Genomic DNA, 55,280 nt, shown 5'->3' with positions numbered 1-55,280 from the left:
ACTTCGCCAGCGCTTCGAGCGCGTCGACGTCGATGGGCTTGCGGCGTGGCAACGGCGGCGCCTCGGGGGTCACGCGGGCGAAGGGCTGGCCGTTGCGCGTAATTTGCACGGCTTCGCCCGCTTCGAGCCGGTCGATGAGCGTGCCCAGTTCGTCTTTCAGATCCGCGATGTTGATCGAGTCCATGATCCGGTTCCTGCCTGTCGCGCCGCTATACCACGGCGCGACAGGCAGACCGAATCACACGCGCATCGGCATCAGCACGTACAGCGCGGGCGACTTGTCGTTCTCGCGGATCAGCGTCGGGGCGGCGGCGTCGGCGAGGTGCACCTCGACCATGTCGCCGTCGATCTGCGCGAGGATGTCCATCAGGTAGCGGCTGTTGAAGCCGATCTCGAACGGGAGCGCGACATAATCGCCGGGGACTTCTTCCGCCGCGGTGCCGTTTTCGGGCGATGTGACCGACAGCGTGATCTTGTCGCGGTCGAGCGCCATCTTGACCGCGCGCGTTTTCTCCGTCGCGATCGTGGAGACGCGGTCGACGCCTTCCATGAAGCTTTTCGGGTCGATCTTGAGGATCTTGTCGTTGCCGGTCGGGATCACGCGGCTGTAATCGGGGAAGGTACCGTCGATCAACTTCGAGGTCAGGATCGCCTGGCCGAGGTCGAAGCGGATCTTGGTCGGCGACAGCGAGACGCCGACCGAGCCGTCGACCTCGTCGAGCAGTTTCCGAAGCTCGCCGATGCATTTGCGCGGCACGATCACGTCGGGCATCGATTCGGCGCCCTCGGGACGCGGCAGCGTGACGCGCGCGAGGCGGTGGCCGTCGGTCGCGGCGGCCTTCAGCACCGGGTTCGAGCTGTCGCCGTCCGCCACGTGCAGGAAGATGCCGTTGAGATAATAGCGCGTCTCTTCGGTCGAGATCGCGAAGCGCGTCTTGTCGATGATCTGCTTGAGCGTCTCGGCGGGCAGTTCGAACTGGGTCGGCAGTTCGCCCTCGGCGATCACCGGAAAATCGTCGCGCGGCAGCGTCCCGAGCGAGAAGCGCGCGCGGCCTGCGACGATACTCATCCGGCCTTCCGACGCGGCGAGCTGGACCTGCGAGCCTTCCGGCAGCTTGCGCGCGATGTCGAACAGCGTGTGCGCGGACACGGTGGTCGCGCCGGGCTGGTCGACCGCCGCCGCGATCGATTCGTTGATCTGGAGATCAAGATCGGTCGCCATCAGCTTGAGCGTGCCCTCGGCGGTCGCCTCGATCAGCACGTTCGACAGGATGGGGATGGTGTTGCGCCGCTCCACCACGGACTGGACATGGCTCAGCCCCTTGAGGAGCGTTGCGCGTTCGATCGTCGCCTTCATGAAAATCCCCCATGCCGCCGCGGTCTGACTCGATACCGGGGGCAACTCCAAACCTACCTACCCAACAACAAAGGGCCGGGGCAAGCACCCCGACCCTTCGATCATGCAGGTAAATTCAGGGTTAACCGACTCAGAAGCGGAAACCGTAGCTGGCGACGACCTGGTGGCGATCGGTGTCGACGTCGAACCGCCCGCTGGTGCCGCCATTCGCATAATCGATGTTGCCACGCTCATAGTTCGAATAGCGGTATTCGAGCTTGGCGTAGCTGTTCGGGCCGACCGCATGCTCGGCGCCCGCACCGACGCGCCAGCCATTGAGCTTGAAGTTGGTGTCGGTGGACTGGCTGGTGTCGCCGGCGAGGACGTTCAGCTGAGAGTTGGTGTAGCCGCCCTTGACGTAGAGCATCGTCGTCGGCGTGACGACATACCCTGCGCGCGCGCCGACATAGATGTCGCGGCCCTGCTTGACGCGGCCGTAGCCGAAGTCGCTGGTATAGTCATTGCGGTCGCTCTTCGCGGTCGAGCCGGTCAGTTCGGCTTCTGCGCCGAGCACGACATTGCTCGAGGTGGCGATGTCGTAGCCGATGCCGCCGCCGTACAGCAGGCCGTCGATCTTCTGGTCGTCGCGCCCGTTGTTGTTGGACACGCTGCTGCCGGCGCCGGTGTGGTCGTAGCCGAGCGTGGCCTCGACGCGGGGGCCGGTGAAGGTCGGGTTGGTCTGCGCGAGGGCGGGTGCGGCCACTGCGGTGGTGGCGAGCAGCGAGACGGCGATGAGCGTACGCATTGGGTTACTCCTTACTGATCTGGCGCCCCAAAACGCGGGGCGGACCGCTCCAATGGACCAACTGCGCGGGCGTTGCATGAACCCCAGATAAACAGGGAAATCCGTTGCTTTTGCGCCACAGGGGGTTGAAACGCGGGCTATGATTCCAAGCCAACGGCAGGGTGAAGGCGACGCCCGATCAAGCGCAAAGCCGCCCGTGCGCAAGGGTCGCGATTTCGTCGCGCGGCACGGCGAAACCGTGTTCAATGCGGCGCATCGGTTGCAGGGGGATGCGGCGCATACGCCGCTTACGCGCGCTGGGTTCGCGCAGGCGGACGAGCTTGGGCGGGCGTTGCGTGGCGTGCTGGGGGTCAAGCCGGCGCTGACGCTTTGGGCGTCGCCGACCGGGCGGGCCTTGCAGACGCTGGCGGTGATCTGCGAGCATTTGGAGCTGGATTGGCATGATGCGCGGACCGATGCCCGGTTGGTCGAGATCGACATGGGATCGTGGGGCGGGCGCTATTATGCGGACGTCGTCGACGAGGTCGGGTCGGTGATGCTGCCGGGTGGGACGCTGAAGCCTGCGCCGGATGGCGAGACGTATGCAGAGATTGCTGCGCGGGTTGGTGGTTGGCTGGCGGATACCGCGGAAGATCCGGGTGATCGACTGGTGATCATGCACGGGATTTCGAGTCGGGTCATGCTGGGGGTGATGACCGGGGCGGTGGTCGATCCTGTGCTCGGCGCGCCGGTTGCGAAGGGGTTGCCGCAAGGGTCGGTCACGCTGGTGGAGAACGGACGGGCGACGGTGCCGCATCGGGGTACGGGATTCGCTCCGGCGTGAAATTCGCGTGGGTCGAAGGTCTCTCATCGGGCTCAAGCACTTCTGCCCCCCTCCCTGGAAGGGAGGGGTTGGGGGTGGGTCGGCTTCCCCATGTTCGAACCGATGGGGCTCGAGCGGGCCTACCCACCCCCTGCCCCTCCCTTCCAGGGAGGGGAGCCGTGTTGCGCCTGGCGTTGGCGGTGGGGTTGCTTGCGGGTGCAGCTCCCGCGGTGGCGCGTGACATCATCGGCATCTACAAGAGCTGGGGCGCCTTCCGCGACGCCTCGCCCGACCGCTGTTTCGCGATCGCGCGGCCGGTGATGGCGGGGGGGCGTTCGTCGGGATTTGCGAGCGTTGCGACGTGGCCCAAGCGCGGCCTGCACGCATCCTTGTATGTGCGGCTGAGCCGCGAGCGCGATCGGTCGGCCGGGGTGACGCTGACGGTGGGCGAGCGGCGATTCGCGTTGGTGGCGAACGGGCTGGATGCGTGGGCTGGTGATGCGCCTGGCGATCGCGCGATCGTGGCGGCGATGCGGTCGGGGCGGAGTATGAGTGTCGAGGCGGTTGGTGTCGGGGGGCGGCCGTTCGTCGATGTGTATGCGCTGTCGGGGGCGGCGACGGCGATCGATGCGGCTGTGTTGGCGTGTAGCGGGGGGTGAAACTTCGGGCGAGCCTCCCACCCACTGGTACCACCCCGGCGAAGGCCGGGGCCCAGTTGGAAAGGTGGTCGCGACTACGGGCTGAGTTGCACCATCTTCGTCCCCCAACTGGGCCCCGGCCTTCGCCGGGGTGGTGTTCTTGCTGGCGAAGGATGGAATCCAACGGACGGCCTACAGACTCATCCCGCAGCCAGTAGAAAAATCACGAAAATTCCGCTACGGGCTCGCGCATGCAGACCGCCGCGAACCTCATGCCCATCCCCGGGCACATCGATCCCGTGCCCGTTCCCCGCAGCTTCGTGCCGCGTAGCGACGGGCGGATCGACCTGCTCGGGCTGTCGCTCGCCGATCTGCGGATGGCGCTGGAGACGTCGCAGCTCGAGGAGAAGCAGGCCAAGCTGCGTGCGAAACAGCTGTGGCACTGGATCTATAATCGCGGCGCGACTGAGTTCTCGGCGATGACCGATATCTCGAAGACGATGCACCCGTGGCTCGAGCAGCGCTTCGTGATCAGCCGGCCCAATGTGGTCGAGGCGCAGGTGTCGACCGACGGCACGCGAAAGTGGCTGCTGCGGTCGGACGACGCGCAGGATTACGAGATGGTGTTCATCCCCGACGCGGATCGCGGCACGCTGTGCGTGTCGAGCCAGGTCGGCTGCACGCTCAACTGCACCTTCTGCCACACCGGCACGATGCGGCTGGTGCGCAATCTGACGCCCGCCGAGATCGTCGGCCAGGTGATGCTCGCACGCGATTCGCTGGGCGAATGGCCGAGCCAACCCGAGGGCCGCATGCTCACCAACATCGTGATGATGGGGATGGGCGAGCCGCTGTATAATTTCGAGAATGTCCGCGATGCGCTGAAGCTGGTGATGGACGGCGCGGGGCTCGCGCTCAGCCGCCGCCGGATCACGTTGTCGACGTCGGGCGTGGTGCCGATGATGGCGCGCGCGGGGGCGGAGATCGGCGTGAACCTGGCCGTATCGCTGCACGCGGTGACCAAGGAAGTGCGTGACGAGATCGTGCCGCTCAACCGGAAGTACGGCATCGAGGAATTGTTGCAGGCGTGCGCGGATTATCCGGGCACGAACAACGCGCGGCGGATCACGTTCGAATATGTGATGCTCAAGGACAAGAACGACTCCGACGACGATGCGCGCGAACTCGTCCGGTTGCTGCGGAAGTACGAGCTGCCGGCGAAGGTGAACCTCATTCCGTTCAATCCTTGGCCGGGTGCGACCTACGAGTGCTCGACGCCCGAGCGGATCAAGTCGTTCTCGAGCATCGTGTTCGGTGCTGGCATCTCGGCGCCGGTGCGGACGCCGCGCGGGCGCGACATCGATGCGGCGTGCGGGCAGCTGAAGACCGCGTCGGAGAAGAAGAGCCGCGCGCAGATCGATCGCGAGGCCGCTGCCGAGGCTGATGCCGCCTTTGTCTGATCTGGGTTCGCTGGGATTGGCGGCGGGGGCGGGAATGCTGGGCGGCGCGATGAACGCGCTGGCGGGCGGCGGCAGCTTCGCGACGATGCCGTCGCTGATCGCGCTCGGCCTGCCCTCGCCGATCGCCAATGCGACCAGCAACGTCGCGGTGCAGCCCGCGGCGATGGCGAGCGCATGGGCGTATCGCAGCGATCTGGGGCCGGTCGGCGGCGTCGGTATCCGGACGCTGGCGGGGATCACGTTCGTCGGCGGGCTCGTCGGCAGCCTGCTGCTGTTCTTCACCCCGGCGACCGCGTTCGACGTGATCGTACCGTGGCTATTGCTGATGGCGACGCTGGCGATCGCGTTCGGCAAGCCCGCCTCGACCTGGCTCCACGCCCGCGTTGCGATCGGGTCGCGCTCGCTGATCGCCGCGCAGACGTTGCTGGGGATCTATGGCGGCTATTTCGGTGGCGGCGTCGGGATGATGCTGACCGCGACGTGGGGATTATTGTCCGGTGCGTCGCCTGCCAAGCTCGCCGCGCCGCGCACGCTGATGCTGGCGACCGCGAATGCCGCGGCGACGATCGTGTTCGCGGCGACGGGCATGGTCGCGTGGACGTTGTGCCTGCCGATGATGGGGGGCGGCGTGGTCGGCGGGTATTTCGGCGCGCGGTTCGGACGGAAGCTGCCCGACGGCGTGATCCGCGCCTGGACGCTGTTCGTGACCGCGACGACGACGATCGTGTTCTTCTACCGGGCGTACCACTGACCTCCGTCACCCCGGACCTGTTCCGGGGTCCACGGTTCAGCGCACTCACGTCCCTCGATCGCGCGGTGCCGTGGATGCCGGAACAAGCCCGGCATGACGGAAGAAGGTATCAGCCGGGCCGGCGCATCTTGAAGAGCGCGTCCTCGGTGATCTCGAAGTAATCCGCAGGACCGCCGCCGCGCAGGATCGGTTGCGCGCGGGCGGTCTGGTATACACCGTCCGCCAGCATGCCGGCGTCGATGTGGATCGCGACCGCCTCGCCTAGCACCAGCCATTGGTCGAGTTCGCGGCCCTCCTTGGTTTCCAGGCGGATCAGCTGGGTGAGCTTGCACTCGAACTGCGCGCGCGACGCGGCGACACGCGCCGGTTTTACCTTGGTCGAGGCGGCCATCTCCAGTCCGGCCAGCGCGAACTCGTCGACGTCGGCCGCGACGTTCGCGGCGGTCGTGTTCATCGCCTCGCTCAGGTCGCGCGATACCAGGTTCCAGACGAACTCGCCGGTCGCCTCGATATTGGCGACGCTGTCCTTCCACCCCATCGACGAGAAGCCGATCAGCGGCGGGCTATAGTTGAACAGGTTGAAGAAACTGTACGGCGCGAGGTTCGCCACACCGTCGGCGGACAACGTGCTCACCCAGCCGATCGGCCGCGGCGCGACGATCGCGTTGAGGGGATCGTGCGGCAGGCGATGGCCGTTCGTGGGCTCGTAAGAATGCCATTCGGTCATACGCTTATCCCTGCTATGCAACGTTTCGACTGCCTAGAGCGAAGGTCGAGCATGAACGATCCCCTACCCATCCCGATTATCAAGCGCCACAAACTGGCGACACGCGTCTGGCACTGGGTGACGGTGGTGACGATGTTCATCATGATCGGCAGCGGGATCGGCATCCTCAAGGCGCATCCGCGGCTGTATTGGGGCCGGTACGGCGCGAATTTCGATACCGCGTGGACGACGCTCGACCAGTGGCCGAGCTGGCTGGTGTCGCTGCTCAACCTGCTGACGATCCCGACGAGCTACAACCTCGCGCTGTCGCGGCGCTGGCACCTGTTCTTCGCGCTGGTGCTGGCGTTCGCGCTGCTCGGGTTCATGATCGTCAGCCTGATCAACAAGCATTTCCAGCGCGACCTTCGCGTCCGCGCTGCCGAGCTTTCGCCGCGCGAGATCGCCCACGACGTGAAGGAGCATCTGGCGTTCCGCTTCCACGATCCGAAGCGACCGGGCGCGTACAATATCCTCCAGAAGCTGTCGTACGTGGCGACGATCTTCGTGCTGATCCCGGTGATGATCCTGACCGGGCTGACGATGTCGCCTGGGATGGATGCGGCGTGGCCGTGGCTGCTCGAGGTGTTCGGCGGGCGGCAGTCGGCGCGCTCGATCCACTTCATCGCCGCCTCCGGGCTGGTGCTGTTCATCGTCGCGCATCTCGCGCTGGTGATCCTCGCGGGGACGTGGAACGAGGTGCGGTCGATGATTACCGGGCGCTGGACCGTACCCACTCATGCCGAGGAGGACGTCGCATGAGCACGATCATCACCCGCCGTGCGCTTGTCACGGGTGCCGCGGTCGGCGCGGGCGTTCTGCTGACCGGGTGCGACAAGATCGCCGCGAACCCCGAGGCGCGGAAGATCCTGTTCATGGGCGAGGATATGAACCGCGGGCTGCAGCGCGCGCTGACCAACCGCAACGCGCTGGCGCCCGAGTTCAGCCCTGCGCAGATGTCGCCGATCTTCCGCTCGAACGGAACGAGCAATCCGGGGACGGCGGACTATACCGCGATGGTCGTCAACAACTTCGCGGATTACCGGCTGAAGGTCGGTGGGCTGGTCGATAACCCGCTGTCGGTCTCGCTCCCGCAACTCCGCCAGATGCCGTCGCGAGCACAGATCACGCGGCATGATTGCGTCGAGGGCTGGAGCGCGATCGGCAAATGGCAGGGGCCGAAGCTCGGCGCGCTGCTGACCGCCGCGAAGATCCGCGACACGGCGCGCTATATCGTCTTCACCTGCGCCGACCTCTACCGCGGCGCGAACTATTACGAGTCGGTCGATCTGGTCGACGCGTTCCATCCGCAGACGATTCTCGCCTGGGCGCTGAACGATCAGGTGCTCGACGTCGCGCACGGCGCGCCCGTCCGGCTCAGGGTCGAACGGCAGCTCGGCTACAAGCACGCCAAATACGTCATGGCGATCGACGCGGTCGCCAGCCTCGCCGGGATCGGGAAGGGCAAAGGGGGCTATTGGGAAGATAACGTGGATTATGACTGGTACGCGGGGATCTGAAGCGCGCCGAGGGGTGGCGCAATTCCGTACCAGTCATTAGCTAACGCGGCATGGCTCTTTTCGATCGTTTCCTGGCGCGGCAGGTTAAAACCGGCGAACTCACGCTTATCCACGCGGACGGCACAACCAAGCATTTCGGCAAGCCCGACCCCGCGTACAATCCCGTCACGATCCGACTGACCGAGCCCGGTGTTGCGGGGGCGATCATCCGCCACCCGGCGCTCGGCGCGGCGGAGGCGTTCATGGACGGGCGCCTGGTGATCGAACGCGGCGACATTCGCGACCTGGTCAATCTGCTCAAGGGCAACAGCCCGTGGGAGCGTGGCGGTGGTCTCAATCCGTCGCTGCCGATCAAGCTGCTCGACAAGGTGGTGCACCGCGTCGATCGCGTGAACATGGCGCGCCGGTCGAAGAAGAACGTCGCGCATCATTACGACCTGTCGGATCGGCTGTACGACCTGTTCCTCGACGCGGACCGGCAATATTCGTGCGCTTACTTCACCGATCCGGGCAATAGCCTGGAGCAGGCGCAGTCCGACAAGAAGGCGCACATCGCCGCCAAGCTGGCGATTCAGCCGGGCATGCGCGTGCTCGACATCGGCTGCGGCTGGGGCGGGATGGCGCTGTACCTGCATGCCAAGACCGGGGCCGAGGTGCTCGGCGTGACGCTGTCAGAAGAGCAGTTGAAGGTCGCGCGGCGGCGCGCGCAGGAAGCCGGGGTTGCCGACAAGGTGACGTTCGAGCTGATCGATTACCGCGCGCTGACCGGCAGTTTCGACCGGATCGTCTCGGTCGGGATGTTCGAGCATGTCGGCCCGGCGCACTACAAGGCGTTCTTCCGCAAATGCCGCGACCTGCTGACCGACGACGGCGTGATGCTGCTCCACACGATCGGCCGGATGGGCGGGCCTGGCGTCACCGACACCTTCACGACCAAGTACATCTTCCCGGGCGGCTATAATCCAGCGCTGTCGGAGATTGTGAAGGGGTATGAGGGGTTGCGGATGTTCCCGACCGATATCGAGGTGCTGCGCGTCCATTACGCGCTGACGATCAACCAATGGTATGATCGGACGGTGGCGGCGAAGGACGCGATCGTCGCGCTGTACGACGAGCGGTTCTATCGGATGTGGACGTTCTATCTGGCGGGCGCTGCGGCGGCGTTCCGGACTGGGGGGATGGTCAACTACCAAATCCAGCTGTCGAAGAGCCGGATGACGTTGCCGTTGACTCGCGACTACATGATCGAAGGCGAGCGGGCGTTGCGCGAGAGCTGACCTGCTCCCCTCCCTGGAAGGGAGGGGCTGGGGGTGGGTCGGCCGCTTGGGATGGGCGGCGCCTGCAAAACCGGCCGACCCACCCCTAACCCCTCCCTTCCAGGGAGGGGGATCGGTTGCGCTTTAACGCGGACCCTGGATCTGCGCCTTGGCCGCGGCGCGCTCGTCGCCGCCGATCTTGCCGTCGTGGTTCGCGTCGTATTTCGCGAACGTCGCCGCGAGCAGCGCCTGTGCTTCGGCCTGCGTGACCTTGCCGTCCTTGTTCTTGTCCGCGCTCGTGAACCACAGGTCGGCGAGGCGCTTGGCATGGACGGGATCGGGACGCCCTGCCCCGACCTTCATGTTGTCGATCCGTGCCAGCACTTCGGCGCGCGTAAGGACGCCGTCCTTGTTGGTATCCGATGCGGCGAATTCGGTCTTGAACTTGGCGGCGGCCGAGGCGCGCGTTTCCTGCGCGAGCGCCGGGGTTGCGAGACCGACAAGAACGAGAAGGGTGAGGCTTTGGCGTAGCACGGTCGGGACACTCCATTGGATGTGCGGCGCGAATAGCGGGATTCGGTTGTACGCGCCATTAACGCGTGTCAGGCGTCCAGCGGTTGCGCGAACGCGCCTCAGCGCATAGGGGCGCGGGCATTGGATATTGCCCGAAGGATCCTGCCCGTGACCGATCAGAGCAACCCCGCCGGCGGCGCCGGAATCAACCGCGTCGTACTCGCCTATTCCGGTGGCCTGGACACGAGCGTGATCCTGAAATGGCTCCAGCAGACGTACAACTGCGAAGTCGTGACCTTCACCGCCGATCTCGGTCAGGGCGAGGAGCTCGAGCCGGCGCGCGCCAAGGCCGAGATGATGGGCGTCAAGCCCGAGCACATCTTCGTCGACGACCTGCGCGAGGAGTTCGTGCGCGACTACGTGTTCCCGATGATGCGGTCGAACGCGTTGTACGAGGGGCTGTACCTGCTCGGCACCTCGATCGCGCGGCCGCTGATCGCCAAGCGGCAGATCGAGATCGCAAAGATGGTCGGCGCCGACGCGGTCAGCCACGGCGCGACCGGCAAGGGCAACGACCAGGTCCGCTTCGAGCTCGGCTATTACGCGCTGTCGCCCGACATCAAGGTCATTGCGCCGTGGCGCGAATGGGATCTCACCAGCCGCACTAAGCTGATCGAGTTCGCCGAACAGCACCAGATCCCGGTCAGCAAGGACAAGCGCGGCGAGTCGCCCTTCTCGACCGACGCGAACATGCTGCACACGTCGTCCGAGGGTAAGGTGCTCGAGAACCCGTGGGACGAGGTGCCGGATTACGTCTATTCGCGCACCGTGAACCCCGAAGACGCACCCGATGTCCCCGAGTACATCACGGTCGATTTCGAGCGCGGCGACGGCGTCGCGATCAACGGCGAAGGGATGAGCCCGGCTACCCTGCTGTCGACGCTCAACGAATACGGACGTCGCCACGGCATCGGCCGCCTCGACCTCGTCGAGAACCGCTTCGTCGGCATGAAGAGCCGCGGCATGTACGAGACTCCCGGTGGCACGATCTATCAGCTCGCGCACCGCGGCATCGAGCAGCTGACGCTCGACCGCGGTGCCGCGCATCTGAAGGACGAGCTGGCGCCGCGCTATGCCGAGCTGTTGTATAACGGGTTCTGGTTCAGCCCCGAGCGCGAGATGCTGCAGGCGGCGATCGACCACAGCCAGACGAAGGTGTCGGGCACCGTCCGCCTGAAGCTCTACAAGGGCGGCGTGTACGTGGTGGGCCGCAAGTCGCCGAACTCGCTGTATTCGGAGAAGGTCGTGACGTTCGAGGACGACCAGGGCGCCTACGACCAGCGCGACGCGGAAGGCTTCATCAAGCTGAACGCGCTGCGGTTGCGATTGCTCGGGCGGCGCGACCGGTAACGGTCGGTCGCCAACCTCGTTCGGCATTGCGCGTTAATCAAATGTCATCGACTTGAGGGCAGGCTCGCATTTCTGATTGGGGAGATGCGACGTGCTGGCTGCAGTTCATGATAAACTGGTGTTCGGGCGCCGGGTGCGACGCCTGGCGGCCGTGATCGCGGAACGGCTGCCAGACGGCGCACGGGTGCTCGACGTCGGATGCGGGAGCGGCGATCTGGCCGTGCTGATCATGCAAAAGCGCCCCGATGTCGTGATCGAGGGCATCGACGTGCTGGTGCGCCCCGATACTGCGATACCCGTGCACGCCTTCGACGGCGCGCATATCCCGTTCGGCGACAACGCGTTCGACGCCGCGATCGTGGTCGACGTGCTGCATCATACCGACGATCCCGAAGCCGTCCTCGCCGAGATCGCGCGTATCGCGCCGATGGTCATCATCAAGGACCACTTGCGCGACGGAATCGCGGCAAACACCACGTTGCGATTCATGGATTGGGTCGGCAACGCAGCCCACGGCGTCCGGTTGCCGTATAATTATCTGTCGCGCAAAGAATGGACGAACATCTGGCGGACGCTGGACCTCGGCAGCAGCCGGTTCGCCACGCGCTTGTCGCTGTATCCCCGTCCGTTCTCGTGGCTGTTCGATCGCGGGCTGCATTTCGTCACGGTGCTCTCGCGCTGAACCGAAGCGCACCGCCTGGCATCGAAAAACCATCGGACATGAAAAAGGGGAGGGTACGGTGATCGTATCCTCCCCTTTTTCATGTCCGTCGCACCGTCAGCGATCGGATCGGGTATCGATCAATCCGATCAGGAAGCTGGTGAACATCGTCTGCAACCCGATGACGCTAGCCACCATCGTGGGGATCGCCAGACGCATGAGATGGACCGGCTCCATCGGCCCGAATCCCGCCCGCCCCCATTGTGCGAGCAGACCTGCACTCCCCGCCATACCGAGCAACAGGAGCAGTCCGCCGAAGATGCAGCCGCGCTCGACGCTGAAGTGGCGGCGGAATTGCTCGACCCGCATGCTGGTCGGCCACAAGGCGCTGGCGACGCCGTACAGCCGTGCGAGGATGCCGAAGCCGATCAGCTGACTGCCCAGCAGCATCGCCATCGCCGCGAACAGCATCGTCGTCGCGCTGAGTTCGATACCGCCGAGTTCGACACCGCCGGTCGCGAGCACCGCGACGCCCGCCGTGCCGCCTGCCGCCGCAAGCAAGCCGGGATAAACGAACAGGAACCGGGGAGCGTAGGTCAACAGGAAGCGCAGATGCCGCCAGCCGTCCCGCCACGTCCGCAAATGCGGCGGGCGACTACGTCCGTCCTGCGACAGCGTCGTCGACACCTGGCGGACGTCGAGCCGGTGCATGACCGCCTTGACTACCATCTCGCTGGCGAACTCCATCCCCGACGATCGCAATCCGAGACCCAGGACCGAGTCGCGGCGAAAACCGCGCAGGCCGCAATGGAAGTCGCCGATCCGCGCGTTGAACAGGCGTCGCCCGAGAAAGCTGAGGACCGGATTGCCCAGATACCGATGCAGCGGCGGCATCGCACCGGGTGCGATCCCGCCCTGGAACCGGTTGCCCATCACCAGTTCGCCGCCGTTGCGCAGCGCGGTGACGAACGGCATCAGCGCAAGAAAATCGTAGCTGTCGTCGGCATCGCCCATGATCACGTAACGGCCGCGAGCGGCGGCGATCCCGCCCAGCAGCGCAGCCCCGTAGCCCTTCGCCTCAACCCCGACGAGGCGGGCGCCCATCGCATTGGCAATCTGGCGCGAGCCGTCGGTCGATCCGTTGTCGGCGATCACCACCTCGCCGGCGATCCCGCTGGTCCGCAGGAATTCCTGCGCCTTGCGGATGCAGAGCGCCAGCGTCTCCGCTTCGTTGAGGCAGGGCATGACGATCGACAGTTCGAGCGCATCCTCCGCTTCGGTGCCCGACGTATCGCGTTCGACGATCGGCGATTGATAGGCCAGCACTGTCGGCATGGATGATCCTCCCTTGCCCGAAGGCATACGGAGGCAACGCTAAAAAGAGGGTTAACTATTCGCCGCTAAGCCGACGAGGTTCGCCTCAGGATGACCGCATGCCAAACCCGCCGCCATTCGACGACGTACCCGCCCCCGATGCCCGCCGCGCACATACGCTTCGCTTCGACATTATCGTCGCGGTGGTTCTGGCGACATTGCTGTCGACCTGCTGGGCGATCACCGACTGGCACCGCGTCGGGCAGTTGATCCTGCCCGATGCCGACGACATGATGCGGCTGGCGCAGGTGCGCGACTGGCTTAACGGCCAGGCCTTCGACGACTGGACGCAATATCGCATGGCGCCCCCGCTCGGCGCACCGATGCACTGGTCGCGGCTGAACGATTTCGGGATCGCGGGGATCATCCTCGCGGCGACGCCGCTGATCGGGCGTCACGGCGCCGAACTGACCGCGGTGCTGCTGTATCCGGCGCTGCTGTTCGCCTGCAACATCGTCCTGTCGGTGCGGATCGCCCGCCGGTTATGGGGAGACGACGCGGCCATCGTCGCGGCCATTCTGGCGGGCATCGCCTATCCCGGGATCACGCTGTTCCTCCCGGGACGGATCGACCACCACGCGCTGCAGATCGTCATCATCGAAATCGCCATCCTCATGATGATGCGCCGACCGACGATCGCCAGCGGCGTCATCACTGGGATCGCCGTTGCGGCCAGCCTGGTCATCGGGCTGGAAACTGCGCCGCAAGTCGCCGCCCTCGTCGCCACGCTGGCGATGTTCTGGGTCGTCTCCGGTGACTGCGAACGGTTGCGGTTAGCCGCGTTCGCGGCAGCCCTGGCCGCGACGACCGGCGTCTTCCTGGTGGCGATGCGGCCCAGTTATTGGTCAGCCGCGCTGTGCGACGCCTTCACGCCCGCGTCCGCCACCGGCACGCTCGCTGTCGCCGCAGCGCTTGGAGCCTTGGCCGTGGCGACACCGTGGCTGCGCACATGGCGATCGCGGATCGTCGCGGGCGGCGTGCTCGGTGCGCTTGCGCTGGGTGGCACGCTGGCCGCCTATCCGGGATGCCTGACCGGGCCGTATGGGATGGTCGATCCCTTCCTGCGCGCGGCCTTCCTCCCGCACATCGACGAAGCGAACAGCATCTTCGCGCAACCGTTTGCGCGCACGCTGTCGATCGGTGGCCTGCTGCTCGCCGGGTGCATCGCGTCGGTCTGGATGGTCGCGCGTGCACCGAAGCGCTGGGCGGTGACGATGCCGCTGGTCGGCGTGATCGGGATCTCGGCGCTCGTCTCGCTGTCGCAGGCGCGGGGAACCTATATCGGTGCGCCGACGGTCGTCCCGGTACTGGCCGGCCTGATTCTGGCGGCACGGCGACGAATTACCTGGGCTGCGCCCGCGCTGATCGGTGCCTGGCTGGTATCGTCGGGCATCGCCTATTCCGAAGCCCCCACCCTGGCGCTCCGTATCCTTGCTCCCGGCGTACGGATCCCGCCGCCGATGACGCCGCAGATCCTCTGCAATACCGGCGATGCCTGGGCGCAGGTCGATCGCTATCCGCCGGGTATCGTGATGGCGCCGACGAACATGGCGTCCTATCTGATCGGCGCGACGCATCTGTCGACGGTCGGCGCCGGGTATCATCGCAACAACCGCGGCAACATGGCGATGTATCGCTATTTCCTCAGCCGTCCCGACCGCAGCGCGGCGATCGCCCGTGAGTGGAACGTTACCTATGTCGCCTTTTGCCCCGGCGATTTCTCCGAGATCGACGTGACCCACAGCTATCCGAACAGCCTCGCAACGATGCTGCAATCCGGCCATGCCCCGGCGGGCTTCGAACGTCTTCCCTTGCGCGGGGCGAGGCTCCGCCTCTATCGCATTCGGTAACGACGTTGCGGTAGCGGGGAACGAGTGGACGACGGCATGACGGGGCGGCTGAAGTGGTGGCAGACGCGTGGCTTCGTCGTCGCGGTTGCGCTGGCGTCGATCATACCGTTGCTGTGGCCGGAGATCCCGCCACTGGTCGACCTGCCCGGGCATATGGGGCGCTACCGCGTCCAGCTGGCGATCGGCGATAATCCCTGGCTTTCGCAATGGTATAACTTCCGCTGGCAGATGATCGGCAACCTCGGTATCGACCTGCTGATCGAGCCGCTCGCGCCGATCTTCGGGTTACAGCTGGCGGTGAAGCTGATCGTCATGGCGATCCCCGCGCTGACCGTGACGGGCCTGCTGTGGATCGCGCGCGAGGTGCATGGCCGAATCCCCGCGACCGCGTTGTTCGCTCTCCCGCTCGCCTACAGCTACCCCTTCCAGTTCGGATTCGTGAATTTCGCGCTGGCGATGGCGCTGGCGCTGAACCTGTTCGCGCTGTGGCTGCGGATGGGGCGGCTCAAGCGCACCCGGCTGCGCACCGCCATATTCATCCCGATCTCGTGCCTGTTGTGGCTGTGCCATACGTTCGGCTGGGGCGTGCTGGGCGTACTTGCCTTCTCTGCCGAGCTGATCCGCCAGCACGACATCCGCCGCGACAGCGATCCCAAGAGCTGGGCGCATGGCTGGTTCAAGGCGTGCATCCAGGCCGGGCTGAACTGCCTGCCGCTCGCGCTGCCGATGGTGATGATGGTGGTGTGGCGGTCGGGCGATCATGTCGGCGGCAAGACGCAGGACTGGTTCAACTGGCGCTGGAAGATGAACTGGATCACGATGGTCCTGCGCGATCGGTGGATGACGTTCGACATCGCGTCGGTGACGGTCCTGTTCGTGATCCTGTTCCGCGGCGTGCGCGACCAGACGATCGAGTATTCGCGCAACCTGAGCCTCTCGGCGCTGTTCCTCGCGATCGTGTATATCCTGTTGCCGCGGATCGTGTTCGGGTCGGCCTATGCCGACATGCGACTCGCGCCGTTCATGCTCGGGATCGCAGTGATCGCACTGCGGCCGCGGCATGGGCTGTCGTTGCGCGGTGCCGCCGTGCTCGCGGTGCTGGGGTTTGCGTTCTTCGGCGTGCGGCTGGCAGGGACGACGGTCAGTTACCTGATGTACGATCGCAGCTACGACCAGGCGGTCGCGGCGATCGATACGGTGCCCGAGCGGTCGCGCGTCGTGTCGTTCGTCGGGCGGCGCTGTCGCGACGACTGGGCGTATTCGCGGCTCGAGCATGTGCCCGCACTGCTGCTGGAGCGGCGATTGGCGTTCACCAACGATCAGTGGTCGATGGCGGGCGCGCAGTTGATGACGACGCAATATCCGGCGGCGAAGGGCTTTGCGCACGATCCGTCTGAGATCGTCAGCGACATCAAGTGCCGTGGCCAGTTCTGGCGGCCGATCTCGATGGCGCTGGAGAAATTCCCGCGCGATGCATTCGATTACGTGTGGCTGATCCACCCGCCGAAGTTCGATCCTGCGCTGGTCCGCGACCTGACGCTGATCCGGCGTGACGGCACCAGCCTGTTGTACCGCGTCAACCGGGCTGCTGCTGCTCGCCCCGCCGGAACGGAGTAAGCTCGCCGAGATACTCCTGCTGCTCGGCGACGGCTTCGCGTTCGCGGACGAGATAGTCGGCGATCGCGCGGCGGAAGCTCGGGTCGGGGATGTAGTGCGCGGAATAGGTCGCGACCGGCGCATACCCCCGCGCGAGCTTGTGTTCGCCCTGCGCGCCGGCCTCGACGGTCTTCAGGCCACGCGCGATGGCGGCGTCGATCGCCTGGTAATAGCAGAGCTCGAAATGGAGGAACGGCACCTCCTCGGTGGCGCCCCAGTATCGGCCGTAGAGCGTGTCATCGCCGATCAGGTTGAGCGCACCGGCGATCGGTACGCCGTCACGCTCGGCGAGGATGAGCAGGACGCGGTCGCCCATCGTCTTGCCGATCTGGTCGAAGAACGCGCGCGTCAGGTAGGGCTGGCCCCATTTGCGGCTGCCGGTGTCCTGGTAGAAGACCCAGAACGCATCCCAATGATCGGGCGTGATTTCGGCGCCGATCAGGTGGCGGATCGTCAGGCCTTCGACGGCGGCGGCGCGTTCCTTGCGGATCGCCTTGCGCTTGCGACTGGCGAGCACGGCGAGGAAGTCGTCGAAGCTGGCGTACCCGTCGTTCTTCCAATGGAACTGCGTGCCCTGGCGGATCAGCCAACCCGCCCCCTCGAACAACGGTACCTCGTCTGGGTCGATGAAGGTGGCGTGCGCGGAGGATAGCCTGCTCTGGTCGGTCACAGCCTCCAGCGCGGCAATCAGCGCGGGGGCTTGCTCGCGGTCACGGAGAAGCAGGCGCGGGCCGGGTACCGGGCTGAACGGCGCGGCGATCTGGAGCTTGGGGTAATATTGCCCCCCTGCCCGCTCCCACGCGTCGGCCCAGCCTTGATCGAAGACGTATTCGCCCTGGCTGTGGCTCTTGGCATAGGCGGGGGCGATCGCGGCGGGCTTGCCGTCGGGACCGTCGACCACCACCGGCAACGCCTGCCAGCCCGAGCGGCCGCCGACGCTTTTCGACGCTTCGAGCGCGGAGAGGAAGGCATGGCCGACGAACGGATTGGCGGTGCCGGAGCACGCCTCCCAATCGTCGGCCGCGATCGAGGTGACGCCTTGGGCGATGCGGGCTGTGACGGCGTTCATTGCCGCCTAGGTAGAGACGCGGAGACGCGCCTCCAAGGGCCAGACATGGAGACGCGTGCGCGCCTCCGGGGAGGTCAGGCGGAAACCTGGACGATCGCGTCGATCTCGACCGCCGCGCCGAGCGGGAGGACGGCGACGCCGACTGCCGAGCGCGCGTGCTTGCCGCTATCGCCGAACAGCGCAACCATGAGTTCGGACGCACCGTTGGCGACCTTGGCCTGGTCGGTGAAGTCGCCGGTCGAGTTGACGAACACGCCGAGCTTCACGATCCGCTCGACGCGGCCGAGCGTGCCGAGGGCCGCCTTCATCTGCGCGACGAGCATCAGGCCGCAGAGCTTGGCCGCCTCCTGCGCGTCTTCGAGCGAGACGTCGTCTCCGACGCGACCCTTGACCAGAGCGCCGTCCTTGAACGGTAGCTGGCCCGAGATGTGGAGCATGCCGTTCGCCAGCACGGTCGGGACATAGGCGGCGACGGGCGCGGCAGCCTGTGGGAGGGTGAGGCCCAGCTCTTCGAGCTTGCGGTCGATACGATCGGTCATGGATGAGGTATCACCACAGCGGTGGGCGATGGGTCAAGTGGGGGGACGCCGCAACGTTTCCGTCCACAACTTGCCAGTCCCCAACTGTCATTCCCGCGAAGGCGGGAACCCATACTGGCTAGCGGACATAATCGCGACGATTGCCCATATGGGTCCCCGCCTCCGCGGGGATGACGGATGAGGCGTGAAAGTTTGCTTCACTGCCGCAACTGTTCTCCCATGAAGGCGGCAACCCAGGGTTACGGACGACGACGTTCTTGGCTCCTGGGCCCCCGCGTTCGCGAGGGAACAGACGACTCACGCGTCCGCCGGCAAACCCGCCTCGAACCGCGCGGAAATCCAGTCCGCCGCTTCGCGCCAGTCGTCGATCCGCGCATGAGCCTCGGGCGCCTTCGGCACGTTCACCGCCAGCGTCGGCTCGGAGACCATGTGCAGCCGGTGCACCCCCGGCGCGTGCCTGGCGACCGACTCGTGATGCACGGCGAGGTCATCCACGAACACCGTCACCGGCGACCCGTATTCCTCGACCAGCCGCGACACCGGCGTGCCCTTGCCGCCCTGGTTGCACTCGACCCGGTGTTCGATCCCGAACTTGGCGAGCTGTTCGATCCGCGGCTGGCGGCATTCGTCCTGGAGATTGGTGAGGATGACGATGTCCGCCACCTGCGCTAGCCGCTCGAGCGCGTCGATCGCGTGCGGCACCAGCGTCTGCCGGTGCATCTCGGCGGGGAAGAACTCGCCAAGCATCGCCCACATGTCTGCGACGGACGGCGGGGGGCCGCCATCGCGGCGCGTCATCGCGGTCGAGAAATCGCCGTGCTGGATCGCGAAATCGATGTCGTGGCGCTCGTCGAGCCAGACGCCGAAATGCTTGACCATGTGCAGCAGCACTTCGTCGCAGTCGCTGATCAGCAGCGGCCTCATGCTTCAAACTCCCCCTGGTCCAGTTTGGCATGGGCCCGGACCAGCGCCTCGGGCTTCACGCCGAGCGATTCGGCGCAGGCGATCAGGTCCGGCTCATGGTTTTCGAGAAAGCCGAGCGCCGCGGACAGCACGGTCGGATCGCTCGCCCTTGCGCGGAGGTCGTGCGGCTCAAGGCCGGTCACCGACAACAGCCGCATCGCGCGGTCGGGCTCGACCAGCGTCCATACCAGCGCGCGCAGGGCGAGCGCTTCGGCGTCTTCGTTTGAATCGCGGTCGCGCATTGCCTATCGTGCCTTCTTTCCGGATAAGGTGGATCGGTGGCAAAGAAGGTGCTCGTTGTCGAGGACAACGAACTGAACCTCAAACTATTCTGTGACCTGTTGCGTGCGCATCAGTTCGCCGTCGAACCTGTGCGCGACGGCCGCGAAGCGGTCGCACGCGCTCGGGAATTCGTGCCCGACCTGATCATCATGGACATCCAGATGCCGCACGTCACCGGCTACGAGATCATCCTCGAACTGAAGGCTGACGAGACGTTGAAGGCGATCCCGGTGATGGCGGTGACGGCCTATGCGGGGCGCGAGGACGAGGAGCGGATCCGGGCTGCGGGCGCGGATGCGTACGTGTCCAAGCCGATCAGCCTGGCGCGGTTCATGGATGCGGTGAGGACGCTGGTATAATCCTCCCCGGTACGGGGAGGGGGACCATGCACGCATGGTGGAGGGGGCTCACCACGAACGAACCCTTCGCGACGAGTCGGGTAGTTCAAACCATACGGTAAGGTAGAATAGCGGGGAGCGGGTCGTCCGCGGAGATCCCCCTCCACCCCGCTTCGCGCGGTCCCCCTCCCCGTTCCGGGGAGGAATACCAAAAAGCCGCGGATATCGCTATCCGCGGCTTTTCGAATCGTCGCAATCAGACGACGGCATACGCCGCCGACCCGATTACTTGATCTTGGCTTCCTTGAACTCGACATGCTTGCGCACGACGGGATCGTACTTCGAGAAGGAGAGCTTCTCCGTCTTGGTACGGGGGTTCTTCTTGGTGACGTAGAAGAAGCCGGTGTCAGCGGTGCTGAGAAGCTTGATCTTGACGGTGGTCGGCTTGGCCATGAGCCCAAATTCCTATGGCTTGAAAATGCGAAAGCGGCGAACTCATGCCGCCGCTCGATCAGGCTGGGCGCATGGCGGACGCACGACGCGAAGTCAAGCTTTGCCGCACAGAACGACGCCCGACGACGCACTTAACTGCGCCTTTACCCGCCTGGGCGCAACGTCCATGCAGAGAAAAGGAGCGGGATCATGGGGCAGGCAGTACGAAACGCAGCGGGACACGCGGTCGGGCGAATCGATGATATGATCGCCGTAAAGGCCGATCTCGCCGCGCGGATCGCGGCGATCGACGTCCGCGCGCCTTACGCCCGGCCCTGCGACATCGCCGCCGAAGTCGACGCGATTCGCGTGATCGCGCATAGCAACGGTCTCAACCCCGCGGTCACCGTCGCGCATTTCGTCGACTCGGCGTTGTCCCGCGGCGAGCATGGCGCGCTGGTGCACGGCTGGCTTGGCATCCTGCGCGATGCGGTCGGTTGCGAACGGCAGGACGTTCAGGCCTGTCACGCCTTTGCCGCGGCATGCTCGGTCCGACTGGCCGGATAGCGCATGGATGCATTGATGGCGGCATTGGTTGCCGCAGGCCTGGCGCAGATCGGCGATCGGACCGCGTGGCTTGCCGCGATCCTGTCGGACCGCCTGCGTCGACCGGGGCTCGTCATCGCGATGGCAGGATTGGCGATCCTCGCGGCGAGCAGCGTGGCTGCGGCCCTGGGCACAGTGATCGGGCCGAAGCTCGCCTCCAATGCGCAACAACTCATGCTCGCGCTCGCCTTGATGTTGCAGGGCGGCGGCGCGTTTTTTCCGGCCAAGGTTCCCGAACGGCTCGACCGGTGGAAGATCGGCGCGGTCGCCACCGCGTTCCTGGGGCTGTTCATCCTCGCGTTCGGGGACGGCATCCAGTTCATCGCGCTTGCGCTCGCGGCACGCTCTCCGGTTCCGGCGCTTGCGGCGATCGGCGTCACTCTCGGCTCGCTCGTGGTGATCGTTCCCGCCGCGATGATGGGGGAGACGGCATGGCGCAAACTGCCGCTGAAGACGCTGCGCATCGCGGTCGGCGTGCTGTTCCTGATTACCGGCATCGTCCTCGCACTCGGCGCTCTGCGCCTGGTCTAGACCGGCGCCTCGACAGGGCTCGTTACGATACTGGAACCAACCACCGCCCGACCGGTTGACCGAGTCCAACTCACTTTGCGGAGGCCGACATGCTGAAACTCGCGGTTACTTTTCTCGTCATTGGCCTCGTGCTGGCGTTACTCGGCTTCGGCGGCGTTGGCGGTGCGTTTATCGGGATTGCCAAGATCCTGTTCTTCATCGCCATCGCGTTGTTCGTGATCTTCCTCGTGCTCGGGCTGCTCGCCGGCAAGGGGATTAAGAACGCGATCGACTGACGCGAAGGCCGTCAACGCGAAACGACCGTCGTCGGGCACATCCGGCGGCGGTCGTTTCGTATCTGCATCCCTTCGGGCGGCAGGCGCGTTGAACGGGGATGCACGCTTTCGCCGCCCTGCTCGATTCGCTCACCTATACCCGGTCGCGTAATGCCAAGCTGAAGCTGATCGCGGACTATTTGCGCGCGACGCCCGACCCGGATCGGGGCTGGGCGATGGCGGCATTGACCGGCGATCTCGATCTCAAGGGCGTGAAGTCGGCGGTGATCCGTGGGTTGATCGAGGAGCGAGTCGACCCGGTGCTATTCCGGATGAGCCGCGATTATGTCGGTGACACCGCGGAGACGGTCGCGCTGCTGTGGCCCGAGCCGACGGTGCCGGTCGATGCGACGCCGTTGTCGATCACCGATGTCGTCGAGCGGCTAGCGGCGTTGTCGCGTGCCGATGCGCCTGGTGCGCTGGCGGCCATGCTCGACCGATCCGATGCCGAGGAGCGGTTCGCGTTGCTTAAAATGGCGACCGGCGCATTGCGGATCGGCGTGTCGGCACGGCTGGCGAAGACCGCGCTGGCGGATGCGTTCGGGCTCGATGTCGATGCGGTCGAGGAGGTCTGGCACGGGCTCGATGCGCCGTATCCGAGCCTGTTCGGCTGGGCTGAGGGGACCGGAGACCAGCCGACCCCCGCGGACGTCCCCGTATTCCGGCCGTTCATGCTTGCGCACGGACTCGAAGACCTGCGCGTCGATCTCGCCGATTATGCCGCCGAGTGGAAATGGGACGGCATCCGCGTCCAGATCGTCCACGTTGCGGGCGAGACGCGACTCTACAGCCGAACCGGCGACGACGTGACGGCCAGCTTTCCTGAGATCGCCGCCGCGTTCCGAACGCCGGGGACGGTCGACGGCGAATTGCTGGTGAAGGGTGAGCATCAGGGCGGTACGCTCGAGGATGGCGGCGGCGCGGCGAGCTTCAACGCGCTCCAGCAGAGGCTCGGGCGCAAGACCGTGTCGGCGAAGATGCTGGCGGACTATCCGGCGTTCGTTCGGCTCTACGACCTGTTGATCGACGGCGAGGAGGATTTGCGGACGCTGCCGTGGACGGCACGACGCGCGCGGCTGGAGGCGTTCGTGCCGCAGCTCGACCCCGAGCGGTTCGACCTGAGCGCGGTGATCGAGGCGGGGGATTTTACCGCGCTGGAGGCGATCCGTGCGACCTCGCGCGACGCGGCGATCGAAGGGGTGATGCTCAAGCGTCGCGACTCGCCCTATGTCGGCGGGCGGCGCGCGGGGCTCTGGTACAAGTGGAAGCGCGATCCGCTGACCGCCGATTGCGTGATGATGTACGCGCAACGTGGGTCGGGGCGGCGATCGTCTTACTATTCGGATTACACGTTTGGGTGCTGGACCGAGGAGGGCGAGCTGCTCCCGGTAGGGAAGGCGTATTCAGGGATTACCGACGAAGAGCTCAAAATGCTCGACAGCTTCGTGCGCAACCACACGCAGAATCGATTCGGGCCGGTGCGCGAGGTCGAGAAGACGCTGGTGCTGGAGATCGCGTTCGATTCGCTGCATGATTCGAAGCGGCATAAATCGGGCGTGGCGATGCGCTTTCCGCGGATCGCGCGGATCCGGACCGACAAGCCCGCGGCGGAGGCGGATCGGATCGAGACGCTCAAGCGGATGATCACGTGATCGGCTGATCCCGCAACGGCATCACGTGGTTGCTGGATCGAATTTCGGCGCTATCGCCGCGGTCTGGGCTCGCCATGAGCATTTGGGAGATCCGCATGGACGTTACGCGCAGGAAAACCAGACGACGGGTCCGTCGCGGCGCGTGGGTCTCCGGGATCATCTCCGCGATCGTCGTGCTGTTCGTGTACCTCGCCGGCTATTTCGATCGCGATCCGGTGCATGTGTATCCGGCTATCGGCGTGCACGCATCGGGACCGCCGCCGATCGCGGTGGTGAACTTCTCGGGTGATATGGGGCTTCGGTTCCTGCTCGGCGCTTCGACCTCGCGGGGGCTGACCGAGCACGGGATCCCGGTGGTCGGGATCACGACCCCGGCGTTGTTCGCGCATCATCGGACGCGGCGGGAGCTCGATGCGATCATCGCGGACGGCGTGCGGACGGCGCTGGCGCGGACGGGGGCGAAGCGAGTCGTGGTGATGGGGCAGTCTTACGGCGCCGACATCGTTCAGACCGGGCTGGCCAACCTGCCTACCGAACTACGTATGCGCGTTGCCGCGATCGTCTTGATCCTGCCGGGGGACACGGTGTTCTATCGCGCTGATCCGTCCAGCCTGCTTTACGATCACGGTACGCCCGACAGCATGGGGGCGACGACCGGCAATCGGCTGACCTGGGCGCCGGTGACGTGCATCTACGGGCTGGAGGAGACGGACAGCCTGTGTCCGCTGCTGACTACCGCGAACGCGCGGAAGGTCGGGATGCCGGGCGGGCATAATATCCATCACGATGCGGATGGGTTGCTGCGGCATGTGCTGGCGGCGATCCGTGCGGTCGCGCCGGCGGCTGGACGGGGGTTCTAGCTGAACTCACCATCTGCGAAGCGATCCTCTCCAGAAAGGCGCGCTTTCGTCATCCTGACGAAAGTCAGGATCCAGGGTAAAACAGGCTAGCTCTCGTGGCTCTGGATACTGACTTTCGTCAGGATGACGGAACTCGAATGACAGCGGTTGGAGACGGCGTTCAGAAGGCGGTCGGTGGCCCTGCATGTTCTCCCGCGAAGGCGGGAGTCCAGTCTGGGCTCCCGCCTCGCGGGAAAACATGGAACGCTAGTGCTGTAGAAGGCACGGCCGCGGCTTAACGCGGTGCTGCGGCGATCTTTATCTCGAAGAGCGTCGGCCAGTATTTGCCCGTTACGAACAGCCGGTCGGCCTTGGCGTCCCAGGCGATCCCGTTGAGCACCGCCTCGCGGTCGGTCGCAGCCACCTCTGCGACCAGCGGGCGGAGGTCGATCACTGCGCCGACCTTGCCGGTCTTGGGATCGATGCGGACCAGGAAGCCGGTGTGCCAGACGTTGGCGAGCAGCGCGCCGTGGATATATTCGAGTTCGTTGATGTCGCGTAACGGCCGGCCGTCGATCGTCACCGCCACGCGGCGGCGCTCGGCCAGTGTCAGCGGATCGCGAAAAATGATGGCGGGGCTGCCGTCGGACTGGAGCAGCGAGACGCCGTCGCTCGTCAGCCCCCAGCCTTCGCCGGTGTAGCGGTTCTGCCCCTTGAGCTTCAGCGTACGGACATCCCAGCGATGCGCGATGCCGTCGTGCCAGGTCAGGCTGACAAGCTGGTCCTTCCACAGCGCGAGACCCTCGCCGAACTGCGCCGGGTCGATTCGTGCCTTGGCGAGGATCTTGCCGTCCGCGAGCGAGACTCGGCGGACGTCGGATTGCCGCTCCTGCCCGGTGCTCTCGTAGAGCGCGCCGTCGTGCCAGAGCAGCCCTTCGGTGAACGCCGTGCGATCGTGCGGGTAGCGCGCGACGATCGTCACCGACAGCACCGGCACGTGCGTTTCGGGCGTAGTTGCCGCCTGCCCCTGAGCAGGCGCCGCGGACGACACCAAAGATGATGAAACGACAACGGCCGATCCCGCCAAAGCAAGACCGGCCGCAATCATTATCCTACCGAGCACGGTACGATCAGCGTTCTGAGTCAGTCAGCTGGATCAGCCGCCTGCGCTCAGGTTCACCGCAGCGTACTTGCCGCGACGATCGACTTCGAGCTCGAACTCGAGCTTGTCGCCCTCGTTGAGCGTCGCCATGCCGGCGCGTTCCACGGCCGAGATGTGGACGAATGCGTCAGGCTGTCCGTCGTCGCGCTGGATGAAGCCAAAGCCCTTCATCGCGTTGAAGAACTTGACCGTACCGGTCGCCTTCTCGCCGGTGAGCTGACGCTGTGCGCCACCTGCACCACCGTCACGGTCGCGATCGCCACCACGGGGCGCGCCCGGGCCGGCATCACGGTCACGCGGCGGACCGCGATCGGTGACGGCCATCGGCTCGCCATCGATCTTCAGGTCGGTTGCCGAGATACGGCCACCGCGGTCGACGAGCGTGAAGCCGAGCGGCTGACCCTCGGCAAGAGCGACCATGCCGGCCTGCTCGACGGCGCTGATGTGGACGAACACGTCCTCGCCGCCGTCATCGCGAACGACGAAGCCGAAGCCCTTCTGCGCATTGAAGAACTTTACGACGCCGGTGCCTTCGCCGACCACCTGGGGAGGCATGCCGCGACCACCGCCGCCGCCGCCGCCGCCCGAGAAGCCGCCGCCACCGCCGCCGCCGCGGTAACCACCGCCGCCACCGCCGCTGCCGCCACCGAAGCTGCTGCCGCCGCCGTAGCTGCTGCCACCGCCGCCACCGTAGCTCGAGCCACCGCCGCCGCCATAGCTGCTGCCGCCGCCGCCGCCGAACCGATCGCCACCGCCGCCGAAGCTGCTGCCGCCGCCGAACTCGTTATCGCCGCCGCCGAAGCTGTCGCGCTTGTCGCGGCCACGCCCGCCACGGTTCCCGCGGCCACCTTTATCGAAACCCATAAGCTCTGTTCGTCTTCCCGGTTCGCCCGCAAATTTCTCAAAACCCTTGTGCCGGACGACGAACGCAGGTTTTCCAGCGCGAAACCTTTTGCGCCTTGAGGACACCCGTAGCGCAAAATACAAGCCGTCGCGAATAGATTCTGATCTTTAGGCGGGCGATTTGGATCGATACTGACGCAAGTGTCGCTTGTAAGCCACGGCTCGTCGCACACGGAGCACGCGGGCCATGTTATCGCCCGATTCGACATCGCTGCCTGCGACTGGGCCATTGAGCGTTCAGTCGCGGACCGCTACGGCCACGGCATGACAGTTCATCTCCACGAAGGCGATATCCCCGCCGATCTGTTCGCGGCCGGTGCCGCGATCGCCGTCGATACCGAGACGATGGGGCTGATCACGCCTCGCGACCGGTTGTGCCTGGTCCAGCTTTCCGATGGCGGGCCCGACGAGCATCTCGTCCGATTTGCCGCGGGTGCTGGCTATGATGCGCCCAATCTGAAGGCGCTGCTGGCGGATCCGGCGCGGGTGAAACTCTATCATTTCGGGCGATTCGATATCGCCGCGGTCCAGCATTATCTCGGCGTCGTCGCGGCACCAGTGTATTGCACCAAGATCGCCTCGCGTCTGATACGCACCTACACCGATCGCCACGGCCTGAAGGAACTGGTGCGCGAGCTGCTCGGCCAGGACATCTCGAAGCAGCAGCAATCGTCGGACTGGGGCAGCCCCGAATTGTCGGAGGCACAGAAGGATTATGCGGCGTCCGACGTGCGCTTCCTTCACCGGTTGCGCACCGAGCTCGACAAGCGGCTGATTCGCGAGGGCCGGATGGAGCTCGCGCAGGCGTGCTTCGACTTCCTGCCGACCCGCGCCGCGCTCGATCTCGCCGGCTGGCCCGAAATCGACATTTTCGCGCACGCTTGATGGACGCGCCCTCCGCCACGGGACTGCCGCCCTCCCCCGTCGCCCGTCGCGTGCGTAGCGCGCGGCAGGACTGGGCCGCGCCCGGTGGCAGCCACGACCGCTTCGTCGCGATCGCCCGCGTCGCGCTGCCGACCGCGATCGGCGTGCTGGCGGCCTTGATGGTCATGGCGCCGCTGACCGCGGGGGGCGACGTGTCGTTCCTGCTCGACAAGAACAAGGTCGACGTCGCGCAGGAGCGGATGAAGATCCAGTCGGCGCAATATCGCGGCGAGGATGCCAAGGGCCAGGCGTTCACGCTGGATGCTAAGTCTGCGATCCAGAAGAGTTCGGCCGAACCGATCGTCCAGCTCAACCAGCTCGCCGCGCAGATTCAGCTGACCGACGGCGCCGCCAACATCAAGGCGAACACCGGTCGCTACGATATGGACACCGAAAAGGTGCAGCTGTTCGGGCCGCTCAACGCCACCGCGGCCGGCGGCTACGACCTGAAGACGACCAATGCGACGATCGACATGAAGGCGCGCACGCTCGAAAGCGGGGGGGCTGCGACCGGCACCGTCCAGCAGGGGACGTTCAGCGCGAACAAGCTGCGCGCGAACCTGGAAGAGCGCACCGTGACGCTCGATGGCAATGCCCGCTTGCGGATCGTACCCAGAGGGCCGAAATAGCCGCCATGCGCGCCACATCATCCTTGCTCGGAGCAGCCGGTTTCGGACTCTCCCTCCTGCTGCTTTCGACGACCGCGGTCGCGCAGCAGCCGCACGATTCGAATGCGCCGATCAATTTCAGCGCGGACCATATCGAATTGCAGGACAAGGCGAACCGCGCCGTTCTGTCCGGCAACGTCGCGGTCAAGCAGGCGGAGATGACGCTGAATTCGGCGCGGATGACGGTGGCGTATACGGGCCAGGTGATCGGCGGAAACCCGCAAGTGTCGCGGCTCGACGCGTCGGGCGGCGTGACGGTGAAGCGTCCCGACCAGACCGCCAAGAGCCAGTACGCGATCTACGATCTGAACAAGCGCGTGATCACGATGCTGGGCGCCGTGACGCTCAACCAGGGCGGCAACGTCGTTAACGGCGGACGACTGACGATGAACCTCGACACCGGACGCGCGGTGATCGACGGGTCTTCGGTGGGCGGCAGCAGCGGTGCGACCAACGGTGGCGGCACCGTGACTCAGTCGGGCGGGCGGGTCAGCGGCACCTTCTCGGTTCCCAAGCGCAACTGACGCGCAGGCGTGCCGCGGGGGCTTCCCTCCGGCGGCGCGCTCATGCATGTTTCCTGCCAACCCGCGACTGCGTAAAGCGTTCGGCAATCTATTATTGCGAGGCCTGATCCCATGGATGCCACCACGCTGCCCCCGATCGAGGTCGTAGAGCCGATCGCCGAGCCGCCCGTCAGCAACGGCTTGCAGGTCGTCTCGATCGCCAAGTCCTACGACAAGCGCGTCGTGCTGACCGACGTGTCGGTGTCGGTCGGGCGCGGTGAGGTCGTCGGGTTGCTCGGGCCCAACGGCGCGGGCAAGACGACGTGCTTCTATTCGGTGATGGGCCTCGTGAAACCCGATTCGGGCCGCATCATGCTCGATGGCGAGGACATCACCAAGCTGCCGATGTACCGGCGTGCGATCCTCGGCCTCGGCTATCTGCCGCAGGAGACGTCGATCTTCCGCGGGCTGACGATCGAGAAAAACATCCTCACCGTGCTGGAGTTGTCGGAGCCCGACAAGGCGGCGCGCCAGCGGAAACTCGATACGTTGCTCGAAGAGTTCGGCCTCACCCGCCTCCGCGCGGCACCGGCGATGGCGCTGTCGGGCGGCGAGCGGCGGCGTGCGGAAATCGCCCGCGCGCTGGCGGCGGATCCGTCGATCATGCTGCTCGACGAGCCGTTCGCGGGCATCGATCCGATCTCGATCGCCGACATCCGCGATCTGGTGAAGGACCTCAAGCGCCGCGATATCGGCGTGCTGATCACCGACCACAACGTCCGCGAGACGCTGGAAATCGTCGACCGCGCGTACATCATCTACGATGGCCGCGTGCTGTTCTCGGGCTCGCCGGCGGAACTGGTCGCCGACGCCAATGTGCGCCGGCTGTATCTCGGCGAAGGCTTCTCGCTTTAAGCCGATGGGTACGCCCCTTTCTCCGTTCGCCCTGAGCGAAGTCGAAGGGCTGCCACGCGAGCCGGTGCTTCGACTTCGCTCAGCACGAACGGACGGGGCGTCATGAGCCTCGCCCCTCGCCTGGACATCCGCCAGTCGCAGTCGCTGGTGATGACCCCGCAGCTCCAGCAGGCGATCAAGCTGCTGGCGCTGTCGAACCTGGAGATCGAGGGGTTCATCGCCGAGGAAGTCGAGCGCAACCCGTTGCTCGAAGCCAGCGCTGCCGAGGATAGCGACGCGCCCGACCGCGAACCCGCCCCCGAAGTCCGCGACGAACGCGTCGCCGCCGACGAACTGGTCGCGGGCACTGGCGCAGGCGACGAACCGACGCTCGACGTCGATTACGCCACCGAAAGCCACCAGCAGGACAGCGTCGCCGACGGCGGCAGCGGAATGGACGGCGCGCTGTCGATGACCGGCGCGAGCGCGGGGGGAGCGGGCGGCGAGGACGGACCCGATCTCGACGCGTTCGCGGATACCAGCCTCAGCCTGGCGGATCATCTGCTCGCGCAGGCCGGTCCGGCGATTCCCCACGACGACGCATTCATCGCCGCGCATTTGATCGACCAGATCGACGAGGCGGGATACCTGACGGTCTCGCTACTCGACATCGCCAACCGGCTCGGCGTGCCGCTGGTCCGCGTCGAGCGCGTGCTCGCGACGATCCAGACATTCGATCCAACCGGTGTCGGCGCGCGCGATCTTGCTGAGTGCCTCGCGTTGCAGGCGCGCGAGGCCGATCGCTACGATCCGTGTATCGCGCGGCTGATCGACAATCTCGACCTGCTCGCGCGCGGCGAACTGACGCGGTTGAAGCGGATGTGCGATGTCGATGACGAGGACATGGCCGACATGATCCGCGAACTGCGCGGGTACGATCCCAAGCCCGGCTGCCGCTATGGCGGCGAGCCGGCGCAGTCGGTGACGCCCGACCTGTTCGTGGCGCGGACCAAGGCGGGCTGGGCGATCGAGATCAACGCCTCGACGCTGCCGCGCGTACTGGTCAATCGCAGCTATTACACCGAATTGTCGGGCGGGCAGCAGGACAAGGCGTCGAAGGCGTGGCTGTCGGACTGCCTCGCCAGCGCGAACTGGCTGGTGAAGGCGCTCGATCAGCGCCAGCGGACGATCATCAAGGTCGCGACCGAGATCGTGAAGCAGCAGGAAGCGTTCTTCCTGAAGGGCGTCGCGCATCTGCGGCCGCTAACGCTGCGCCAGGTGGCGGACGCAATCGAGATGCACGAATCGACCGTCAGCCGCGTGACGAGCAACAAATACGTCTCCTGCGCACGCGGGCTGTACGAGCTGAAATACTTTTTCACGAGCGCGATCCAGTCGGCGGACGGCGGCGAGGCGGTGTCGGCGCAAGCGGTGAAATCGGCGATCAAGGCGCTGATCGACACCGAGGGGGCGAAGATCCTGTCGGACGACACGCTGGTCGAACTGCTCAACGCCAAGGGGTTCGACATCGCACGGCGGACGGTGGCGAAGTACCGCGAGGCGCTCGGGATCGGGAGTTCGGTGCAGCGCCGCCGGGCGCGGGCGCTTGAAGGCGGCTGATCCCCGCGAGCCTGTCCTGAGCTTCGCCAAAGGGGCGCAAAGCCGCGAAGATAAGAAGGTTGGTTCACGCGGAGGCGCGGAGGGGGTGCGGACTGGCGACCGTTTCCCGCGCCAGCGGGCTTCATCCTGTTATCTGGCCACGTGATCGAAGGTCTCGCTGACGCGAGACGACTGCTAAAAACGCACCACCTCCGCGTCTCCGCGGCTCCGCGTGAACACTCTTCTCTTCGCGCCTTCGCGTGACTCAATCGTCCTCGTCCTCGAACCCCACCAGCGCCAGCGCGCGCGCCTTGATCTGACGGGTCATGCACCAGTGGACCAGCGCATCCTCGCGGCCGTGCGTGACCCATACCTCGCGGGGCGCGATCTCGGTCAGCGTGGCGATCAGTTCGTCCCAATCGGCGTGATCGCTCAGAATCAGCGGCAATTCGACGTTCTTCTGCCGCGCGCGACCCCGCACGCGCATCCAGCCGCTCGCCATCGCGGTGATCGGATCGGGCAGCCGCCGCGACCAGCGATCGTTGAGCGCGCCGGGCGGGCACATCACGACGTGTCCTGCCATGTCCGCTTTCTTGGCGTCTGCCACCGGGAGCAGTTCGCCGAGCCTGACGCCATGTTCCGCATACAGGTCGCACAGGCGTTGCAGCGCGCCGTGAATGTAGATCGGCGCCTCGTGGCCACGCTCGCGGAGTTCGGCGATGACGCGCTGCGCCTTGCCGAGCGCATAGGCGCCGACGACGACGCAGCGATCGGGATTGGCGTGCAGCGCGGCGATCAGCTTGTCGATCTCGTCGCCGGTGTCGGGGTGGCGGAACACCGGCAGGCCGAAAGTGGCTTCGGTGATGAAGACGTCGCATTTGACGGGTTCGAACGGCGTGCAGGTCGGGTCCGCGCGGCGCTTGTAATCGCCCGAGACGACGATCCGCTCGCCGCGGTAATCGAGTACGATCTGCGCGGAGCCAAGGACGTGGCCGGCGGGGACGAAGCCGATGTCCACCTCTCCCATCCGGATCGTCTCGCCGTACGCGATCGGGTTACCGGCCTGCGGGCCATAGCGCGCGTCCATGATCGCCAGCGTTTCGGGGGTGGCCCAGACCGCTTCGTGCCCCCCGCGCGCGTGATCGGCGTGGCCGTGCGTGACGAGTGCTCTTGCAGTCGGAATCGACGGGTCGATCCACGCGTCGATCGGCTTAACGAGAATGCCGTGCGGATGCGGTTCGAGCCAGTCGCCAAGTTTTGCCATGGAGGGAGTAACGCGTGACGCGAGGATGCGGTGCCGTTGGTAGCGTACGGCCACCGAACGGCCGCTCAAAGCGCCAGCCACCTCCCTCTTGGCGGCGGAGGATCGGTTCAGCGCCGTCCGCCGACCTTGATCGTCGCCAGGATCGCATCCATCCGCGCCGCCGCGACCGCCTGAGTCGGTGCGTTGCGGCTGGCCGGGGCTGCCGCCTTCACGGCGTACGTCACGCGATCGATCGCGTAGCAGGCGCCGTTGATGACGCTGCGCAAGTTGGTCGCGTTCACCTGCTGGCTCATACCAGCGTCGCCATTGGTGTAGACCGTCCAGCGGTGGCCGCCGAGCATCCGGTTCGGCAGGCGCCTGGCGCTTCCCGAGACCATCCCTGCCGTGCCGCACGTCGCCACCACGTCGGCGCTCCGACTGAAGCCGACCTGGATCAGCTCGGTCACCTGCCCCTGGCCGTCGGTCGGCCGGGCGACCTCCCAGAAACGGACGATGCCGACGCCGCGACCGACCGGCGCGCCGTCCCACATCTGCCGCCAGCCACGATTCATCAGCGCCCGGCCGGCGAAATTGCGCGTCGGCGTCAGGCTGGAGGCGTAGGACAATCGGACGATGCCGCCCCCGCCGACGAACGACTTGTCGGCGGCAGTGGCATTGGCGAACGGCAGAAGTGCGAGCAACGGCAGGGGCAGAAGATAACGAAGAAGCGACACCGATCGTCTTTCACAACAGAGCTTTGGCCGAAATGCCGGTCGTTACGCGCGCGGTCCATAGCGGTGCGGCGCGACGCCCCCATATGACGCTAATGCGTGAACAGGCCGTGAGCGACCTCCCCTCCCCCTTGGAAAACTGGTTTGTCGCGAGGGGTTGGCGGCCGCGGCGACATCAGCTGGAAATGCTGGCGGAAGGCCGCGCGGGGCATCATGCCCTGCTGGTCGCGGCAACTGGCGCGGGGAAGACGCTTGCCGGGTTCCTGCCGACGCTTGCCGAGCTGATCGAGGCGCCGACGACGGGTCTCCACACGCTCTACGTCTCCCCGCTGAAGGCGCTCGCGGTCGACGTCCAGCGCAACCTGCTGACGCCGATCGAGGAGATGGGCGTCGATATCCGCGTCGAGACGCGCACCGGCGACACGCCGTCGGACCGCAAGGCGCGGCAACGGATCAAGCCGCCGCAAATCCTGCTTACCACGCCCGAATCGCTGTCGCTGCTGCTGAGCTATCCGGACAGCATCACGATGTTCGAAAACCTCCGCACGATCGTCGTCGACGAGGTCCACGCGTTCGCGACCGGCAAGCGCGGCGACTTGCTCTCGCTGTGCATGGCGCGGCTTCAGAAGATTTCGCCGGGGATGCGCCGCGTCGCACTGTCGGCGACGGTCGCGGACGCCGACGGCTATCGAGCGTGGCTCGCGCCCGATGGTGATATCGACCAGGTCGCGATGGTCCGGGGCGAGGCCGGGGCGGATCCCAACATCGCGATCCTGCTGCCCGAGGGTCGCGTACCGTGGTCGGGACATTCGGGCCGCTATGCTGCCGCGCAGGTGATGGCGGAGATCGAGGCGCACGAAACCTCGATCGTGTTCTGCAACACGCGCAGCTTGGCCGAGCTGATCTTCCAGGATCTGTGGAAGGTGAACTCCGGCAATCTCCCGATCGGCGTCCACCACGGTAGCCTCGCCAAGGAAGCACGCCGAAAAGTCGAGAACGCGATGGCGGAGGGCAAACTGCGCGCGCTGGTCGCGACGTCGAGCCTCGACCTCGGGGTCGACTGGGGCAACGTCGATTGCGTGATCCAGATGGGGGCGCCGAAGGGATCGTCGCGGCTGTTGCAGCGGATCGGCCGCGCCAATCATCGGCTCGATGAATCCTCGCAGGCGATCGTCGTGCCGGGCAATCGCTTCGAATATCTTGAGGCACGCGCGGCGCTCGACGCGGTCGACGCGGGCGAACTCGATGCGGATATCTTCCGCGTCGGTGCGCTAGACGTGCTGGCGCAGCACGTGATGGCGTGTGCGTGCGCGGCACCGTTTCGTGAAGCCGACCTGCTCGACGAGATTCGCTCAGCCCTCCCCTATTCCGCGCTGCCGACCGAGACGTTCGAGCGCGTGCTCCATTTCATCAGCGACGGCGGCTATTCGCTGAAGGCGTATGACCGGTTCAAGCGGCTCACGAAGGATGCGGACGGGACGTGGCGCGTCAGCCATCCCAAATTCATCGGCCAGCACCGGCTGAACGCAGGCATCATCGTCGAGGCGACGATGCTCAACGTGCGGTTCGGCAATGGCCGCGTGCTGGGTCGCGTCGAGGAGGCGTTCGCGGCGCAGTTGAGTTACGGCGATACATTCTTCTTCGCAGGGCTCAGCCTCGAGGTGATGAAGATCGATCTCGAGGATTTGGTGGTCCGCGCGACGTCGAAGCCCGCGCGGATCCCGACCTATGGTGGCAGCCGGATGCCGCTGTCGACCAACCTCGCCGACCGCGTCCGCGGGTTTCTCGCGCACCCCGGCGAGTGGGCGCGCTTCCCCGACGACGTGCGCGAATGGCTGGAGATGCAGGCGTATCGCTCGGTCATGCCCGAGCCCGGCCAGCTGCTCGTCGAGACGTTCCCGCGCGAGGGGCGGCATTACATGGTCGCGTACAGTTTCGAGGGGTGGAACGCGCACCAGTCGCTCGGCATGCTGATCACGCGGCGGATGGAGACGCAGGGGCTGAAACCGCTCGGCTTCGTTGCGAATGATTACGCGCTGGCGGTGTATGGGCTGGAGAAGATCACCGATCCGGCGGCGTTGTTTTCGGCGGATATCCTCGAACACGAGTTCGTCGAATGGGTGCAGCAATCGCATCTGCTCAAGCGTGCGTTTCGCGAGGTCGCGGTGATCGGCGGGCTGGTCGAGCGCCAGCATCCGGGCAAGCGCAAGACCGGTAAACAAGTGACGTTCTCGACAGACCTGATCTACGACGTGCTGCGAAAGTACGAGCCGACGCATCTGCTGCTTGAGGCGGCGTGGGCGGATGCGCGCGCGCGGATGACCGATGTCGGGCGGCTGGCGTCGCTGCTCGACCGCGCGGCGGCGACGATGGTGCATGTCGATCTGGAGCGGGTGACGCCGCTTGCGGTGCCGGTGCTGACGCTGATCGGGCGCGAGAAGATCTCGACGAACAGCTCGGACGACGCGCTGCTGATCGAGGCGGAAGCGATGATCGCGGATGCGATGCGGCCGGATTGAGCGACCCGTCAGATCCTCCCCCGCCAGGGGGAGGTGGCTGGCACTTGCCAGACGGAGGGGGAGGCAAGGGAAACCGTTGTCGCGTCTTCTTCCCCCTCCGTCGCCTACGGCGCCACCTCCCCCTTGCGGGGGAGGATTTCAGAATAGCTCAGCCCCTCCCCAAACGAACGATTGCGTGCCCGCAATATCAGGCGCAGCATTTGCAGCATGCATAAGTGGCTAGCCACGCTACTGCTAGTCATCGCCGCCCAAGCTAGCGCTCAGGACGCAGTCTCTCCACGCCCAAATGCTGCACCCACGCCCGGTGCAACATCCGCAGCAGAACCAGACCCAGCCACGCTCCTGTTCGGCGACGACGAAAGCCGAATGACCGTCCCCGTGACGATCTCCGGCGCAGGACCATTCCCCTTTATCGTCGACACCGGCGCGCAGCGGACCGTGATCTCCCGTGAACTCGCGGCCACGCTCGGGCTTGCGCCTGGCCGCATCGTCCGCGTGACCGGCATGACCGGCTCGGACAGCATCGGCACCGTCATGATCCCCTCGCTCAAGGTGAGCGTCATCGGCAGCGCCGCGATCGAGGCCCCGGCGATCAGCGCGATCAATCTCGGTGCGCGCGGGCTGCTTGGGATCGACACATTGCAAGATCATGCGGTGACGATCGACTTCGATACGAAGACGATGACCGTCACCCCCTCGCGCAAACGCCAGAATCGCGAACGCGCAGGTCCCGACGAGATCGTGATCAAAGCGCGCAGCCTGTTCGGACAGCTCGTCGTCACCGATGCCTATTGCAACGGCATCCGCATCCGCGTGATCCTCGATACCGGCACGTCCGTGAGCATGGCCAATGGCGCGCTCCGCCGGAAGGTGACGCGCAAGGGACTGGGCCGCGCTGGGCCGTCGCAGTCGGTGTCGCTGACCGGCGTCACCGGCGAAACCGTGGTCGCGGATTACACGACGATCGACCGCGTCACGATCGGCAGCCTTTCGCTCGGCGACGTGCCCGTCGCATTCACTGCGATCGATGCGCCGCCGTTCCGGCAGTTCGGATTGTCCGAGCGTCCCGCGATGCTGCTCGGGATGGATGTGCTGCAGTTGTTTCGCCGCGTCGACATCGATTTCGCCAACCGTGAAGTCAGGCTGGCATTGCCTCGCGGAACGCGTCGTGGCGGCGAGCCGCGGCGCTGAGGTTGCGTAACCGCGCGTTCGCTGCAACTCTCCCCACAGAAACGAACAAGGGGACGACGATGCGCGCGACTGGTTGGCTACTCACGGCGGCGATTCTGACCACACCCGTGACGACGGCGGTTGGGGCACAGGCGCAGTCGCGCCCTGACCAGAAGGCGTTCCTCGGGCTCTACAAGGAACTGGTCGAGACCAACACGACGCTGTCGTCCGGCAGCTGCACGCAGGCCGCGGCGCAGATCGGCGCGCGACTGAAGACGGCGGGCTATGCGGATACCGACATCACCTATTTTTCGGTGCCCGAACATCCGAAGGACGGCGGGCTGGTCGTGGTGCTGAAGGGATCGGACGCGTCGATCAAGCCGATGCTGCTGCTCGCGCATCTCGACGTGGTCGAGGCCAAGCGCGAGGATTGGGTGCGCGATCCGTTCAAGCTGATCGAGGAAGGCGGCTATTATTACGCGCGTGGCACCGTCGACGACAAGGCGCAGGCGGCGATCTGGTCGGATGCGATGATCCGCTTCAAGACGTCCGGGTACAAACCCAAGCGGACGATCAAGCTGGCGCTGACCTGCGGCGAGGAGACGACGTTCGCGTGGAACGGCGCGCAATATCTGGCGAAGTCGAAGCCCGACCTGATCGCGGCCGAGTTCGCGCTGAACGAGGGCGGCGGTGGGCGGCTCGACGACAACGGCAAGCGCCAGTTGCTGGCGATCCAGGTCGGCGAGAAGGCTGCGCAGAACTACACGTTCCTCGCCACCAACCCGGGCGGGCACAGCTCGCAGCCGATCCCCGAGAACGCGATCTACGAGCTCGCCGATGCGGTGAAGGCAGTCCAGGGCTACGAGTTTCCCGTAAAATTCACTGATACGACCAAGGCGTTCTTCGCGGCGAGTGCGAAGGCGATGCCGGGCGAGATGGGGGATGCGATCACGCGGTTGCTTGCGAATCCGGAGGACAAGACGGCGGATGCGATCGTCAGTCGTGACAAGGCGATGCATTCGACGTTGCGCACGACCTGCGTGGCGACGTTGCTGAACGCGGGTCACGCGGAGAACGCGCTGCCGCAGCGCGCAACCGCGAACATCAACTGCCGGATCTTTCCGGGCGAGACGGTGGAGGGCACGCTCGCCAAGCTGAAGGAGCTGGCGGGGGCCAAGGTGACGGTGACGGCGAACCAGCCGGTGCGCCCGACCGCGATCCCCCCGACGCTCGACCCGAAGATCATGGGGCCCGTGACCAAGGTGGCGGCGAAGCACTTCCCCGGCCTGCCGATCCTGCCGCTGATGTCGACCGGGGCGACGGACGGCATCTTCTTCGAAGCGATCGGGATCCCGGTCTATGGCGCACCCGGCGTCTTCATCGACAAGGACATGGGCGGCATCCACGGCCTCAACGAACGAATTCGTGTGAATTCCCTGTACGACGGCCGCGACTACCTCTTCGACCTGGTAAAGGCGTTTGCGGGGTGAGCGCCACATCCCTCGCCCCTTCGGGGAGAGGGAGGGAGGAGCCTTAGGCGACGGAAGGGAGAGGGGCGTGAGGCTCGAGACGGTGGCCTACAACGCCCCTCTCCCTTTCCACGGCAAGCGCCGCGGGCCCCTTCCCTCTCCCCGGAGGGGCGAGGGAGCACGCGCTTCACTTCTTGAAACCGTCCGCCCCACTCTGGGCTTAGACGGTGACCTGTTCGCCTAGTTCGAGCACCTTGCCCGGCGGGATCTTGAGGAAGTCGGTCGGGTCGCTGGCGTTGCGTTGCAGGAACATGAAGATCCGGTCCTGCCACGGCGGCATACCCTTTTCCGCATCGGGTTTCAGCGTGTTGCGGCCGATGAAGAACGAGGTGCGCATCGGGTCCAGTCCGAGCTGTTCGGTCTTCGTCCCGATCCCGAGATCGCGCGGCACGTCGGGCGACTCCATGAAGCCGTAGGTCAGCACGACGATCGAGAAATTGTCGTCGACGCGTTCGACCTTCGCGCGTGACGCTTCGTCGACGAACGGCCGGTCGGCGGTGCGGATGCTGACGATCAGGTTGCGCTCGTGGAGCACCTTGTTGTGCTTCAGGTTATGCAGCAGCGCGCCCGGTGTCGCGTGCGGGTTGCCGGTCAGGAACACGGCCGTCCCCGACACGCGCTCGGGTGGGCGCTTCTCCAGCGCCGAGGCGAGATCACTGAGCGGGATGCTCTGGCGCTTCTCGAACGCGCTGACGATCTTCTTGCCGCGCACCCAGGTGAAGATGATCAGCCCGATCGCGGCGGCGATGACGAGTGGCACCCAGCCACCCTCGATCACGCGCAGGATGTTCGCGCCAAAGAAGATCAGGTCGAGCGTCAGGAACGGCAGGATCGCGGTCAGTGCGAGCGGGCGTGACCAGTTCCAGCGGTGGCGGACGACGATGTACGCGAGCAAGGTGGTGACCACCATCGTGCCGGTGACCGCGATGCCGTACGCGGCCGCCATCGCCGACGACGTCTTGAACTGGATCACCAGCACCAGCACGCCGATCAGCAGCAGCCAGTTGATTGCGGGCAGGTAGATCTGGCCGGCGAACACCGCCGACGTCTGACGGATGCGCAGCCGCGGGAGCAGGCCGAGCTGGATCGCCTGCTGCGTCAGCGAGAACGCGCCGGTGATGACCGCCTGGCTGGCGATCACCGTCGCGAAGCCGGCGAGGATGATGAGCGGCGCTCGGAGCGATTCGGGCGCCATCAGGAAGAACCAGTCCTGATTGACGAACGGAATACCCTGCCGCGCCGCAGCTTCGAGCTTGGCGAGCGCGAACGCGCCCTGCCCCAGATAGTTGAGCGCGAGCGCCGGGAAGACGAGGAAGAACCAGCCGATGCGGATCGGCAGCCTGCCGAAATGGCCCATGTCCGCGGTAAGGGCTTCAGCGCCGGTGACGGTCAGGAACACTGCGCCGAGCACGAACAAGCCGGTGACGCCGTGCGTGGCAAGGAACGAAATGCCGTAAGTCGGCAGGAAGACGCGGACGATCGAGGGTTCGTCGGCGATATGCCAAATGCCAAGCGCACCGATCGCCACGAACCAGAGGATGCAGACCGGGCCGAACAGCTTCGATACCTGTGCAGTGCCCCGCGACTGGATCAGGAACAGCGCGATCAGAATGCCGATCGTCAGCGCGCGCACCACGCCTTCGTTGAAGATATGCGCGGCGCTGGGGATCGTCCGCAGGCCCTCCATCGCGGAGAGCACCGACAGCGCCGGCGTGATGATCGCATCGCCGTAGAACAACGACGCACCCGCCGCGCCGAGCACGATCGCGATCCGCGACCGCATGCCGAGCGCGCGACGGGCGAGCGCCGCCAGCGCCAGCACGCCACCCTCGCCCTGGTTGTCGGCGCGCATCAGGAAGATGACGTATTTGACGGTCACGACCAGGAACAGCGACCAGAGCGCCAGGCTCAGCACGCCGAGAATCTCGGTCGGATCGATGCCGCCTGCGGACGTCTGGCCGAGCGCCTCGCGGAAGGCGTAGAGCGGGCTGGTGCCAATATCGCCGAACACCACGCCGATCGCGCCGACGGTCAGCGCGGCGAGTGCCGGATGCGGGTGGAGATGCGCTGCGGACAGATCCGACGGCGCACACGCCTCCGCCCCCCCCTGTCCAGCCGAGCTATCGGGGGACGGTTCGGTCACGACTGCAGTTTGGGGTGTTCCGGCGACGGACGTCATGGCGCGAAGAGCGCTCCTCCTGAGGGGACGGCGCGCTTTACGCCGATTGGGGGCATGCGCAAGCCCCACGCCGTTCGCGACGATGGCGGGTTGATTCGGTGCGGCGGGGGCGGCATGGCGGGCGGATGGTTCCCTTTTCGTTCGGCGGGCATGCGCTTCTGGCGTTGGCGCAAGGCGCGCTGTTCTGGCCGGAGCGGCGTGCGCTGCTGGTCGCCGACCTGCATTTCGAGAAGGCGAGCTGGTTCGCCAAGCGCGGCCAGATGCTGCCGCCGTATGATTCGATCGCGACGCTGGCCGATCTCACCGCGCTGGTCGCGGCGACAGGCGCGCGCGAAGTCTGGTGCCTGGGCGACAGTTTCCACGACAGCGAAGGGTGCGAGCGACTGCCGCAGCGTGCGCAGGACATGCTGCGGGCGATGACCGACGGGACGCGCTGGACATGGATCACGGGCAATCACGATCCGGCGATCCTCGATCGGTGTGGCGGGGACGTCGTGGACGAGGTGGTCGTCGACGGACTGGTACTGCGGCACGAAGCGGACCGGGCGGAGACGCGGCCGGAACTGTCGGGGCATTTCCATCCCAAGCTTCGGCTAAGGGTGCGGGGGAAGTCGGTCGCGCGGCGGTGTTTCGTGGCGACGGCGACTAAGCTTATCCTGCCGGCGTTCGGGTCGCTAACCGGGGGACTGGATGTGGATCATCCGGAGATCGTGCGCGCGGTGGGGGTTGGGGCCGAGGCCATGGTGCCGGTGGCGGACCGGATGCTGCGGTTTCCGGTTGCTGCCTGACGTTTGTTGCTGATCAGGTAGACAAGTAAATAAGCACCACCCCGGCGAAGGCCGGGGCCCAATTGCGGGCGGCGCATAACGAAGGTTTGTCCGTCGTTACTGCAACCTTTCCAATTGGGCCCCGGCCTTCGCCGGGGTGGAACGCCCTTACGGCAGGTGCAGCCTCAGCTGGAAATCGTCGGAAACGCCGCGCGGAACGCCGCGACCTTGGGCTTGTCCCACATCACGACATACGGGTGCGTCGGGTTCCGGTCGTAGAAATTCTGGTGATACGCCTCCGCCGGATAGAACGTCCCCGTCTCCAGCTTCGTCACGATCGGCCCGGAGAACGCATGCGTCGCCCCGAGCTGCGCGATGTACGCCCGCGCCACCTGCGCCTGCGCGGGCGATTGCGGGAAGATCGCCGAGCGATAGCTGGTGCCGCTGTCCGGTCCCTGGCGGTTCAACGTCGTCGGATCATGCGCGATCGAGAAATAGACGCGAAGCAGCGTACCGTAGCTCACCACGCGAGGGTCGTACGCGATCCTGATCGCTTCGGCATGCCGAGTCGTCTCGGCGGAAACCTGGTCGTAGGTCGCGGTCGCCTTGGTGCCGCCGGCATAGCCGGTCGTGACGGCCTTCACGCCCTTCACATGCTCGAACACCGCTTCCATCGTCCAGAAGCAGCCGCCCGCTAACACCGCGGTCTGGATACCGGGCGCTGCAGGAAGGTCGGTCTTGACGGCGGGGATGACGACGGCGCGGGCGCCTTGCGCGGTGCCGGTGGCAATAAACGCACCGGCGATACCGACGGCGGCGAGCGTGGCGAGAAGCGGCTTTTTCATGTTTTGATACATGGGGTTGCGCTTGCGCTTCGCTAGGCCGTCGCCGCAGTTACCAGGTGGCAGTTATCGCGCGGTGGCGGAGGCGCTGTGCTCGAAATGGCTGGCGAACGTCTGGCGGGCTTCGGCGGGCTGGAGGGCGAGCAAGCCGATAGCGCCGAGGACGAAACCGCCACTGAACTGCCAGAAGAAACTCGACTTTACGATGCTGCGCATGATGCGATCCCAATGAAACCCAGTGATGGCGCCGGCCGGATAGGTCAGCGTCAGCTACGGACCGGCATGTCGTAGAGATGCCGGCCAACCACAATGTCGTTTTTAGAAACTCTCGATTAACGCGCCGTGGCCGATGCGTTCATCGTGCAGCAGGCATCGCCCGGCGGGGTTGCCAGAAGATGTCGCCGCGTGTCTCGATTGTTGCCAGCGTTATTTCAGCGCGGCGCACGCCGTCTGGATGCGCGTGCAGGCCTCGCGTAGCAGCGCGTCCGAGGTGGCGTAGCTGATCCGGAACGCGGGGCTGAGGCCAAACGCGGCGCCCTGCACGACGGCCACCTTGGCGTCGTCGAGCAGATAGCCGACCATCGCCTCGTCAGTGTCGATCAGGCGGCCGTTCGGCGTCGTCTTGCCGATCAGCTCGGCGAACGACGGGTAGACGTAGAACGCACCTTCCGGCGTCGGGCAGTGCATGCCGTCGATCTCGTTCAACATTGAGACGACCAGATCGCGACGGCCCTGGAACGCGGTGTTGCGCTCGGCGAGGAACGACTGGTCGCCGTTGAGGGCGGCAACAGCGGCGGCTTGGGCGATCGAGCACGGGTTCGAGGTCGACTGCGACTGGAGCTTGGCCATCGCCTTGATCAGCCACGATGCGCCGGCGCCATAGCCGATCCGCCAGCCGGTCATCGCATAGGCCTTCGAGCAGCCGTTGACGGTCAGCGTGCGCTCGAACAGCTCGGGACACGCTTCCGCAATCGTCGCGAACTTGAAGCCGTCATAGACGATGTGCTCATACATATCGTCGGCGAAGATCCATACGTGCGGATGCCGCGCCAGCACCGCGCCGAGCGCCTTCAGCTCGTCGATCGTGTAGCCGGCCCCCGTTGGGTTCGACGGCGAGTTGAGGATCACCCATTTGGTCTTCGGCGTGATCGCAGCATCGAGCGCGGCGGGATCGAGCTTGTAGCCGACCTCGGGACCCGCCTTGACGATGACCGGCACGCCACCGGCGAACTGCACGACGTCGGGATAGCTCACCCAGTACGGCGCGGGGATGACGACCTCGTCGCCCGGATCGATCGTCGCGACCATCGCGTTGAACAGGGTGTGCTTGCCGCCGACGTTCACGCTGATCTGGTCGGTGGTGTAGGTGAGGTTGTTGTCGCGCGCGAACTTGGCGACGATCGCCTGCTTCAGCTCGATCGTGCCGTCAACGTTGGTGTATTTGGTCTTGCCGTCGCGGATCGCCTGGATCGCGGCTTCTTTCACGAAGTCCGGCGTGTCGAAATCGGGTTCACCCGCGCCAAGCCCGATCACGTCGACGCCTGCGCGCTTCAGTTCGAGGACGCGCGACGTGATCGCGAGCGTCGGCGAGGGGCTGATGCGGCCGAGCGCGGCGGATGCGTGCATGGTGTAACCTTTGCGGTTGTCCGCGAGCGTCGCCGCGGAATTCGCGGGCGCTATACGCTCCGCTTGGCCGAATTCGCAACCGTAACGATGGCAGGAATGAGCCCGCGGACCGCATTTCCGATGAAGAAACCGGCGGTCAGGTCGGCTCGGGTTAGCGGGGCTTCGGTTGCGCGACCCGATTCAAGGAGGTCGGCTCGCAATATCCCGGAGAGCAGGCCATGCCGTAGCGGCGGCGTGACGAGTGCTTCGCCGCGCTGGACAAACAAGGAGGTGAAGCTGCCTTCGGTGAGGAAGCCGTCGGCATCCTCAAACAGCACCTCGAACGTCCCCGCGGCTTTCCGCGCGTCGTCGTAGAAGGCGCGGGCGCTTGTCTTGTGGCGGAGCCGGAAGTCGGTCGCGGCGACCGGCAGCGGGACGATCGCAACGGTTGCTTGCGCAGGAGAGTGCTGGAGCGGTGCCGCCTCGATCGCGATCGCGCCCGATGGGCTGAGCAACAGGCGGATGCGGCGGGGTCCGCGCAACCGGAAAGTCGCGGCCTGGAGTTCGTTGCGCGCGGTGTGGCGGTCGAAGGTGAAGCCCAAGGCCTGGGCGCTCGCCTTCATCCGCGCGAGATGCGCTTCGAGACGGGTAAGGCCGGCCTCGGGGTCGAACGCCATCGTTTCGATCAGGTCGAAGCGGCGCTGGCCGGCGGTGACGAACGCGCCCTTGGCATGGCATTCGTCCCATTCGGCGTCGCCCACGCTGTCGGCGACGATGCCCGAGCCGAGACTCATCGTCGCTGCGCCATTCTGGATCGCCAATGTGCGGATGGCGACGTTGAAGATCGCATCGCCGTTCGCGTCGAAACGACCGATCGAACCGGTGTAGATGCCGCGAACGCGCGCGTGCTCGACCTCGGCGATGACCTCCATCGCGCGTTGTTTCGGCGCGCCGGTGATCGATCCGCAGGGGAACAGTGCGGTCAGGACGTCGACCGCGTCGCAGGTAGGTTTCAGGGTTGCGGTGACGGTCGAGGTCATCTGGTGGACGGTCGGATAGGTCTCGACGGTGAACAGGTCGGGGACTGCGACGTGGGTAGCGACGCGCGACAGGTCGTTGCGCATCAGGTCGACGATCATGAGGTTCTCGGCGCGCTGCTTCGGGTCGGCGGCCAGTGTTTCGGCGAGCGCGCGATCGGCATCGGGCGTGTCGCCGCGCGGTGCGGTGCCCTTCATCGGGCGGCAGGTGAGCGTGTCGCCGTCAAGCGCGAAGAAGAGTTCGGGGGACAGCGACAGGAAGCGCGTCTCGCCAGTGTCGATCAGCGCGCCATAGCCCGCCTTCGCCTGACTCCGTAGCCGGGCGTAGAGCGCGAGCGGGTCGCCGACGAACGGGACGGTGGCGGCGAAGGTGAGGTTGGCCTGGTAGATGTCGCCCGCCGCGATCAGGTCGAGCACGCGCGACAGGCTGGCGTCGTAGGTGGCGCGGTCGATCAGCGGCTCGGGCGCACCGGTCCACGCGCCAGCAGGGTCGGGGAGCAACGCGGCGACGTCTTCGGGTGCTATCGTCTGGTACTCGGCGAACAGGCCGAACCAGAGCAGCGGGCCTTCGGTGCCGACGTCGACGGGCCTCGAGGCGAGTGCGGCGCCGGCTTCGTAGGTAAGATACCCGGCGGCATGCAGCCCTTCCTTGCGGGCGTCGCGGAGGGCGTCGAGTGCGGGGAGAATTTCGGCGAGCGTATCGGCGCGGACGATCCGGACGGGATCGCGGTACACTCGCGCCGGGGCGCCTGCCGCGCGGGCGTCATCGAGCAACACGTAGGGCGCGGTCCACATCGCCTTCACTGTTGCACGGGCGATGGGGTAAACCGCAAGCGGCGATTGCTCCAACCGCCGCGTCATCCTATTTCGGCGGCATGACAAATCCACCACTCCGCGCCGCGATCGTGCCCGTTACGCCGATCCAGCAGAACTGCACGATCATCTGGTGCACCGCGACGATGAAGGCGGCGGTGATCGATCCGGGCGGCGACCTGCCGCGGATCATGGCGGCGGTCGAACAGGCGGGGGTCACGGTCGAGAAGATCCTGCTGACGCATGGGCATATCGATCATGCGGGAGGCGCCAAGCGGCTGTCGAACGATCTCGGCGTGCCGATCGAGGGGCCGCACGAGGCGGATCGCTTCTGGTTACAGCGGCTCGATCAGGACGGGCCGAAATACGGGATTTCGGGGGTGAATTTCGAGCCGGACCGGTGGCTGGTCGAGGGTGATACGGTGTCGGTCGGGGATCTGGTGCTCGATGTGTACGAGACGCCGGGACATACCGAGGGGCATGTGATCTTCCACCACGCGCCGTCGAAGTTCGCGCAGGTGGGGGATGTGCTGTTCCAGGGGTCGGTCGGGCGATCGGACATGCCCGGGGGCAATCACGAGACGCTGGTGAAATCGATCGTCGAGAAGCTGTGGCCGCTGGGGAGCGATACGAGCTTTATTCCGGGACATGGGCCGGCGAGCACGTTTGCGCATGAGCGGGCGACGAATATGTTCGTGAGCGATCGGGCTTTGGCGGAATAACTTTCTACCGTTCCCCCGCGAAGGCGGGGGTCCAGGATACCAAGTGGTAGCGCCTGTAACCCTGGGCTCCCGCCTTCGCGGGAGAACAAGAAGAAGCGCCACCTCCCAATCACTCCACCCCGGCGAAGGCCGGGGCCCAATTGGGGGAGGTAGATTGGCGTAGGTCAAACTCCGTTACAGCGACCTTTCCAATTGGGCCCCGGCCTTCGCCGGGGTGGTATTTAGCTGGATGGTCGACCTACTTCCGCTCCCCCACCGTCTCAGCCCGCACCGACTTGAACTCCGACCCGTCGCGCCACTCGGGCCACAACCGGCTGTTCGCCAGCTTCGTGCCGATCGTCTTGAACAACTCCACGTCCTGCGCCGCCCCGCGCAGGTCCCAGTCGGCGCCCCAAGCGTCACACGTCTGGTGATAGCATTTCATATAGCCGTCGAGCCACGCCTGCCCCGCAGTCCGGCCACCCTTGACCAGATCCGGCGCCCCACTGATCGCCATCAGCAGTAAGGTCGGCACGCCGCGCCGCGCGACCGAGAAATGGTCGGCGCGGTAGAACAGCCCGCGTTCGGGGAGCGCTTCGGGGGTGACGACACGGCCTTGCGCCTTCGCGGCATCGCCGAGCATGTCCTCGAGGCTGTTCTGGCCCGCGCCGACCAGCATGACGTCCTTCGCCGGCCCTGCGGTCTCAAGGATGTCGAGCGTCAAATTGGCGACCGTCTTGGCGGCCGGATAGACCGGGTTCACCGCATAGGTCTCCGAACCGAGCAACCCGCGCTCCTCGCCGCTCCACAGCGCGAAGACGAGGCTGCGGTCGGTGCGGGGGGCCTTGGCGAAATTGCGCGCGAGTTCGAGGACGCCTGCCACGCCGAGACCGTCGTCGTTGGCGCCGGGGCGGATGGTGCGCCCCTGCGCGTCGGGCGCGCCAATGCCGTAGGCGTCCCAGTGCGCCCCGAACATCACGACTTCGTCCGCGTGCTTCGTGCCCGGCAGCTTGGCGAGCACGTTCTGGCTCACGGCGGTGTCGTGCTTGACCGGCAGATCGGTGGTGAACGCCTGCTTCAGCGCGACCGGGCGGAAGTCGCTCCGCCGCGCCGCTTTCCGTAACGCCGTCAGATCGAGGCCGGATGCGGCGAACAACCGGGTCGCTGCACCACCTTCGAGCCAGCCCTGGAGCATCACCCGCGATTCGGGATCCTTCCGGACGATATCGTAATTCTCGCCGGCGGGGGCGGTGACCGTGTTCCAGCCGTACCCCGCGCCCGCCGTGTCGTGGACGATCAGCGCGCCGACCGCGCCACGCCGCGCGGCCTCTTCGTATTTGTACGTCCAGCGGCCGTAATAGGTCATCCGGCGGTCGCCGAACTTGCCCTTCGCGTCGTCGCCCGCAGCCGCCTCGAAATCGGGGTCGTTGACGAGGAACACGGCCACCTTGCCCTTGAGGTCGAGCCCCTTGAAATCGTCCCAGCCGCGCTCGGGCGCGCTGACGCCGTAGCCGACGAACACCATCGGTGCGTTGGCGATCGCGACGCGGTCGACCCCGCGGACGGTGCTGAGATAGACGTCGCGGCCCTGCACCAGCGCGGTGTCGCCGGCGCGGACGGTGCCCGAGCCCATCCGGGTGTGGACGAGCGGCACTGGCTGCGTCCAGCTGCCGTTCGGGCCACCGGGTTGCGCCTTCATCGCCTTGAACTGCGCGATCAGCCACGCGATCGTCTTGGTCTCACCGGGGGTGCCGGGCGCCCTGCCCTCGAACGAGTCGGAGGCGAGCGTCTTCACGTCGGCGGACAACCGCTCTGGCGATACCTGCGCGACGGCCGGTGAGGCAGCCAGCAGCGTGGCAACGGTAAGATAGCGAAGCGCGCTCATGCCCGGCCACCCGACGGCACGACCTGGAAGGTCTTGGCAGTGGGCACGCTGTTCGCCTGATACGCGATCGTCAGTGCCCAGCCGGCGAGCACCGCCATCAGCGCCCAGGTCGCCAGCGCACCCCCGGCCCGCGGCACGCTCGATGTCGTCCGGTCCATCCCGAACGCATGAGCGATTCGCGCGATCACGAACACCGCACCAGCGATCCACAGCCACAGCGTCGATCCGCCGGCAAGCTCGATCAGCCCGATCAGGATCAGGATGAACGGCGCGTATTCGGTGAAGTTGGCGTGCGCGCGCATCCGCGCCTGCAGCCGCTGGTTGCCGTCGTCGCCGATCAGCACGTTATCCTTCACGCGCATCGGCACGATTCGGAAGGCGAGCCACAGGTTGACGACGGCGGCGGCCGCGGCGATCGTCAGCGTTACGGGTAATATCACGGCGTTGCCCCTCGAATATCAGGTCTTTTGTCAGGCGCATGCCCTGCCACTGGACATCAGGGGTTGCAACGTGGGGGGCCAAAGCTTGCAACGCGGGGTGAAATCGCTATAGCGCCACGCTTCGCGAGCGTCAGGCCGCATGGGTTGCTTCAGGCGGCCGGCATTCTTGTCGGTTGCCTGTGTCCCGTGTCCGGACGTACTCGGAGCCCCGACCTTTAGATTGAACAAGGTGCCGAAATGGCCGTCCCCAAAAGAAAAACCTCGCCCTCCAAGCGCGGCATGCGCCGTGGCCACGACTCGCTCACGATCGCGTCGTTCCAGGAATGCCCCAACTGTGGCGAACTGAAGCGTCCGCACAACCTGTGCGGTTCGTGCGGTCACTATAACGGTCGCGAAATCCTCTCGATCGAGGGCTGAGGCTTCCGTCCGGAACCTCTAACTTGAACGAAGGATAAGCGATGCCCGACAGCGGCTGGATCGCGGTCGATGCGATGGGTGGCGATGACGGGCTGGCAGTGATGCTCGCCGGTGTCGCCCGCGCGCGTCATCAATTCGAGGGCATGCGCTTCCTGCTGGTCGGCGACGAAGCTGCGATTCGCGAGGGGCTGAAGGCTCATCCGAACCTGTCGCAGCATTCGGAGATCGTCCACGCGCCGGAAGTCGTCGGGTCGAGCGACAAGCCGACCCAGGCGATTCGTCGCGCCAAGAAGACCTCGATGGGCATCGCGATCGACCTGGTGAAACAGGGTCGCGCCGCCGCTGCGGTGTCGTCGGGGAATACCGGCGCGCTGATGGCGATGGCGAAGCTGTCGTTGCGGATGCTGCCCGGGATCGACCGGCCGGCCCTCGCGGCGCGTCTGCCGACGCTGGGTGACACCGACATGGTGATGCTCGACCTCGGCGCGAACACCGAGTGCGATGCGCGCAACCTCGTCCAGTTCGCGATCATGGGCGCCGCCTATGCGCGCACCGCGCTCGACATCCCGCATCCTCGCGTCGCGCTGCTGAATATCGGCAGCGAGGACATGAAGGGCACGGACGAGATTCGCGACGCAGCGGCTCAGCTGCGTGCGACGCCGGCCGTGGACATGCAGTTCAACGGCTTCATCGAGGGCGACCGTCTGTCGCGCGGCGAGGTCGACGTCGTCGTATGCGACGGCTTCTCGGGCAACATCGCGCTGAAGACCGCCGAGGGCACCGCGCGATTCGTTGCCGACCTGCTCAAGCGTGCGTTCCGTAGCTCGGTCCGGTCGAAGCTCGGCTTCCTGATCTCGCGGCCGGCGACCGAGTTGCTGCGCGATCATCTCGACCCCAACAATCACAACGGCGCTGTGTTTCTGGGGCTCAACGGCATCGTCGTGAAGAGCCACGGCGGCGCTACCGAGCGCGGCGTCGCGACCGCGATCGGCAATGCCGCCAAGATGGTCCGCAACGATCTGGTCCGGCGCATCGCCGACGATCTCGGCAGCGTGGAGAAGGCGGCATGATCCGGTCTGTGGTCATCGGCACCGGTTCCGCCCTGCCCGCGCGCCGCGTCTCCAACGCCGAGCTGGCGGAACAGGTCGACACCAGCGACGAGTGGATCGTCGAGCGCACCGGCATCCGCTTTCGCCACATCGCCGGCGAGGGCGAGACGACCGCGACGCTCGCCGCCGACGCATGCCGGGCCGCGCTCACCGCCGCCGGTATCGACGCGCAGAGCATCGACCTGATCGTGCTCGCCACCGCCACCCCCGACCAGACCTTCCCCGCCAGTGCTACCAAGGTGCAGGCGATGCTTGGCATCAACGACTGCGTCGCGTTCGACGTCGCGGCGGTCTGCTCGGGCTTCCTCTACGCGGTCCAGGTCGTCGACAGCATGATCCGCAGCGGCGTCGCCAAGCGCGCGCTGGTGATCGGTGCGGAGACATTCAGCCGCATCCTCGACTGGGAAGACCGGACGACCTGCGTGCTGTTCGGCGACGGCGCCGGTGCGATTGTGCTGGAGGCGCAGGACACCGCCGATGACGGCGGTCGCGGCATCCTGACGACCAAGCTGCACGCCGATGGCCGCCACAACGAACTCCTCTATGTCGATGGCGGCGTCTCGACGACCGGCACCGTCGGCAAGCTCCGCATGAAGGGCCGCGAGGTCTTCCGCCACGCCGTCACCAACCTGGCTTCGGTGATGACCGAGTCGCTGGCGATAGCCGGGCTGTCGTCGGACCAGGTCGACTGGGTCGTCCCGCACCAGGCGAACGCACGGATCCTCGATGCCACCGCGCGCAAACTCGGCCTCGCGCCGGAGAAGGTCGTCGTCACCGTCGACCAGCACGCGAACACCTCGGCGGCCTCGGTTCCGCTCGCGTTGGACGTCGCCGTGCGCGATGGACGTGTCCGACAAGGACAGATCGTCGTACTAGAGGCGATGGGCGGCGGGTTCACCTGGGGCGCCGCGGTTATCCGCTTCTAATCCTTTCGAAACATCTCGATTCACTTGTAGAACAAAAGTTCTTCCGGTCGCTCCCGCGCTTGTGTAGGAGGTTCGCCGAGTGTGGGAGCTTGATGAACATGACGACGGGTACTTTGACGCGGGCCGATCTGGCCGAATCGCTCCACAAGGAGGTCGGGCTGTCGCGCTCGGATTCCTCCAAGATCGTCGAGCAGATCCTGACCGAGATGTGTGGCGCGCTGTCGCAGGGCGAGAACGTCAAGATTTCGGGGTTCGGGACGTTCGTGCTGCGCGACAAGGGTGAGCGCGTCGGCCGCAACCCGAAAACGGGTATCGAGGTGCCGATCGCACCGCGCCGCGTGCTGACGTTCCGCGCTAGCCAGATGATGCGGGAACGCATCGTCGAGGCGGACTGACGCCCGACATGCCTGATACCGACGACGTACTACCCGATGCCGGGGGGCAAAAGGCCGGTGCGGCGTTTCGGACGATCGGCGAACTGTCGCGCGATACCGGCCTGCCGCAGCATATCCTGCGCTACTGGGAAACGCGCTTTCCCCAGTTGAAGCCGCTGCAACGCGCGGGCAACCGGCGGTATTACCGCGCGGAGGATGTCGCGCTGGTGCGGCGGATCGACCAGTATCTCAACCGCGAGGGCTATACCGTCCGCGGCGTCCAGCAGTTGCTGGGGGCCGAGAAGCGCGCACCTGCGATACCTGGGCCCGCGGAGATTGTGGCGCAGGCGGAGTCGCCGATGACCGCGTTGCGCGCGATCCGCGACATGCTGGCAGAAGCGCTCGCCGCGGACTGATTCTCATACCATCCGCCTCGTCATCCCCGCGGAGGCGGGGACCCATATGCTCGAGGGTTTGCGGATTGATTGCTGAGGTCAGCCAGTATGGATCCCCGCCTGCGCGGGGATGACGACGGATAGGGGTTGCGGCCCCCTTACCGCTCGCGCGTGGCGGCGAAGCGGATCTTCGCGTAGCGCTCGGCGATGTAGTTCACTTCCCAGGCGCTCTTGGCGAGGAAGACGGGGTTGCCGTCGCGATCCTTGGCCATTGCGCCGCGGTTGATCTCGGCGAAGGTCTTCAGTTCGAGCGGGTCTTCCGCCGTGATCCAGCGCGCGGTCTCGTAGGGGGCGGGTTCGAGCCCGGCCGCGACCTTGTACTCCGCATCCAGCCGCGAGAGCAGCACCTCGAGCTGGAGCTGCCCGACCACGCCGATGATCCAGTTCGAGCCGATGTCGGGGTAGAACACCTGCGTCACCCCCTCCTCGGCCATGTCGTCCAGGGCCTTGCGCAACTGCTTGGTCTTGGTGAAATCCTTCAGCACCACGCGGCGCAGGATTTCGGGCGCGAAGTTCGGCAGGCCGGTGAAGCGGATCGTGGCCTTCTCGCTGAGCGTGTCACCGACCCGCAGCGTGCCGTGGTTGGGAATACCGATGATGTCGCCGGGGAACGCCTCATCCGCCAGTTCGCGGTTCTGCGCAAAGAACAATATCGGCGAATGCACCGCGATCGGCTTGCCATGGCCGGTGGGCGTCAGCTTCATGCCGCGCTTGAACACGCCCGAGCACAGCCGCATGAACGCGATCCGGTCGCGGTGGTTAGGGTCCATGTTCGCCTGCACCTTGAACACGAAGCCGGTGACTTCGGGCTCATCCGGGGACACAGGCGCAGGCTCGGCCGGCTGCGCGCGCGGTGGCGGGGCATAGTCGGCGAGCGCGGCGATCAGTTCGGCGACGCCGAAGTCCTTGAGGGCCGAGCCGAAATAGACCGGCGTCAAATTGCCCGCGCGATAGGCCTCGGGGTCGAAGCTCGAATAGCCACCCTGTGCGAGTTCGGCTTCGTCGTTCAAGCGGATCATCGCTTCGGGGCTGAGGATCTTGGCGAGTTCGGGATCGTCGATGCCGGTGAACGGGATCGCCTTGCCCATGAACTCGCGGCTGTCGCCTTCGGGGCGGCTCAGCGTGTTGGCGTAGAGATCGTAGACGCCCTCGAACTCGCCGCCCATGCCGACCGGCCAGCTCATCGGGCAGACGTCGAGCTGGAGCATCTCGGCCACCTCGTCGAGCAGCGAGAACGGATCGCGGCCCTCGCGGTCGACCTTGTTGACGAAGGTGATGATCGGCACGTTGCGCAGGCGGCAGACCTCGAACAGTTTCCGCGTCTGCGGCTCGATGCCTTTCGCTGCGTCGATCACCATGACTGCCGAGTCGACCGCGGTCAGCGTGCGATAGGTGTCCTCGGAGAAGTCCTCGTGGCCCGGCGTGTCGAGTAGGTTGAAGGTGATCCCCTGCCGCTCGAACGTCATCACCGAGGACGTGACCGAGATCCCGCGCTGCTGCTCGATCTTCATCCAGTCGGAGCGCGCGCGGCGGGTCTGGCCGCGCGCCTTCACCTCGCCGGCGAGATGGATCGCGCCGCCGAAGTAGAGCAGCTTTTCGGTCAACGTGGTCTTGCCGGCATCGGGATGCGAGATGATCGCGAAGGTGCGGCGGGGAAATTGGGTCATGGCGAGGGTCCGGTGCGCCGAGTCTGGGCTCGGAAGGTAAGGAAGTTCAGGCTACGTGCCGCTCGCAATCCCCTTCCCGCGCGGGACGCGGCGGGATCGGGAGGAGGCGGCATGCAGCGATCATCGCGTGCTATTGGCAGATGCGGGGCGTGTAGGACAGAGGGGAGACATTGGTCATCCTCTCCGGTTGGGACCGATGTTCGATCCTCCCCCGCCAGGGGGAGGTGGCGCGAAGCGTCGGAGGGGGAGGACACGGAACAGCGGTTCTCCCTTACCTCCCCCTCCGTCTGGCAAGAGCCAGCCACCTCCCCCTGGCGGGGGAGGATCGCAGAGGTCCGATGCAGTTGGTTCAAATGGTGGTAGTCACCAGCGTCACGCTCATTTCGATGCGCTTCGTACCGCCGGCGGGGATCTCGAACACGCCGGGCTTGTCGCGGTAGTCGCCGGTATAGCCTTCGGGGTCGGCGATGCCGTGCCAGGGTTCGACGCAGACATAGGCCGCGCCGGGCTTGGTCCAGATGCCGAGCTTGGGCGTGTCGGGGAAGGCGATCTTCAACTGCGGGCCGGTCTCGGCGCCGTAGGTGACGGCGTCGGAGTGGATCGGATCCCAGACCAGCGCGTCCTTGGCGAACAGCTCGTCGCGCAGGGCGATGACGCGGTCCTCGACCGGCGAGGGGCGCTCGTCGACGGCGATCTGGCCGTCGGGGCTGATCGCCTTCAGCTTGCCGGGTTCGTCGGCGTCGAACGTGATGCGGTGATCGGCGCGGGGCTCGCCGTAGGGAAGCGGCCAGGCGAAGGCGGGGTGGAAGCCGAAGCTTGCCGGCATCGCCGCGTCGGTGCGGTTGTGGATGTGCGCCTCGAGCGTCAGCGTCGCGCCGTCTACCGTGAAGACGATGTCGAGTGCGAACGCGAACGGGTAGGCTTTGCGGGTTTCCTCGCTGTCGGTGAGGCGGAAGGTGGCGGAGGTTTCCAACTGCGCGACGACGTCGAACATCGAATGGCGTGCGAAGCCGTGCTTCTGCATTGGGTAGGCGGTGCCATCTAGGCGGATGACGCCTTCGTTGACGACGCCGACGACGGGGAAAAGGATCGGCGCGTGACCGGTCCAGAAGGCCGGGTCGGCATTGGTCATCAGCTCGCGGCCATCGGCGTCGTGGAGGTGGGTGAGCTCGGCACCGTGCGGGTTGATCTGCGCGGTGAGGTGGTCGTTGGCGATCGTGATCAGGTCGGTCATGCGGTTCCTTCCGTGAGCCTCAAACGCGCGAGGCTTCAAAACGCTCACCCCACTCCACCTCACTCCACCCCGGCGAAGGCCGGGGCCCAATTGGGGGACGGTGATAACGAAAGGCATCGCTCCGTTACACCGGCCTCGCCACTTGGACCCCGGCCTTCGCCGGGGTGGTGTTTGGGGGAGCGTTATCCTCTCAGGCTCGCGCCCTGTTTTGCGGCGGCCGCTACCACCTTGTCGGCGATCGCCTTGATCTCTTCGTCGGTGAAGCTCTTGGCGGTCGGTTGCAGGACGATCTCGACCGCGACCGACTTGTCGCCGTCCTCAACCCCTGCCCCGGTGAACACGTCGAACACGCGGGCCGAGACGATCGCGACCTTGTCGGCACCCTTGACCGCGCGGACCAGCGTGTCGGTGGCGAGCGCCGCCGGCACGAGGAACGCGAAGTCGCGGCGGACGGCTTGCAGCGCCGGCGGCGTGTAGGCCGGACGCGCGAAGCCAGACGCGCGCTTGGGCGGGATCGCGTCGAGGTAGACTTCTACCGCGGCGACGGCGCCATCGAGATCGAACGCCTTCAGGACGGATGGATGGAGCATGCCGAAGCTCGCCAGCACCGTCTTCGGCCCGAGG

The 55,280-nt window shown here is 66.0% G+C and carries 57 protein-coding genes (2 of these 57 cut by a window edge); 32 read left to right on the top strand and 25 right to left on the bottom strand.

Annotated features, from left to right (window positions below; genetic code table 11):
• From ASG20_RS15210 to ASG20_RS15200, 3 genes are all read right to left on the bottom strand, one after another.
• Positions 1-184 carry the 5' portion of a type II toxin-antitoxin system Phd/YefM family antitoxin gene (locus ASG20_RS15210; protein ID WP_056054526.1) on the bottom strand. Its footprint begins 68 nt before the window's first position, so 184 of the gene's 252 nt are visible here — the first part of the coding sequence; its start codon is at positions 182-184; its stop codon lies off the left edge, out of view.
• A 54-nt stretch (positions 185-238) separates the two neighbouring features.
• Positions 239-1,357, bottom strand: a complete 1,119-nt coding sequence (dnaN, locus tag ASG20_RS15205; protein ID WP_056017955.1) for a DNA polymerase III subunit beta — start codon at positions 1,355-1,357, stop codon at positions 239-241.
• Between the two features lie 130 nt (positions 1,358-1,487).
• The gene (locus ASG20_RS15200) at positions 1,488-2,141 is read right to left on the bottom strand and encodes an outer membrane protein (protein WP_056054522.1); all 654 of its coding nucleotides are present in this window, start codon (positions 2,139-2,141) and stop codon (positions 1,488-1,490) included.
• A 139-nt stretch (positions 2,142-2,280) separates the two neighbouring features.
• Here ASG20_RS15200 and ASG20_RS15195 point away from each other — a divergent pair, with 139 nt between their 5' ends.
• The 4 genes from ASG20_RS15195 (at position 2,281) to ASG20_RS15180 (ending at position 5,792) form a co-directional block, all read left to right on the top strand.
• Positions 2,281-2,964 (top strand): histidine phosphatase family protein, encoded by a 684-nt coding sequence (locus ASG20_RS15195; RefSeq protein WP_056054519.1) that lies wholly within the window; start codon positions 2,281-2,283, stop codon positions 2,962-2,964.
• Positions 2,965-3,125: 161 nt separating this feature from the next.
• Positions 3,126-3,602: a hypothetical protein gene (locus ASG20_RS15190; protein ID WP_443025953.1), complete on the top strand. Its 477-nt coding sequence runs from the start codon at positions 3,126-3,128 to the stop codon at positions 3,600-3,602.
• A 230-nt stretch (positions 3,603-3,832) separates the two neighbouring features.
• The gene (rlmN, locus tag ASG20_RS15185) at positions 3,833-5,041 is read left to right on the top strand and encodes a 23S rRNA (adenine(2503)-C(2))-methyltransferase RlmN (protein ID WP_056054514.1); all 1,209 of its coding nucleotides are present in this window, start codon (positions 3,833-3,835) and stop codon (positions 5,039-5,041) included.
• Positions 5,025-5,792: a sulfite exporter TauE/SafE family protein gene (locus ASG20_RS15180; RefSeq protein ID WP_056054511.1), complete on the top strand. Its 768-nt coding sequence runs from the start codon at positions 5,025-5,027 to the stop codon at positions 5,790-5,792. The genes rlmN and ASG20_RS15180 overlap by 17 nt, the downstream gene beginning before the upstream one ends.
• A gap of 109 nt (positions 5,793-5,901) precedes the next feature.
• Here ASG20_RS15180 and ASG20_RS15175 read toward each other — a convergent pair whose 3' ends face one another.
• On the bottom strand, positions 5,902-6,519 hold the full coding sequence (locus ASG20_RS15175) for a flavin reductase family protein (protein ID WP_056054508.1): 618 nt from the start codon (positions 6,517-6,519) through the stop codon (positions 5,902-5,904).
• 51 nt (positions 6,520-6,570) lie between these two features.
• Here ASG20_RS15175 and ASG20_RS15170 point away from each other — a divergent pair, with 51 nt between their 5' ends.
• The 3 genes from ASG20_RS15170 to ASG20_RS15160 are packed head-to-tail and all read left to right on the top strand — an operon-like array spanning position 6,571 to position 9,352.
• Complete coding sequence (locus ASG20_RS15170; RefSeq protein WP_056054504.1) at positions 6,571-7,317, top strand: cytochrome b/b6 domain-containing protein; 747 nt, start codon at positions 6,571-6,573, stop codon at positions 7,315-7,317.
• Positions 7,314-8,075, top strand: coding sequence for a molybdopterin-dependent oxidoreductase (locus ASG20_RS15165; RefSeq protein ID WP_056054501.1), 762 nt, complete (start codon positions 7,314-7,316; stop codon positions 8,073-8,075). The genes ASG20_RS15170 and ASG20_RS15165 overlap by 4 nt, the downstream gene beginning before the upstream one ends.
• A 50-nt stretch (positions 8,076-8,125) precedes the next feature.
• A complete protein-coding gene (locus tag ASG20_RS15160) occupies positions 8,126-9,352 on the top strand; it encodes an SAM-dependent methyltransferase (protein WP_056054498.1) in 1,227 nt (408 codons plus the stop codon).
• Positions 9,353-9,475: 123 nt separating this feature from the next.
• On the opposite strand, the gene ASG20_RS15155 is transcribed toward ASG20_RS15160, so the two are convergent.
• Positions 9,476-9,865 carry an EF-hand domain-containing protein gene (locus ASG20_RS15155; RefSeq protein ID WP_056054495.1) on the bottom strand — a complete coding sequence of 130 codons (390 nt, stop codon included), beginning with the start codon at positions 9,863-9,865 and terminating at the stop codon, positions 9,476-9,478.
• Between the two features lie 147 nt (positions 9,866-10,012).
• Here ASG20_RS15155 and ASG20_RS15150 point away from each other — a divergent pair, with 147 nt between their 5' ends.
• Together ASG20_RS15150 and ASG20_RS15145 are read left to right on the top strand one after the other, a co-directional pair.
• On the top strand, positions 10,013-11,254 hold the full coding sequence (locus ASG20_RS15150; protein WP_231420560.1) for an argininosuccinate synthase: 1,242 nt from the start codon (positions 10,013-10,015) through the stop codon (positions 11,252-11,254).
• Between the two features lie 91 nt (positions 11,255-11,345).
• Positions 11,346-11,936 carry a class I SAM-dependent methyltransferase gene (locus ASG20_RS15145; protein ID WP_056054492.1) on the top strand — a complete coding sequence of 197 codons (591 nt, stop codon included), beginning with the start codon at positions 11,346-11,348 and terminating at the stop codon, positions 11,934-11,936.
• Positions 11,937-12,032: 96 nt separating this feature from the next.
• Here the strand turns inward: ASG20_RS15145 and ASG20_RS15140 are convergent, their stop codons facing one another.
• Positions 12,033-13,250 carry a glycosyltransferase family 2 protein gene (locus tag ASG20_RS15140; protein WP_082470996.1) on the bottom strand — a complete coding sequence of 406 codons (1,218 nt, stop codon included), beginning with the start codon at positions 13,248-13,250 and terminating at the stop codon, positions 12,033-12,035.
• A 98-nt stretch (positions 13,251-13,348) separates the two neighbouring features.
• Here ASG20_RS15140 and ASG20_RS15135 point away from each other — a divergent pair, with 98 nt between their 5' ends.
• Positions 13,349-15,139 (top strand): hypothetical protein, encoded by a 1,791-nt coding sequence (locus ASG20_RS15135; RefSeq protein ID WP_056054490.1) that lies wholly within the window; start codon positions 13,349-13,351, stop codon positions 15,137-15,139.
• Positions 15,140-15,175: 36 nt separating this feature from the next.
• Positions 15,176-16,756 carry a hypothetical protein gene (locus ASG20_RS15130; protein ID WP_201780730.1) on the top strand — a complete coding sequence of 527 codons (1,581 nt, stop codon included), beginning with the start codon at positions 15,176-15,178 and terminating at the stop codon, positions 16,754-16,756.
• Here ASG20_RS15130 and ASG20_RS15125 read toward each other — a convergent pair.
• From ASG20_RS15125 to ASG20_RS15110, 4 genes are all read right to left on the bottom strand, one after another.
• Positions 16,716-17,864 carry a GNAT family N-acetyltransferase gene (locus tag ASG20_RS15125; protein ID WP_056054487.1) on the bottom strand — a complete coding sequence of 383 codons (1,149 nt, stop codon included), beginning with the start codon at positions 17,862-17,864 and terminating at the stop codon, positions 16,716-16,718. The two genes, ASG20_RS15130 and ASG20_RS15125, sit on opposite strands and share 41 nt — an antisense overlap.
• 74 nt (positions 17,865-17,938) lie before the next feature.
• A complete protein-coding gene (locus ASG20_RS15120) occupies positions 17,939-18,403 on the bottom strand; it encodes a RidA family protein (protein WP_056054484.1) in 465 nt (154 codons plus the stop codon).
• 297 nt (positions 18,404-18,700) lie between these two features.
• Positions 18,701-19,327 (bottom strand): hypothetical protein, encoded by a 627-nt coding sequence (locus ASG20_RS15115; RefSeq protein WP_056054481.1) that lies wholly within the window; start codon positions 19,325-19,327, stop codon positions 18,701-18,703.
• Positions 19,324-19,608 (bottom strand): DUF3572 domain-containing protein, encoded by a 285-nt coding sequence (locus ASG20_RS15110; RefSeq protein ID WP_056054478.1) that lies wholly within the window; start codon positions 19,606-19,608, stop codon positions 19,324-19,326. Before ASG20_RS15110 ends, ASG20_RS15115 begins: the two co-directional genes overlap by 4 nt.
• Before the next feature lie 36 nt (positions 19,609-19,644).
• Between ASG20_RS15110 and ASG20_RS15105 the strand changes: the two genes are divergently transcribed.
• Positions 19,645-20,007, top strand: coding sequence for a response regulator (locus ASG20_RS15105; protein ID WP_056054474.1), 363 nt, complete (start codon positions 19,645-19,647; stop codon positions 20,005-20,007).
• A gap of 264 nt (positions 20,008-20,271) precedes the next feature.
• Here the strand turns inward: ASG20_RS15105 and rpmG are convergent, their stop codons facing one another.
• Positions 20,272-20,439: a 50S ribosomal protein L33 gene (rpmG, locus tag ASG20_RS15100; protein ID WP_055881863.1), complete on the bottom strand. Its 168-nt coding sequence runs from the start codon at positions 20,437-20,439 to the stop codon at positions 20,272-20,274.
• 243 nt (positions 20,440-20,682) lie between these two features.
• Between rpmG and ASG20_RS15095 the strand changes: the two genes are divergently transcribed.
• The 5 genes from ASG20_RS15095 (at position 20,683) to ASG20_RS15075 (ending at position 24,381) form a co-directional block, all read left to right on the top strand.
• The gene (locus ASG20_RS15095) at positions 20,683-20,985 is read left to right on the top strand and encodes a hypothetical protein (protein ID WP_231420561.1); all 303 of its coding nucleotides are present in this window, start codon (positions 20,683-20,685) and stop codon (positions 20,983-20,985) included.
• Between the two features lie 15 nt (positions 20,986-21,000).
• A complete protein-coding gene (locus ASG20_RS15090; protein WP_231420562.1) occupies positions 21,001-21,555 on the top strand; it encodes a TMEM165/GDT1 family protein in 555 nt (184 codons plus the stop codon).
• An 89-nt stretch (positions 21,556-21,644) separates the two neighbouring features.
• Positions 21,645-21,830, top strand: coding sequence for a DUF1328 domain-containing protein (locus tag ASG20_RS15085; RefSeq protein ID WP_056054463.1), 186 nt, complete (start codon positions 21,645-21,647; stop codon positions 21,828-21,830).
• A gap of 98 nt (positions 21,831-21,928) precedes the next feature.
• Positions 21,929-23,521: a cisplatin damage response ATP-dependent DNA ligase gene (locus tag ASG20_RS15080; RefSeq protein ID WP_056054461.1), complete on the top strand. Its 1,593-nt coding sequence runs from the start codon at positions 21,929-21,931 to the stop codon at positions 23,519-23,521.
• Between the two features lie 95 nt (positions 23,522-23,616).
• Positions 23,617-24,381 (top strand): AcvB/VirJ family lysyl-phosphatidylglycerol hydrolase, encoded by a 765-nt coding sequence (locus ASG20_RS15075; RefSeq protein WP_056054458.1) that lies wholly within the window; start codon positions 23,617-23,619, stop codon positions 24,379-24,381.
• A gap of 274 nt (positions 24,382-24,655) precedes the next feature.
• On the opposite strand, the gene ASG20_RS15070 is transcribed toward ASG20_RS15075, so the two are convergent.
• Both ASG20_RS15070 and ASG20_RS20110 read right to left on the bottom strand, forming a co-directional pair.
• Positions 24,656-25,411 (bottom strand): glutaminyl-peptide cyclotransferase, encoded by a 756-nt coding sequence (locus ASG20_RS15070; RefSeq protein WP_231420615.1) that lies wholly within the window; start codon positions 25,409-25,411, stop codon positions 24,656-24,658.
• A 105-nt stretch (positions 25,412-25,516) separates the two neighbouring features.
• A complete protein-coding gene (locus ASG20_RS20110; protein WP_056054452.1) occupies positions 25,517-26,386 on the bottom strand; it encodes a cold-shock protein in 870 nt (289 codons plus the stop codon).
• 303 nt (positions 26,387-26,689) lie between these two features.
• On the opposite strand from ASG20_RS20110, the gene ASG20_RS15060 reads away from it, so the two are divergent.
• The 5 genes from ASG20_RS15060 (at position 26,690) to rpoN (ending at position 31,034) form a co-directional block, all read left to right on the top strand.
• Positions 26,690-27,310: a ribonuclease D gene (locus ASG20_RS15060; RefSeq protein ID WP_056054449.1), complete on the top strand. Its 621-nt coding sequence runs from the start codon at positions 26,690-26,692 to the stop codon at positions 27,308-27,310.
• Positions 27,310-27,978, top strand: a complete 669-nt coding sequence (lptC, locus tag ASG20_RS15055; protein ID WP_056054446.1) for an LPS export ABC transporter periplasmic protein LptC — start codon at positions 27,310-27,312, stop codon at positions 27,976-27,978. The genes ASG20_RS15060 and lptC overlap by 1 nt, the downstream gene beginning before the upstream one ends.
• A gap of 5 nt (positions 27,979-27,983) precedes the next feature.
• Complete coding sequence (locus ASG20_RS15050) at positions 27,984-28,541, top strand: LptA/OstA family protein (RefSeq protein WP_056054443.1); 558 nt, start codon at positions 27,984-27,986, stop codon at positions 28,539-28,541.
• Positions 28,542-28,652: 111 nt separating this feature from the next.
• Complete coding sequence (gene lptB / locus ASG20_RS15045) at positions 28,653-29,435, top strand: LPS export ABC transporter ATP-binding protein (protein WP_056054439.1); 783 nt, start codon at positions 28,653-28,655, stop codon at positions 29,433-29,435.
• Positions 29,436-29,537: 102 nt separating this feature from the next.
• Positions 29,538-31,034: an RNA polymerase factor sigma-54 gene (rpoN, locus tag ASG20_RS15040; protein ID WP_056054437.1), complete on the top strand. Its 1,497-nt coding sequence runs from the start codon at positions 29,538-29,540 to the stop codon at positions 31,032-31,034.
• A gap of 244 nt (positions 31,035-31,278) precedes the next feature.
• Here rpoN and ASG20_RS15035 read toward each other — a convergent pair whose 3' ends face one another.
• On the bottom strand, positions 31,279-32,277 hold the full coding sequence (locus ASG20_RS15035; protein WP_056054434.1) for a ligase-associated DNA damage response exonuclease: 999 nt from the start codon (positions 32,275-32,277) through the stop codon (positions 31,279-31,281).
• 107 nt (positions 32,278-32,384) lie between these two features.
• Entirely contained in the window at positions 32,385-32,990 is a 606-nt protein-coding gene (locus ASG20_RS15030) for a hypothetical protein (protein ID WP_056054431.1), read from the bottom strand.
• Positions 32,991-33,082: 92 nt separating this feature from the next.
• Between ASG20_RS15030 and ASG20_RS15025 the strand changes: the two genes are divergently transcribed.
• From ASG20_RS15025 to ASG20_RS15015, 3 genes are all read left to right on the top strand, one after another.
• Positions 33,083-35,506 (top strand): ligase-associated DNA damage response DEXH box helicase, encoded by a 2,424-nt coding sequence (locus ASG20_RS15025; RefSeq protein ID WP_082470995.1) that lies wholly within the window; start codon positions 33,083-33,085, stop codon positions 35,504-35,506.
• A gap of 366 nt (positions 35,507-35,872) precedes the next feature.
• Complete coding sequence (locus ASG20_RS15020) at positions 35,873-36,697, top strand: aspartyl protease family protein (protein ID WP_236698779.1); 825 nt, start codon at positions 35,873-35,875, stop codon at positions 36,695-36,697.
• A gap of 59 nt (positions 36,698-36,756) precedes the next feature.
• On the top strand, positions 36,757-38,166 hold the full coding sequence (locus ASG20_RS15015; RefSeq protein WP_056054419.1) for a M20/M25/M40 family metallo-hydrolase: 1,410 nt from the start codon (positions 36,757-36,759) through the stop codon (positions 38,164-38,166).
• 199 nt (positions 38,167-38,365) lie between these two features.
• Here the strand turns inward: ASG20_RS15015 and ASG20_RS15010 are convergent, their stop codons facing one another.
• Complete coding sequence (locus ASG20_RS15010; protein ID WP_056054857.1) at positions 38,366-40,282, bottom strand: potassium transporter Kup; 1,917 nt, start codon at positions 40,280-40,282, stop codon at positions 38,366-38,368.
• 227 nt (positions 40,283-40,509) lie between these two features.
• Here ASG20_RS15010 and pdeM point away from each other — a divergent pair, with 227 nt between their 5' ends.
• Complete coding sequence (gene pdeM, locus ASG20_RS15005) at positions 40,510-41,172, top strand: ligase-associated DNA damage response endonuclease PdeM (protein WP_056054417.1); 663 nt, start codon at positions 40,510-40,512, stop codon at positions 41,170-41,172.
• Positions 41,173-41,336: 164 nt separating this feature from the next.
• Here pdeM and msrA read toward each other — a convergent pair whose 3' ends face one another.
• From msrA to pabB, 4 genes are all read right to left on the bottom strand, one after another.
• Positions 41,337-41,996 (bottom strand): peptide-methionine (S)-S-oxide reductase MsrA, encoded by a 660-nt coding sequence (gene msrA, locus ASG20_RS15000; protein ID WP_056054854.1) that lies wholly within the window; start codon positions 41,994-41,996, stop codon positions 41,337-41,339.
• Positions 41,997-42,059: 63 nt separating this feature from the next.
• A complete protein-coding gene (locus ASG20_RS19715; protein ID WP_167397741.1) occupies positions 42,060-42,209 on the bottom strand; it encodes a hypothetical protein in 150 nt (49 codons plus the stop codon).
• A 210-nt stretch (positions 42,210-42,419) separates the two neighbouring features.
• Positions 42,420-43,619 carry a pyridoxal phosphate-dependent aminotransferase gene (locus tag ASG20_RS14995; RefSeq protein ID WP_056054414.1) on the bottom strand — a complete coding sequence of 400 codons (1,200 nt, stop codon included), beginning with the start codon at positions 43,617-43,619 and terminating at the stop codon, positions 42,420-42,422.
• A gap of 50 nt (positions 43,620-43,669) precedes the next feature.
• Complete coding sequence (gene pabB / locus ASG20_RS14990) at positions 43,670-45,430, bottom strand: aminodeoxychorismate synthase component I (RefSeq protein ID WP_201780734.1); 1,761 nt, start codon at positions 45,428-45,430, stop codon at positions 43,670-43,672.
• A gap of 80 nt (positions 45,431-45,510) precedes the next feature.
• Between pabB and ASG20_RS14985 the strand changes: the two genes are divergently transcribed.
• Positions 45,511-46,170, top strand: a complete 660-nt coding sequence (locus tag ASG20_RS14985) for an MBL fold metallo-hydrolase (protein WP_056054410.1) — start codon at positions 45,511-45,513, stop codon at positions 46,168-46,170.
• Between the two features lie 238 nt (positions 46,171-46,408).
• Here ASG20_RS14985 and ASG20_RS14980 read toward each other — a convergent pair whose 3' ends face one another.
• The gene (locus ASG20_RS14980) at positions 46,409-48,034 is read right to left on the bottom strand and encodes a M28 family metallopeptidase (protein WP_056054406.1); all 1,626 of its coding nucleotides are present in this window, start codon (positions 48,032-48,034) and stop codon (positions 46,409-46,411) included.
• On the bottom strand, positions 48,031-48,474 hold the full coding sequence (locus tag ASG20_RS14975; RefSeq protein WP_056054403.1) for an MAPEG family protein: 444 nt from the start codon (positions 48,472-48,474) through the stop codon (positions 48,031-48,033). Before ASG20_RS14975 ends, ASG20_RS14980 begins: the two co-directional genes overlap by 4 nt.
• A gap of 237 nt (positions 48,475-48,711) precedes the next feature.
• Here ASG20_RS14975 and rpmF point away from each other — a divergent pair, with 237 nt between their 5' ends.
• The 5 genes from rpmF to ASG20_RS14950 all read left to right on the top strand — a co-directional run bounded on the left by rpmF (position 48,712) and on the right by ASG20_RS14950 (position 51,716).
• On the top strand, positions 48,712-48,891 hold the full coding sequence (gene rpmF / locus ASG20_RS14970; RefSeq protein ID WP_056054400.1) for a 50S ribosomal protein L32: 180 nt from the start codon (positions 48,712-48,714) through the stop codon (positions 48,889-48,891).
• A 41-nt stretch (positions 48,892-48,932) separates the two neighbouring features.
• Complete coding sequence (gene plsX / locus ASG20_RS14965; protein WP_056054397.1) at positions 48,933-49,961, top strand: phosphate acyltransferase PlsX; 1,029 nt, start codon at positions 48,933-48,935, stop codon at positions 49,959-49,961.
• Positions 49,958-50,926 (top strand): beta-ketoacyl-ACP synthase III, encoded by a 969-nt coding sequence (locus ASG20_RS14960; protein WP_056054395.1) that lies wholly within the window; start codon positions 49,958-49,960, stop codon positions 50,924-50,926. The genes plsX and ASG20_RS14960 overlap by 4 nt, the downstream gene beginning before the upstream one ends.
• A gap of 92 nt (positions 50,927-51,018) precedes the next feature.
• Positions 51,019-51,321: an integration host factor subunit alpha gene (locus ASG20_RS14955; protein ID WP_404969217.1), complete on the top strand. Its 303-nt coding sequence runs from the start codon at positions 51,019-51,021 to the stop codon at positions 51,319-51,321.
• A gap of 8 nt (positions 51,322-51,329) precedes the next feature.
• On the top strand, positions 51,330-51,716 hold the full coding sequence (locus tag ASG20_RS14950) for a MerR family transcriptional regulator (RefSeq protein ID WP_056054392.1): 387 nt from the start codon (positions 51,330-51,332) through the stop codon (positions 51,714-51,716).
• A gap of 137 nt (positions 51,717-51,853) precedes the next feature.
• On the opposite strand, the gene ASG20_RS14945 is transcribed toward ASG20_RS14950, so the two are convergent.
• From ASG20_RS14945 to pheT, 3 genes are all read right to left on the bottom strand, one after another.
• Positions 51,854-53,422 (bottom strand): peptide chain release factor 3, encoded by a 1,569-nt coding sequence (locus ASG20_RS14945; protein WP_056054389.1) that lies wholly within the window; start codon positions 53,420-53,422, stop codon positions 51,854-51,856.
• A 349-nt stretch (positions 53,423-53,771) separates the two neighbouring features.
• Positions 53,772-54,656: an aldose 1-epimerase family protein gene (locus ASG20_RS14940; protein ID WP_056054386.1), complete on the bottom strand. Its 885-nt coding sequence runs from the start codon at positions 54,654-54,656 to the stop codon at positions 53,772-53,774.
• Between the two features lie 182 nt (positions 54,657-54,838).
• Positions 54,839-55,280: the 3' portion of a phenylalanine--tRNA ligase subunit beta gene (gene pheT, locus ASG20_RS14935; protein ID WP_056054383.1), read on the bottom strand. The gene runs 2,057 nt beyond the window's last position; 442 of the gene's 2,499 nt are visible here — the last part of the coding sequence; its start codon lies off the right edge, out of view; it ends in the stop codon at positions 54,839-54,841.

This window comes from Sphingomonas sp. Leaf198 (assembly GCF_001424005.1).
Taxonomy (GTDB): Bacteria; Pseudomonadota; Alphaproteobacteria; order Sphingomonadales; family Sphingomonadaceae; genus Sphingomonas.
Note: the sequence above shows the minus strand (reverse complement) of the source record. Positions and strands in the feature narration are given on the sequence as shown.

Coding starts and splice junctions, on each gene's coding strand:
- dnaN (WP_056017955.1), bottom strand. CDS start 1,357: ATGAAGGCGACGATCGAACGCGCAACGCTCCTCAAGGGGCTGAGCCAT.
- ASG20_RS15200 (WP_056054522.1), bottom strand. CDS start 2,141: ATGCGTACGCTCATCGCCGTCTCGCTGCTCGCCACCACCGCAGTGGCC.
- ASG20_RS15195 (WP_056054519.1), top strand. CDS start 2,281: ATGATTCCAAGCCAACGGCAGGGTGAAGGCGACGCCCGATCAAGCGCA.
- rlmN (WP_056054514.1), top strand. CDS start 3,833: ATGCAGACCGCCGCGAACCTCATGCCCATCCCCGGGCACATCGATCCC.
- ASG20_RS15180 (WP_056054511.1), top strand. CDS start 5,025: ATGCCGCCTTTGTCTGATCTGGGTTCGCTGGGATTGGCGGCGGGGGCG.
- ASG20_RS15175 (WP_056054508.1), bottom strand. CDS start 6,519: ATGACCGAATGGCATTCTTACGAGCCCACGAACGGCCATCGCCTGCCG.
- ASG20_RS15170 (WP_056054504.1), top strand. CDS start 6,571: ATGAACGATCCCCTACCCATCCCGATTATCAAGCGCCACAAACTGGCG.
- ASG20_RS15165 (WP_056054501.1), top strand. CDS start 7,314: ATGAGCACGATCATCACCCGCCGTGCGCTTGTCACGGGTGCCGCGGTC.
- ASG20_RS15160 (WP_056054498.1), top strand. CDS start 8,126: ATGGCTCTTTTCGATCGTTTCCTGGCGCGGCAGGTTAAAACCGGCGAA.
- ASG20_RS15140 (WP_082470996.1), bottom strand. CDS start 13,250: ATGCCGACAGTGCTGGCCTATCAATCGCCGATCGTCGAACGCGATACG.
- ASG20_RS15135 (WP_056054490.1), top strand. CDS start 13,349: ATGCCAAACCCGCCGCCATTCGACGACGTACCCGCCCCCGATGCCCGC.
- ASG20_RS15130 (WP_201780730.1), top strand. CDS start 15,176: ATGACGGGGCGGCTGAAGTGGTGGCAGACGCGTGGCTTCGTCGTCGCG.
- ASG20_RS15125 (WP_056054487.1), bottom strand. CDS start 17,864: ATGAACGCCGTCACAGCCCGCATCGCCCAAGGCGTCACCTCGATCGCG.
- ASG20_RS15120 (WP_056054484.1), bottom strand. CDS start 18,403: ATGACCGATCGTATCGACCGCAAGCTCGAAGAGCTGGGCCTCACCCTC.
- ASG20_RS15115 (WP_056054481.1), bottom strand. CDS start 19,327: ATGAGGCCGCTGCTGATCAGCGACTGCGACGAAGTGCTGCTGCACATG.
- ASG20_RS15110 (WP_056054478.1), bottom strand. CDS start 19,608: ATGCGCGACCGCGATTCAAACGAAGACGCCGAAGCGCTCGCCCTGCGC.
- rpmG (WP_055881863.1), bottom strand. CDS start 20,439: ATGGCCAAGCCGACCACCGTCAAGATCAAGCTTCTCAGCACCGCTGAC.
- ASG20_RS15095 (WP_231420561.1), top strand. CDS start 20,683: ATGATCGCCGTAAAGGCCGATCTCGCCGCGCGGATCGCGGCGATCGAC.
- ASG20_RS15090 (WP_231420562.1), top strand. CDS start 21,001: ATGGCGGCATTGGTTGCCGCAGGCCTGGCGCAGATCGGCGATCGGACC.
- ASG20_RS15085 (WP_056054463.1), top strand. CDS start 21,645: ATGCTGAAACTCGCGGTTACTTTTCTCGTCATTGGCCTCGTGCTGGCG.
- ASG20_RS15080 (WP_056054461.1), top strand. CDS start 21,929: ATGCACGCTTTCGCCGCCCTGCTCGATTCGCTCACCTATACCCGGTCG.
- ASG20_RS15075 (WP_056054458.1), top strand. CDS start 23,617: ATGGACGTTACGCGCAGGAAAACCAGACGACGGGTCCGTCGCGGCGCG.
- ASG20_RS20110 (WP_056054452.1), bottom strand. CDS start 26,386: ATGGGTTTCGATAAAGGTGGCCGCGGGAACCGTGGCGGGCGTGGCCGC.
- ASG20_RS15060 (WP_056054449.1), top strand. CDS start 26,690: ATGACAGTTCATCTCCACGAAGGCGATATCCCCGCCGATCTGTTCGCG.
- lptC (WP_056054446.1), top strand. CDS start 27,310: ATGGACGCGCCCTCCGCCACGGGACTGCCGCCCTCCCCCGTCGCCCGT.
- ASG20_RS15050 (WP_056054443.1), top strand. CDS start 27,984: ATGCGCGCCACATCATCCTTGCTCGGAGCAGCCGGTTTCGGACTCTCC.
- lptB (WP_056054439.1), top strand. CDS start 28,653: ATGGATGCCACCACGCTGCCCCCGATCGAGGTCGTAGAGCCGATCGCC.
- rpoN (WP_056054437.1), top strand. CDS start 29,538: ATGAGCCTCGCCCCTCGCCTGGACATCCGCCAGTCGCAGTCGCTGGTG.
- ASG20_RS15035 (WP_056054434.1), bottom strand. CDS start 32,277: ATGGCAAAACTTGGCGACTGGCTCGAACCGCATCCGCACGGCATTCTC.
- ASG20_RS15025 (WP_082470995.1), top strand. CDS start 33,083: ATGCGTGAACAGGCCGTGAGCGACCTCCCCTCCCCCTTGGAAAACTGG.
- ASG20_RS15020 (WP_236698779.1), top strand. CDS start 35,873: ATGACCGTCCCCGTGACGATCTCCGGCGCAGGACCATTCCCCTTTATC.
- ASG20_RS15015 (WP_056054419.1), top strand. CDS start 36,757: ATGCGCGCGACTGGTTGGCTACTCACGGCGGCGATTCTGACCACACCC.
- pdeM (WP_056054417.1), top strand. CDS start 40,510: ATGGTTCCCTTTTCGTTCGGCGGGCATGCGCTTCTGGCGTTGGCGCAA.
- msrA (WP_056054854.1), bottom strand. CDS start 41,996: ATGAAAAAGCCGCTTCTCGCCACGCTCGCCGCCGTCGGTATCGCCGGT.
- ASG20_RS19715 (WP_167397741.1), bottom strand. CDS start 42,209: ATGCGCAGCATCGTAAAGTCGAGTTTCTTCTGGCAGTTCAGTGGCGGT.
- ASG20_RS14995 (WP_056054414.1), bottom strand. CDS start 43,619: ATGCACGCATCCGCCGCGCTCGGCCGCATCAGCCCCTCGCCGACGCTC.
- pabB (WP_201780734.1), bottom strand. CDS start 45,430: ATGTGGACCGCGCCCTACGTGTTGCTCGATGACGCCCGCGCGGCAGGC.
- ASG20_RS14985 (WP_056054410.1), top strand. CDS start 45,511: ATGACAAATCCACCACTCCGCGCCGCGATCGTGCCCGTTACGCCGATC.
- ASG20_RS14980 (WP_056054406.1), bottom strand. CDS start 48,034: ATGAGCGCGCTTCGCTATCTTACCGTTGCCACGCTGCTGGCTGCCTCA.
- rpmF (WP_056054400.1), top strand. CDS start 48,712: ATGGCCGTCCCCAAAAGAAAAACCTCGCCCTCCAAGCGCGGCATGCGC.
- plsX (WP_056054397.1), top strand. CDS start 48,933: ATGCCCGACAGCGGCTGGATCGCGGTCGATGCGATGGGTGGCGATGAC.
- ASG20_RS14960 (WP_056054395.1), top strand. CDS start 49,958: ATGATCCGGTCTGTGGTCATCGGCACCGGTTCCGCCCTGCCCGCGCGC.
- ASG20_RS14955 (WP_404969217.1), top strand. CDS start 51,019: ATGAACATGACGACGGGTACTTTGACGCGGGCCGATCTGGCCGAATCG.
- ASG20_RS14950 (WP_056054392.1), top strand. CDS start 51,330: ATGCCTGATACCGACGACGTACTACCCGATGCCGGGGGGCAAAAGGCC.
- ASG20_RS14945 (WP_056054389.1), bottom strand. CDS start 53,422: ATGACCCAATTTCCCCGCCGCACCTTCGCGATCATCTCGCATCCCGAT.
- ASG20_RS14940 (WP_056054386.1), bottom strand. CDS start 54,656: ATGACCGACCTGATCACGATCGCCAACGACCACCTCACCGCGCAGATC.